The organism is Staphylococcus sp. AtHG25 (assembly GCF_003217445.1).
GTDB lineage: Bacteria > Bacillota > Bacilli > Staphylococcales > Staphylococcaceae > Staphylococcus > Staphylococcus haemolyticus.
The window spans coordinates 1-57,671 of the sequence record NZ_QJSN01000006.1 but is presented as its reverse complement, the minus strand read 5'-3'; the positions used below and the strand labels follow the sequence as shown (position 1 = coordinate 57,671).

Below are 57,671 nucleotides of genomic sequence, written 5' to 3'. Positions count from 1 at the left end.
GGTTCTTACGTTTTAAATTTTGATAAAGCTGATAACTCAATTGGTTTTTATTTTTTCCGAAATGATGTTGGTAGCTATATATTCTAGAGGGCACAACTTGAAACATATCTCCCTCAGTAATCCATTGTTTCATTTGAGTAACAATATCGATAAATTGTTTATCAGAAATATTTACTTTTATCTCTGATCTCTTAGGCACCATTTTATTATTCTCTTGGTAAACTTTAATTTGAGACAATGCTTGAATTCTATGCTTCACTCTTAATTTTAATTCTGCATTACTTGCTTTTGAAAATTGATTAGAAGCAATCACGTATAATTCATCCTTGTAATGATCAAATACAAATACATCCTCTATCATGTAGAAAGACACATCTGATATTGTTTTCATACTCTTAATAGCTACTCGTTTTAAAATTGGAAATTCATGTCGCACTAAATCAAAACCACATGTTCCCATAAAGCCAGAAATAAATGGCAGTTGCTTTAATTTTTCATCATTTATGACACAATCAAATTGATTGATGAATGTTTTTAAATAATTATATGGCTCAGTAGTTATAACTTTATCTTCTTTCAAAGTCTTAATAATTAATTCATCATCATTTAATTTGACGGTGCCATAATAATCGAATGCTACGATAGAGTATCTGCCTTTTAATTGTTGTTGACTTGTGCTTTCAAATATAATTTTATGTTCATTCAACTGTCCTAAAGCTTCAGGCGTTATGTGAGCTTTTAATACTTCATAATAAAATTCCATTTTCTCATCCCTTTCACTAAAAAAACGTCAGCCTCCTTATTTAAAGGACGCTGACGCGCGGTACCACCTTAATTAACGAAATATTCCGAATAATCGAAATATTAAGCGTTCACTCAGTCTTATTGATTTGTCTTTCAACATAAACCCAAATTCATGATAAGGGGTGTTGATTTGCATCTACCATCAACTTTCTGTCACTACCTTACTCACCACTACTTCATTTATGCCTATTTAATTGTACATAAAAACACCACAGCATACGCGCTTTACTCTATAAGGACGCGTTACCGTGGTGCCACCTTAGTTAACAATACTTTGTTCACTCATACTTTATTAAAATTTAAAATTCTAGACCCAATTCGATTAATATGTTGTGCCAATTTACATCACCCATTGGCTTTCTATTTGCTACAAATCATATTATCTACTTCATTCGTAGAGTTGTCTGATATTTCTTATAATTCAGTATAATACAAAACTCTATTTTATTTGTCAACAATCAATTATAAATTTATTGGCGATAAACAATATGCGTATAAAAGATTTTGAGTTGCATCAATAGACTCAATATGAGTTCTTTCAAGCGCGTGAGATGATTCTATACCAGCACCAAATAAACCATGACGAATGTCTGCACCTGCTTTTAGTGCTGCTGATGCATCAGAGCTATAATAAGGATAAATATCAACTTTATAAGGTATGTCATTAATTTTACATAAATTTATTAAATGTGATTTTAATTCTCTATGATAAGGACCTGATCCATCTTTAGCACAAATCGATACAGTATATTCATCTGAGGTTTGACCATCGCCTAGCGCTCCCATATCAAATGCAATAAACTCTACTATCTTATCGGATATTGATGCATTTGCACCATAACCTATTTCTTCGTTATTAGAAATATAAAACTGAGTCGTATGTGGTAATTGCGTTTCTTCTTGTTTAAGTTTCTCAAGCAGTTCTAGTATCATTGCTACACTTGCTTTATCATCTAAGTGTCTTGATTTAATAAATCCTGATGATGTAATTTCAGTTCTGGGATCAAAACTTACAAAATCTCCCACTTGAATCCCTAAATCTATTGTCTCTTGATCAGACGTTGTTTTTTCATCGATACGAATTTCCATATGTTCGCCATCTCTAGGTATTTCATGATTATTTCTGTAAACATGGACACTTGTTTCATGCAAACAAATCGTTCCTGTATATACTTGTCCTGAATCAGTTTGTATCTCACAATACTCTCCTTCAATCGCGTTATATGTAAATCCACCTATTAAACTAATAGATAATCGACCATTTTCTTTAATTTCTTTAACCATCGCGCCTAGTGTATCTACATGGGCAGTAATGCATCTTTGTCGTTCATCATTTTCACCTTGTACTTCGATAATTAAGGCACCTTTATTGGTTGTCTTAGTATCATAACCTAACGCTTCAACTTTGTTCTTAACATAATTAATTGCTTCCGTAGCATTACCAGATGGGCTATTAATTTCTGTAAGTTCTTTTATTGTTTTCAATACTTTTTGCGTCATCATTATCTCCCCTTTTTTAAAATGATTATTGATAACATTTTATCGTATTTATAGAACTATCACTATTAATTCATTCATTTTACTATTGTTTATCTGCACACTCTACCTTACAATGTACATATTCTGAAAATTTTGAAATAAGGTGATTCATCATGAAAAATATTTTATTTATAGGACTCGGTTTGATTGGTGGCAGTTTAGCAAGTAATTTAAAATATTATCAACCTAATCTAACAATATCAGCATTCGACGCTGATAAAGATCAACTTGAAAAAGCATTATCAATAGGAATAATTGATAAAAAAATTGAAGACTATAGTGAAGGCGTAAAAAATGCAGATATCATCATTTACGCTACCCCAGTACAACAAACTGAATTATACTTAAAAGAATTACCTAATTATCAAACACAACCTCATTTAATTGTAACTGATACTGGTAGCACTAAATCTAATATTCAAAGCTATGAAAAGTTTCTCTTAAATAACAGCATTCATCTTGTAGGTGGCCACCCTATGGCTGGAAGTCATAAATCTGGTGTTCTTAATTCAAAAAAGCATTTATTCGAAAATGCTTATTACATTCTCGTTTATGATGATGCACGTAATGCTGAACCGACTAAAAAGCTACAAACATTGTTATCAACTACATCTGCAAAATTTATAACAACATCGGCACAAGAGCATGATTATGTTACTGGAGTTGTGAGTCATATTCCACATATCATCGCTTCAAGCTTAGTTCATTTGAGTGAAACAAACTCAAAGAATCATACTCTAGTAACACAATTAGCAGCTGGTGGCTTTAGAGATGTCACACGTATAGCTAGTAGTAACGCAGATATGTGGAGAGATATTACGTTTAGTAATCAAGAAAATATATTACACCTATTAGAAATGTTGCAACAACAGTTAGATTCAATTTCATCCCATATTCGTTTAAATGATACTGACGAAGTACATAATTTCTTTTCAGGTGCTAAAAAGTTTAGGGATCAACTTCCCGTTAAACAACAAGGTGCACTAAGTATTGCGTATGATCTCTATGTAGATATTCCAGATAAATCAGGTATGATTAGCAAAGTAACTTCTATTTTGAGTTTACATAATATTTCTATAAGTAACTTAAAAATCCTTGAAATTCGTGAAGATATTTTAGGTGCTTTGCAAATCAGCTTTAAAACTCCTGAAGATCGTGAACGAGGTATTAAGGCGCTCAGTGATTTTGAAACATACATTCTATAATAATGTCCTCCTAATACAATGAAATGCGCTTGATTTCTTTTAAATGCTCATTTCATTGATAGGAGGATATATTTTACATTTTATGCCCTGCCATTAAGCCCAAGCGACCATGCTTTGTTCCAGCATCAGTGTAAGATATCGCTTTAGATACGATTCCCTTACCATATTTGTTTTGTAAGTAATCAATGGTTTTAGCTAGCTTTTCATCTCTTCTTCTTTCATATTCGTCTATAAATAAGTTAAGCTGGCGGTCTTCCTCATTAATAAGTTGAGTCAATGATACGCTCAATGTTCGATACAGTGCATTCTTATCACACAATTGATTCGCATAATAATTGACTACTTTATAGATGTCTCTTTCTAAGTTTGTCGCATCTGTTAGTGTATATTGCTTATGAACACCACCGCCTTCTGTATAACCAAATGAAAAGTGAATTGTTCTTGCCAGTTGTTTACGTGCTCTTATTCTACTAGCAACGTCTTCAATTAATTCTTGCATTACAATTTTCGACTCCTCAAACCGATAATCTCTCATCAGTATTTGGCTTTTACATATGGATGGATTAGTAACATTATATTTTTCTCTCAATTTACTTTGATCAATACCATTAGCATGTAAATGCATATCTATCCCTAATACACCAAAATCTCTTTTAAGAAATCTGTATGGATATTGAGCTAAATCTCCAACAGTTACAATCCCTTTCTTATTGAGCTTTGCTTCTGTTTTCTTGTTAATGCCCCAAAAATCACGTAATGGCCTAATTTTCCACATCTTTTGTGGGACATCATGATATCTCCATTCTGTAATACCATTGGATGTATGTTTTGCTTCAATATCCATTGCGACCTTACTTAATAACATGTTTGATCCTATACCAATAGTGCAATATATCCCTGTTTTATCTTCTATTTCCTGTTGTAATCTTTCTGCAAATGATTGTACAGTAGAGTTAAATCGATGATAGCTATCAGTCACATCTAAAAAGAATTCATCTATACTGTATTGATGTAAATCTTCTCCCGGTACATATTTAAGCGCAATTTTAGAAATTGCTATTGAAACTTCTAAATATTTTCTCATGCTAGGATTGATAATATAAATATCATTACGATGCGGAATCTCGAATAGTCTTGACCCTGTTTTGATACCAATTTCTTTTAATTTAGGTGTGGCTGCTAAAACAACCGATCCTTGTCTTTTAGTGTCTGCAACTACTGCTAACTTTGTTTCTAGAGGATCCAATCCCTTTTGGATACATGACACACTAGCAAAAAAACTCTTTTGATCGATACATAATATGTCTCTTTCTTCCAATAAATTATAATCATACATGCCAAGATACCTCCCTTAGTCATTTTCATTATATACGAACACTTGTTCTGTTTCAATAAAAACAAGAACTAACGTTCTCAAATTTCTTTTGGAGTACTGCCCTAAAACATGCTATACTATGGATGAAATTACTAATTCAAGGAGGAAATAAGATGCCAATCATCAATGTTAAATTGTTAGAAGGACGCTCAGATGAACAATTAAAAAATTTAGTAACAGAAGTAACAAATGCAGTTGAAAAAACTACTGGAGCTAATAGAGAGGCAATTCATGTGATTATTGAAGAAATGCAAAAAAATCACTATGGCGTTGCAGGAGTTAGAAAATCAGACGCAGAATAAAACTTTTATTAGTTTACATAATAATATTATGGTATTTATTAAAAGCGTAAAAAAAGAGTGCACCCAATCGAGTGCGCTCTTTTACGTTTTAGTTATTTAGAAATTCTTTGACAGCTTTTTTATTTTTCTCCTTATCAATCTCTAAGGCACTGCCATCGTTATTTGTATTAATATTCTGGTACGAATTATTAATTGGAACCGTAAGAGATTCTACGTTCTTATCTCCTCTTAAACCGTAACTAATACCTGTTTGGAAGATAGCTGAATTTGGCATACTTGTATTAATATAACCCCTTAATATACCAGCTACTTTAGGCAATTTTATTACTGAGCTAGGTGTAACTAACTCTTTTTTTAACGTCTGCATAACTTGTTGTTGACGTCTAACTCGCCCAAAATCTCCTTCCTCATCATGTCTAAATCTCGCATATCCAAGTAATTCTTTACCGTTTAAACGATGATGACCTTTTTTAAGAGATACGCCAATATTTTCAGACATATCTTTTTCTACGTCCATAGGAACGCCATTAGGTTCTAATTCATCAATCATCTTTTCAAAACCCGTAAAATCAATGACTGCATAATATTCAGGATTAATACCTAAATTCTTATTTAAAGTCTTTCTAAGAAGTTCGGGTCCGCCAAGTGAATAGGCTGCATTAATTTTATAATTCTGATATCCAGGTATTTCCGCATAAATATCACGCATCACTGACATCATTTTCATTTTCTTATGGATATAATCATATTGAACTACCATGATGGAATCTGAACGCGACTTACCACCGCTAGCTTTGTCAGCACCTAACACGAGTACAGAAATCTTACCGTCATTTTTTACTGGTCCATTAAACTTATGTACTTTGATATCTTTTGCATGTTTCTCAGCGTAATTAACACCACTACGATAACCATGGACAATATAGATAATAGCTGTGATTAGCAATATCAATATAATCAAAATGATAAAAGGTAATTTACGTAGTTTTTTCTTATTCCGTCGTTTAGAAGGTGTCTGTGCGTCTGCTTGTCGCCTGTATACTATCTTATCCTTCTCTTCTGTCATATTTACCTACCTTACGTCTAGTAAAAATCTTCAAAATTGTATATCTATGTACTATAATTATATATAATTAAATTATAGAAGTTGCTTTGAAAAATCAAGTAATTTTTAAATAAATGGTACTAAGGTCCAATGAAAGGATGGCATAAATGAATATTAATACAGCATATTTTGCTGGTGGGTGTTTCTGGTGTATGACCAAACCTTTCGATCAATTCGATGGTATAGAAACAGTAACATCTGGCTATATGGGTGGTTCAACTCACAACCCTACTTATGAAGATGTGAAAAGTGGGACCACAGGACATTATGAAACTGTAAAAATTGAATATGATGTTGCATTGTTTTCTTATAATAAATTATTAGAAGTATTTTTCTCGGTTATTGATCCCATTGATGATGGTGGCCAGTTTCAAGATAGAGGTTCACAATATAGAACAGCTATATTCTACACGAATAAGGATCAAAAAAGACTTGCTGAGCAATACGTTCACCAACTCGAGCAAACAATTCATTCAGAAAAAGCAATAGCGACTAAAATATTACCCGCTTCAACTTTTTACAAAGCAGAAGAATATCATCAAGATTTTTACAAAAAGAACCCTGAGCGTTATGCTCAAGAACAACAAGACCGAGCAAACTATAAATCCAATTAAAGTTTTAAATAATCAAAGGCACCCTTCAAGGTGATTATCACCCATTCACTTGTTGGATGCCTTTTTTAACAATTATTTATGACGAATAACTCTCATTACTTTTAACATGCTATACCATAGTGAACTATCTTTTCTATAAACCAAAAATCTTGGTTCCCAATTTGGACTATATTTTTCTTTATACTTACGTAGTCCTTGAAAGCGATATAGACCATTGAAGTGTTCAAATACACGCCCAGCTACACGCTCTCGAGGGTAAGAGTAATTTAATTGACCTACATTTGATAAAGTTGCCATACCCATGTTAAATGCTTTATAGCCTTTATCTTTACCCCAAAGTAACATATGTAGATATAGGCCATCCATTAAAGGTAAATCTAAATCAGGTAACCAACGAATTAAATCTACTGAAATAGCTTCATTATAATAAGTAGGCATTAAAGTGCAAAACGCAATGACTTTACCTTCTTCATTCTTCATTATTCCAATAGGTGCTTGTTGTAAATACTCTTCTGTAAATTGACCTACTGAAAAATGCATTTCATTACGTTCATCTAGCCAATGATCACTAACTTGTTTTAATTGAAAAATGAGATCTTTCGAAAAAGGTGGCTCTAAAATTTCAAATTGAATATTTAAATCATCAAATTTATTAAGTGTTGCTCGGAAACCACGACGTTTCTTTCCTGATGTCGTAAATTGAGTTAAATCTATAATTGCCTCTTCACCAAGTTTGAAAAACTGATTACCAAAATTATGATATAGCGGCATAAAGCGATCTGACACTTGATAGAATATAATATCATAGCCTAACTTTTCACCGTAGTTATAAAAATCAATAAGTAAAGACTGAAACGCTTTCGTATCACCGATTGGATCTCCTAACACAACAAGAGCGTTACCTTTGTAGCGATACATTAAAAAAGCTTGTTGCGCTTCATGCATAAAGACATCTTTATCTCCACTATAGATTAAATGACTTAAATAATTGCCACCATACGTTTCAATAATTGATTTACATCTCGATAAATCTTCTAATTGGTGTGGTCTAGTGTATCTAGACCCCAATAACCATGCGACGATACCTACAAGTATGACTACGACAAGAATCGTTAACCAGAAATAATATTTCAATAAAGAAGTATCCATTTCAATGTGGTAAATATCAAGTGCATATAAAGTTTCTGAAATTATAAAATGATTAACATACAATACCAGCATACTTAAAATAATTGTAAAAATTAAACGTTTTAATCTGAATGGTCGTTTCATCACTTTAGAACGACGATAAGCGAGAACAAGTAATACAAATATTAATAAAATCCATGATAAAAGAATTAAAGATGCATAAGTATATACTGTTGCACTAAATATTAAAGCAAGTGAAATCATTACAAACAAAATAGCACGTCGGCTTTGTTTAAATACACCTCTAACATTGATAAGTAATAATAAGCAAGCACTTGTATGCACAGATAACATAATATAATATGCGAAATGATGATCATCGTATAAACCATCATAAACAATTGTAATGTTATTAATAAAGAAAACAAAACTTGTTATTAGTACTAACGTAGCTAAGGCAAATGACGGAATCTTAGCAATAATATCTTTTTGATAAGAGAATAAAAAAGATGTTACATCTCTTGCAGGTACAAAATATTTAGATTCTTCGAAGTATTTTCGCGCAGATGATCCAAACTCAAATGTAGATAAAACAAGTGCAATAATAACTGGTACAAAGTAATAAGCGAAACGATATAATAATAACGCTAATAGTACTTTTTCTTCAGGAACGCCTAAAGACTTAAGACCTAATAATACAACTAAATCGAAAGCACCGAAGCCACCTGGTATGAAACTAACCAATCCAGAAAGAGCAGCAATGATGAATATACCGATAACAGTAGTGAATGCTATGTTAATATCTACAATAACTGTTGATAAATAGAGTACTGTGGCAGCTGCCAGCCACTCAAAACTTGATACTAGTGTGCAATAAACACCTAAATATTTATTGTTACGATCAATAGGATTAATCATGGTATAGGCAATAAATAAAGGTAAAAATAATGCAACAACATATAAAATCCATCGAACCCAACTTACTTTATTTATTATATGAGAAGCATCAAAGATATGTAACACGACAAGGATTGATAAAAGACTCAAACCCGTTAACATAGAAATCAGTATGATTGAAATGACATGAACTAATTTTTTTCTATCAGTTGTATAATTTTTATAAATAAATGCTCTAAATCCAGCCCCTATAAATCCACCAAAGCCAACAATGGCATTAAGTGCATTAATGATATAGCTGATTTTAAAAACCCTAATAAGTGGTATATCCAGTTTTAACCCTTTTACTAAGATAAGATCATACAAACTTAGTAAAATCATAGCTGAACCACTGCAAATGAATAAGCCAACTAGATACCAACGATTAATTTTGCTAAATGCTTCAAGTGTTTGTTTAAAATTAATGTGTGCTAATTCATGATATAGCGTTGCAACAACTGCTATAAATAAAACTGCAGCAAAAACAAATTTGAGTAATGATAATAATCTATTCTTAAGTTCTTCAGTCATGTCATACCTCTACCTTCACCTACGATTATTTAAAAATATATCATACCTTCATTTGAATGAACATATGAATATGTATAACTCATACTAACATTATTGTAATGTGTGTAAGATTAAATACTTTCTAAAAAAAGGCGGGAATGATACAGAATCCAAAATGAATTCATTATCTCATTCCCGCTTAGGTAACTAAAACTGAGAAAGCTAGATAAACTGGCTTTTACACTTAATACTCGTTTAGAGCTTATTCAGCTTTAGTATATTCTTTAGTTTCTTCTTTTTTAATTTCATATTCTCCTGAATCATCACCATAATACTTGTTATAACGACGTTTAAATAATAAGAATAGGTGTGAGACTAATACTTTAAGTATTGCATATCCAGGAATACCTAAAATAACACCAACAATACCTAATAAATTACCAGCACTCAATAAGATGAAAATAATCGTTAAAGGATGAATTTTCAATGTTTTTCCCATAACATTAGGTGAAATGAAATGTCCTTCAATAAATTGAACAAGCGTCCATACTACAATTAATTTCAATAACATGAATGGCGATGTAATAATCGCTATAATGATGGCTGGTGAAATAGCAATCGTTGGTCCTAGATAAGGTATAACACTTGTAACAGCAGCTATACAAGCAAGTACAAGACCGTAATCAAGACCAATAATTGAATAGCCTATAAAGAGTAAGATACCAATACAAAATGAAACAATAATTTGACCTTGGATATATGATCCAACTTGTACACTCATTTTTTCCATTAAATCATGGTAATCTTTTCTAAATTTAGGTGGCATAATCTTCGTTGAATACTCTTTAAATTTGTGACCATCTTTTAACATGAAGAATAATACAAAAGGTGTTGTGACAAGAACTACACCTACGTTAACAATAGCTTCTGCAAAACTTCTAATTTTAGTTCCAAATCCATCAAAATAACTTGAAACCATAGAAGGTATCTTATTGGAAACTGAGTCTAACCAATCTTGTATTTGAGTATAAAATGATGATAAGAAAGAAAAATGTGTGACTTGATCTATTGCGTTATTAAATTTATCTACATATTTAGGGAAGTTGTTAGCTAAACGTGTGATTTGATCTCCAATAAGCGGAATTAATAAATTAATAATTAATGTCGCTCCACCAACAATAGCTAAAAATACAATAATGATTCCTAGTAATCTTGGAATATTATATCTCTCCATCAAATTAATCACTGGATTAATAAGATAGAATAAAATAAGCGATAAAATAATTGGTGCTACAATTGTATTAAATATGATGATAAATGGTTCAAAAACATAAGAAACTTTATCAAATATAAATATTACAATACCTATGAGCACTAATGAAAGCAAAGCAAATAATAAATCTTTACCGCCTAAGAATTTCATAAAACGCGTTTCTGTAAAACTAAATTTTTTTGCGCTTTTTTCTTCAACTTGCTTATTTTCAATTGCCATGTTTTTCACCATACCTTAACTAACTATTAAAACTAAAGCTATTTTACATCATAACACAAAAAATAACTAAGTGTTCCTTAGTTATGCGATGAACTTATTTGAGTTTCAAAATGATAAATATGTAATGCAAGATACACAATTTCGGAATCATCGATAGGAATATTCAAGTGCTTTTGAATCATTTTTGAGATTTTAAAAGCAGTATTATATGCATTTGGGTAATGATTTTTAACCATATCTATAAAAAAATCTTGAGCATATATGTATTCTTTTTTATTAAGTCGTCGAATTAAAAATTGAATATGTCTTATAAAACGTTGATATTGAACCGTATGATTATCGATTTCATGATTTAAATCATTTTTAATAATAAGTATACTTTTACTAATCAATTTATTAATCAAAGACATCTCATGTATCGTTAAATCCTCTGTGTTTGAAGCAATGTGTAATGCAATAAATCCAATTTCATCAGCTGGGAACTTAACATCTAGTCGTTGATTCAATTTATCAATAACTTGACTTGCAATAGCATACGCACCACTATATAAATGTTTGGTTTCGATAGCAAATGGATTACTAATAATTTGATTTTGTTTTAATCTTTTATATGCAAATATAATATGATCAGTCAATGCAACAACAAGGTTTTTATCATCTGTAGTATGAGTTGTACTTGTAATAAAATTGACTGCTTCAATAATCGCTTGTAGAACATCTTCATCGGCAATTTCAACTAAAGATTTGTAATATTCTTGCTGTTGTTTTTGCTCTAATTTATAAACCTTTTCTATTGAAGCACTTTCATCTAAGGTCATTCCAGCCTTTTTATTAAAGCCAATACCTTTTCCAACGAGAATGACCTCTTGATTATTATAAGTGCATATGATGACGTTATTATTTAAAGCTTTAGAAATGGTATACTCACTCATCATAATCACCTTTCTCTGTAATATATGAATTATAAATCTATTTATTAAAAATGAAAAGATTTCTAACTTAATGTAAAAACTCCTTTCAACGTTTTGAATGAAAGTTTCAACACATTGAAAGGAGTATGAATAAATTCTATTTTAATCAATCACTTAAGTGATTATTTTTTAGGTAGTTGATTTTCTCTACCCCAAGTTTCAATACCAAATAAGTTAATTTCAAGATTCTCTGGTTTAAACACAGGTTTCATACCAGCTTTACGTTGTTTTTGGTAATCTTTCATTACAGCTATCGCTATATTTGAAAGACCAATTATAGAAATCAAGTTAACAATTGCCATTAATCCCATGAATAAATCGGCAGTACTCCATACAGTTTCAGTTTTTACTACTGATCCAACAAATACTAATAAGACAACTAAGCATCTAAAAATAAACATAACTACTTTGTTTTTAGATAAGAACTCTATGTTTGATTGACCATAATAATAGTTACCAACAACAGAAGAAAATGCAAATAGCGTAATTGCGATTGTTAAGAAGATACCTCCAGCTGAACCTAAATGTTCATTTAATGCTGATTGTGTAACTTGAACACCTTGAGGTGCATTTTCTCCAAATTTTAATCCTGAATATAAAAGAATCATAATCGCTGTGGCTGTACAAACTAACATTGTATCGAAAAATACACCAAGTGATTGAATTAAACCTTGTTTAACTGGGTGTGGTACTGCCGCTGTTGCTGCTGCGTTTGGCGCAGAACCCATACCAGCCTCGTTAGAGAATAGACCACGTTTAATACCTTGAAGTATCGCTGCACCTACTGCGCCTCCTGTAACTTGCTCGAAACCAAATGCACTCTTAATGATTGTGCCAATCATCGGAACAATTTGATCGATATTTAATAATAAGATAACTAAAACCATACCGATATAAATAATAGCCATGATTGGAACAATCAATGAAGATAATGTCGCGATACTGCGGACACCACCAAAGATAATTGCTGCAGTAATAACAGCTAAAATAATTCCTGTTACAACTGGACTTATGTTGTACTGAGTATTTAATGATTCTGCAATCGTATTAGATTGAACAGTATTAAATACAAACGCAAATGTTATTGTAATTAATATTGAGAATAAGATACCTAACCATTTTTGGTTCAAACCTTTAGTTATGTAATATGCGGGACCCCCTCGGAATCCACCTTCTTTGTCATGAACTTTATAAATTTGAGCTAAAGTTGCCTCCATAAATGCACTTGCAGCACCGATAAAAGCAATTACCCACATCCAAAATACTGCACCAGGACCACCTAGTACAATTGCCGTAGCTACACCTGCAATATTACCAGTACCTACACGTGAACCAGCACTAATTGCAAATGCTTGGAATGGCGATATACCTTTTTTACCACTATTTAATGTTTCAGGTTTTTCAGTTAAAGCTCTAAACATTTCGGGCAACATACGTAATTGCACGAATTTAGAACTAATAGTAAAGAAGAACCCTACAGTTAATAGCAATCCAATTAAATATTGCGACCAAATTAAATCATTACCTACCTGAACAATTGTTTTAAACCATCCAGGTATTAAATTATCAAAATCATTCATTAAATCCCTCTCATCTACAATAAATTAATATCCAAAGATATACTACAAGAGATTTATACTGTATTGAATAAACCCAATAAAATAATACTAGTACATATTACGTTTGAGTGTTATACAACATCAATATAAATCTCTTGAGAGATTAAAATTGGTTAAAATAACAAGTTCAATTTTATCATTTTCTTTTAAAATTGAAAATATAATTTTTATAATCCATTAGTCGATTGTCATATTTAAGACGTCTCCAAACTCTTTAACATCAACAACAAATGACCCATTTGTGTATTGTTCAGATAAATGAATATCAGTGATTTGTCCTTCTTCAGAGTGACTTTCAGAATATAAAGTATACATACTTTCATCTTTAACAACATAACCTGCAACAACACGATGTGGATTTTTCTTCAACTCTTTAAGTAATGTAATACCTCTTTGTGCTCTTTTAGCTTGTTGTAAAATCTTATAGCTAATTCGTTTTACAGCACCTCTTTGAGTAGCCATTATAATTGAGCTGTCATTATCTACAACATCCGTCATAACGACAAAATCTTCATCTTTTAAGTTGATAGATTTCACCCCAGCTGCTCGTAATCCCGTATCAGATAGTTCTTCACTTGAATACGTTAATGACATACCTTTATGTGTTAATACATTGATGAGTTGATCTTCATTTAATCGAATGACGTTTATTAATTCATCATTATCTTTAACTTTCATAGCAACTAATGGTTTATTGTAACGAGTCGTTTTAAATAAGCTAACGTTACTTTTTTTAATCATTCCATTTCGAGTCGCTAGTACATAAAATGCGTCATCTTTAAAACTTTGTTCATTGTAAACATCAACTACAGTTTCATAATCATCTAAGGGAACAATTTGAGATACATGCTGTCCAAGTTCTTTCCATCTGATATCTGCTAATTTATGAACCGGAATGAATATATACCTTCCTTTGTTTGTAAAAACAAGTACCGTATCTTGCGTGTTAACTGTTTGATATTTGAGTAAACTGTCTCCATCTTTAAGCCCTATTTCAGTGACACCACTGGCATTGAAACTACGTGTAGATGTCCGTTTAATATATCCTTGACGTGTAATACTTAAAACAACATCTTCACTTGGAACCATAACTTCTTTATCAATTTTAATTTCTGCGATTTCCGCTTCAATTGATGATAAACGCTCAGATTTAAATCGTTTTCTAATATCAGTCAATTCACTTTTAATTACTTGTAACAATGCATCATGATTATCAAGTATATGACGATATTCTTTAATCAATTTAGCTAACTCATTATGTTCATTTTCCAATGCAACGATATCTGTATTAGTTAAACGATAAAGTTGAAGCATGACAATAGCCTCTGCTTGAGCTTCCGTAAATTCAAATTCAGCAACTAAATTGTCTTTAGCATCTTTTTTATTTTTAGAGTTACGAATTAACGTGATAACCTCATCCAATATTGATAGTGCTTTCATTAAACCTTCCACAATATGCATGCGTTTTTCGGCGTGATCTAAATCATATTTCGTACGATTTGCCACAACTTCAATTTGATGATTTAAGTAACTATCAATAATTTGGCGAATACCCATTAGTTTTGGACGACCGTCACTAATTGCAACCATATTAAAGTTATAAGTAATTTGTAAATCAGAGTTTTTGAATAAATAGTTTTTTATAGCTTCTGCATTTACATCCTTTTTCAGTTCGATTGCTATTCGTAATCCAGTGCGATCAGTTTCATCACGGACTTCGATAATACCATCTACTTTTTTATCTGCTCTTAACTCATCGATTCTTTTGACTAGTGAACTTTTATTCACTTCGTAAGGAATCTCAGTAACGATAAGTTGTTGACGACCATTACGAAGGGTTTCTTCATCCACTTTAGAACGTACAACAATTTTACCTTTACCAGTCTCATAAGCTTTCTTAATGCCATCCACACCTTGAATAATACCGCCAGTAGGGAAATCTGGACCTTTTATATATTTCATTAGTTGAGTAACAGTAATATCAGGATTATCGATGTATTTCAATGTTGCTTGAATTACCTCTGCTAAATTATGAGGTGGGATGTCAGTCGCATAACCTGAAGAAATCCCTGTTGAACCATTAACTAATAAATTAGGAAACCTTGCTGGTAAAACCATTGGTTCTAAAGTTGTATCATCATAGTTTGGAACAAATGCAACAGTTTCCTTATTAATATCTCTGACAAGTTCTTCCGATAATTGGCTTAATTTCGCTTCAGTATAACGCATTGCTGCAGGAGGATCATTATCGATACTACCGTTATTACCATGCATTTCAATTAAAACATGACGTAATTTCCAATCTTGACTTAAGCGCACCATTGCATCATATACTGATGAGTCGCCATGAGGATGATACTGACCAATAACGTCTCCGACTGTCTTCGCACTCTTACGGAAATTCTTATCATACGTATTCCCACTACTATGCATTGCGAAAAGAATTCTTCGTTGTACTGGCTTCAAGCCATCACGAACATCCGGTAATGCACGTTCTTGAATAATATATTTACTATATCTTCCAAAACGATCACCTATCACATCTTCAAGTGATAAATCTTGAATTATCTCACTCAATTTGTTTCCTCCTCAGTATATTCTTCAGTTTCTAGTACTTGTACTTCAGTATTATCTAATATACTTTGATCTTCTTGCATGCCAAATTCAACGTGACTTTCAATCCATTCACGACGTGGCGCAACTTTATCACCCATTAAAGTTGTAACTCGTTTAGACGAACGCATTTCATCTTCAATTTGAACACGAATTAATGTTCTAGTTTCAGGATTCATAGTTGTTTCCCATAACTGTTCAGGGTTCATTTCACCTAGACCTTTATAACGTTGCAACATAAATCCTTTTCCTAATTTCTTCTGAAGTTTTTCAAGTTCATCATCAGTCCATGCGTATTCAACTTGCTTAGATTTACCTTTTCCTTTTTCCAGTTTATATAGTGGCGGCAATGCGATAAATACTCTTCCAGCTTGTACAAGTGGTTTCATGTACTTAAAGAAGAAGGTTAATAATAATACTTGAATATGTGCACCATCTGTGTCGGCATCAGTCATGATAATAATTCTATTATAATTACTGTCTTCTATTTTAAAGTCGTTTCCAACACCAGCACCAATTGTATGAATGATAGTATTAATTTCTTCATTTTTAAAAATATCTTCAAGTCTTGCTTTTTCAGTATTAATAACTTTACCTCTTAAAGGTAAAATCGCTTGGAATTTTCTATCTCTTCCAAGTTTAGCTGAACCACCTGCTGAGTCACCTTCGACTAAATATAATTCATTTTTCTCAGTATTTTTACTTTGAGCAGGTGTTAACTTTCCTGATAATAAAGTGTCTTTACGTTTATTCTTCTTACCTGAACGTGCATCTTCACGTGCTTTACGCGCAGCTTCCCTAGCTTGTTGTGCTTTAATTGCTTTCTTCACTAGAGATTTAGAAAGTTGACCTTTTTCTTCTAAATAATATGGCAATTTATCAGAAACTACTGAATCAACAGCACTACGAGCTTCTGAAGTACCCAATTTAGATTTAGTTTGCCCTTCAAATTGTAACAATTCTTCAGGTATGCGAACTGATATAACTGCAGTTAAACCTTCACGAATATCATTACCGTCTAAATTCTTGTCTTTTTCTTTTAATTCATTGATTCTTCTTGCGTAATCGTTGAACACACGTGTCATTGCAGTTTTAAATCCTACTTCATGTGTTCCGCCATCTTTGGTACGCACGTTATTTACGAAGCTTAATATACTCTCTGAATATTGATCATTATATTGAAAAGCGACATCTACTTCTATACCATTTGAAGCACCTGTAAACATAGTTACGTCGTGAAGAACCTCTTTGCCTTCATTTACATAACTGACAAACTCTTTAATCCCCTCTTCATAATGATAAACATCTTCACGTTCTTTGCCACTACGTAAATCTTTCAATGTTATTTTAAGATTCTTTAATAGGAAGGCAGATTCTTGTAACCTCTCACTTAAGGTTTCAAAATTAAATGTAGTTGTAGCTTTAAATATTTCAGGATCTGGTTTAAATGTAACTTTAGTTCCCGTTTTTTTTGTTTTACCTGATTTAACTAATCCAGATGCTGGCACTCCACCATTTTTAAAGCTTTGCTTGTAAATATTCCCGTCTCTATGTATTTCTACTTCTAACCATTCGCTTAATGCGTTAACTACAGATGCACCAACCCCATGCAATCCACCTGATGTTTTATATCCGCCTTGGCCGAATTTACCACCGGCGTGCAATACAGTGAAAATAACTTCAACAGTAGGTTTACCTGATGCATGCATTCCTGAAGGCATACCACGACCATTATCTTCAATAGAAATACTATTATCTTGATTTATTGTTACATTTATTTCGTTACCATATCCGTTTAAAACTTCATCTACGGAGTTATCTACTACTTCATACACTAAATGATGTAGTCCTCGTTTATCAGTAGATCCTATATACATACCTGGACGCTTTCTTACAGCTTCCAATCCCTCTAATACTTGAATAGAATCATCTGAGTAATGATTTGAATTTTTTGTTGCCAATGCGTTCGCCTCCTACAAACGTACGTTCGTTTTAAAAACTATACAATAGTTATTCTTATATAAATCGGTCTAAATTGCAAGCGTGAGTTAAAACTAATCTATTTAAAGTTCCTATTAAGAACAAATTTTTAAAATTGGTCGTTGTTATCTATTAGATTATGGTAAAATATAGCTACGTTATTAAAGGATGTGTAAAGTTATATGATGATAGTAGTCATGCTCATATTAAGCTATCTCATCGGTGCTATTCCTAATGGATATGTTATAGGAAAGCTGTTTTTCAAAAAAGATATTAGACAATATGGCAGTGGTAATACTGGCGCAACTAATAGTTTCCGAGTTCTAGGTAAACCAGCAGGATTTATTGTAACCTTTTTAGATATATTTAAAGGATTTATTACTGTGTTCTTTCCTATTTGGTTTCCAGTGCATGCAGATGGACCGCTTAGCACGTTCTTCACACATGGGTTAATTGTAGGTTTATTCGCAATACTTGGCCATGTATATCCAATATATCTTAGATTTAAGGGTGGAAAAGCTGTAGCTACAAGTGCTGGTGTTGTCTTAGGCGTAAATCCTATCTTGCTACTTATATTGGCAATTATATTCTTTGGAGTATTATATATATTTAAATATGTTTCACTCTCAAGTATTATTGCAGCAATTTGTTGCGTTATTGGCTCTCTCATCATACAAGATTACATATTATTTGGGATGAGCTTACTCGTTTCCATAATTTTAATAGTAAGACATCGCACCAATATTGTAAGAATTTTTAAAGGCGAAGAGCCAAAAATAAAATGGATGTAAATCTAATACCGATAATAATGCATTAAGCGTATCAATTCGCTTAATGCTTTTTTATATCTTCATTGAAACCTTATGGATTATCTCAAAATATAAATATGTTATAATTCTAAGAGTTCCATTTAAAAAATAAAATCCAAGTAATAGATAAATAAGGTAGGAGGATAATGTAATGAAAATTAAACTAACAGATCAAGCTGTAGAATGGTTTAAAGATGAACTAGACTTACCTGAAAATAACAAAGTTTTACAGTTTTACGTTCGCTATGGTGGTGAATTTCAACTTAAACAAGGTTTCAGTCCTGCCTTTCGCGTTGAACCAAGAGAAGATGTAGAAATTGGTTACGAAGAAAATTATAATGATTTGATATTAGTCGTTTCAGAAGAAGATCTATGGTATTTCGAGGACAATGAAGTCCTCGTTGAAAAAGTAGATCATGATGATGAAATTGCCTATTCTAAATTGAAGTAAGTCATAAAAACCGTTGAATTTAACTAAACATAAATATATTAAGATAAAAGAACTGAGAAGACGCTCCCATATAGCATTTCTCAGTTTTTTTAATACATATTAGTGATAAATCTAAACGCATGAAATTACAATAAAAATTTTAAAGGTAAGGTAAATGATAGTCGGCCCCCGCATAGAGAATTTCGTTCTGAAATTCTTCAAGCAAAGCAAGCTGGGGTTAAGTGAATACATTCCTCTCCCTAAGTCTTGTATATCATCTATATTTCAAGGTCGCTTGATTGTGTCACTTCAAAATCTTTTCCATCTTGATTTAATTTATCTACATGACTATAAACCTTATGCCATTCTGGGAAGTAACGGTCTAATCTAATTGGTCGAAAATTACTTGATTTCATACAAATTAATTGAGTTGAACCAGTTGTGGCAAGTTCTCCATTCTCATTATATACTTCATAACAATAAACTGATTTAAGTCTTGAATATTGCTCAACCCATGTTTTAATTGTCACTTTTTCAGGATAAAAAATTGATTTTCTATATTTTATTTGAAGGTCTACAACTGGAGAAATGATGCCCTCTTTTTCCATATCTGCATAACTAAAACCCAACTTTCGGATATAATCTGTTCGTGCAACCTCAAACCATGTTGCATAATTACCATGATAAATCACACCCATTTTATCTGTTTCTTGATATCTAGCTTCAATTTCAGTCATACTGTATATCATTCTTAAGTACCTCTTTTCCAAAATCATTCATATTTCATATTAACATAAAAAAGCCATGCCAACATAAAGTCAGCATGGCTTTAAAGTTCATATATTATTGCGCTAATTTATTTCTTAGAACCATTTGTAAAATACCACCATGACGATAGTAATCTAATTCAACTAGTGAATCAAATCGTACAATTGCTTCAAAATCAACGACTTCACCATTTTCTTTTTTAGCATGTACTTTCACAGTATCACGTGGACTTACTGTTTCGTCAATATCAACAGAGATAGATTCTTTTCCATCTAATCCTAATGATTCTGCTGATTCACCATCTTTAAATTGTAATGGTAAAACACCCATCATAACTAAGTTAGAACGGTGAATACGTTCATAGCTTTGAGCGATAACAGTTTTCACACCTAATAAGTTTGTACCTTTTGCAGCCCAGTCACGAGAAGAACCCATACCGTAGTCGTTTCCTGCTAAAACAGCTAAACCAGTACCGTCTTCTTTATATTTCATCGCTGCATCATATATAGGCATTACTTCATCTGTAGGCCAGTAAGTAGTGAATCCACCTTCAGTACCTGGCGCTAATTGGTTTTTAATACGAATATTAGCAAATGTACCTCTTACCATTACTTCATGGTTACCACGTCGAGAACCGTAAGAGTTAAAGTTTCTAATAGGTACATCATGATCTAATAAATATTTACCAGCTGGTGTGTCTTTACCGATTGCACCGGCTGGAGAAATATGGTCAGTCGTAACAGAATCGCCAAATTTACCCATAACTCTTAAATCTTTAAGTGGTTCAATTGTACCAGGCTCTTTTGATAAACCTTGGAAGAATGATGGATTTTGTATATATGTTGAATTAGGATCAAAGTCATATAATGGTGCATCTGTTACATCAATTTTATTCCACATTTCATTGTTATTATACACGTTTTTATACTCTTCTAAGAATAGTTCAGGTGTTACAACACTATCTACAGTATCTGCAACCTCTTGAATTGTTGGCCAGATATCGTTTAAGTAAACATCTTGACCGTCTTTACCTTTTCCAATTGGCTCATTTTGTAAATCAATATCAACTGTACCAGCTAATGCATAAGCTACTACTAATTGAGGAGAAGCTAAATAGTTTGCTTTAACTAATGGATGGATACGACCTTCAAAGTTACGGTTACCAGATAATACTGATGTAACTAGTAAATCTTCTTCAGCCACTGCTTTTTCGATTTCAGGTAATAATGGACCAGAGTTACCAATACATGTTGTACAGCCGTAACCAACTAAGTTAAATCCTAAGTCATCTAAATATTCTTGAAGACCTGAATCTCTTAAGTATCCAGTTACAACTTTTGAGCCTGGTGCTAATGAAGTTTTAACAAATTCAGGAACTTTAAGACCTTTTTCAACGGCTTTTTTAGCAACTAATCCTGCACCTAACATAACATATGGGTTAGATGTATTTGTACATGATGTGATTGCTGCGATAGCAATATCACCTGTTTTCATTGTTGCAGTTGAACCATCAGCAAAATTGATATTTGCTTTTTTATCAAATTCACTTTTATCTAGTCCATGTCCTTGGTTACCAGCAGGTGCTGTAACAGATTTTTCAAATTCTTTCTTCATATCACTTAAGAAAATTAAATCTTGTGGACGTTTTGGACCTGATAATGAAGCTTCAACAGTAGATAAATCTAAGTCGATGACATCCGTATATTCAGGGTCTTCTTTATCTACAGTGAAGAACATATTATTTTGTTCTAAATAAGCTTTAACTAATTCAACATGCTCTTCTTTACGTCCAGTTAATCTCATATATTTAAGAGATTCTTCATCAACTGGGAAGAAACCACAAGTTGCACCATATTCAGGCGCCATGTTAGCGATTGTTGCACGATCTGCTAGTGGTAAGTCAGTTACACCAGGACCGAAGAATTCAACAAATTTGCCAACTACACCTTTTTTACGTAGTTCTTGAGTTACACGTAATGCTAAATCAGTAGCTGTTGAACCTTGTGGTAATGAATTAGTTAATCGAACACCAATTACTTCAGGGATTGGGAAGTAAGAAGGTTGTCCTAGCATACCCGCTTCAGCTTCAATACCACCAACACCCCAACCTAGTACACCAATACCATTGATCATTGTAGTATGAGAGTCAGTTCCTACAAGTGTGTCAGGAAATGCCGTCTGTTCTCCATCAACATCGCGAACGTGTACAACATTTGCAAGATATTCTAAGTTTACTTGGTGAACAATACCAGTTGCAGGGGGAACAGCATTATAGTTATCAAATGCTTTAGTCGCCCAATTTAAAAATTGATAACGCTCATAATTACGTTCGAATTCTAATTTCATATTTCTTTCTAATGCATTTGGATTAGCATAGCTATCAACTTGAACAGAGTGGTCAATGACTAAGTCAACTGGCACTTCTGGGTTGATTTTATTAATATCCCCACCAACATCGTTCATTGCTTTACGTAATGATGCTAAATCAACAACTGCAGGAACACCTGTGAAGTCTTGCAGAATAACACGAGATGGTTTGAAAGGTACTTCACCTTCATTTCCTTCATTGCCAAAGTTACCCAACGCTTTAATATGTTCATCAGTAATGACAAATTCATCTTCTTGTCTTAATACTGATTCTAATAAAACACGAATTGAGTAAGGTAATTTACTTATTTTTGTTAAACCTTGTTCTTCTAAACTTTTTAAATCATAGTACGTATATGACTGGCCATTTGCTTCAAATGTCTTTTTAGCTTGTTGCTTAATGTTAGAAGTCATTTATATATCCCCCTTGAATATTAAAATTCATATTTATATGCCTTTAAATAAATTGTATAATTATATGTTTTTCAAAACAACTGTATATACCTACATTTCACGTGATTTAGCTTTCGCATTTATAATCAGTATATATAAGTTATTCTTATCATATGCACTTACCACTATAAGTAAATATTATTAATTGAGAATGATTTTCATTAATATATAATATGGTCTCTTTAAAATTCAAAAAAACCCTCAAGTACTTATAAAAGCACTTAAGGGCAATAATGTTATTATGATGACTTCATATTATTTTTCAGCGTTTCTTCTTGATTCACGCTTTTCTAAAATATCAGATTCATAATCTTGTTGTTGATATTTAACATAATCTTGAAGTCTATGTTTGTTTGGTTGAAGTGTTAATCCCAAGAATTTACGTTCTTGGTTTGCATCTTTATAGAAACTAATCATCATCATTATAACTACAAAGGAGAATGGGAACGCACTTATAATTGCCGCACTTTGAATAGCATTTAATGCGTCAGCACCGTTTCCGCCACCTGCTAGTAATAAGATGAATGCGATTAATGATTGAGAAACACCCCATGTTACTTTTACAGCACTAGAAGGTTCAAGAGAACCAAATGTTGTTTGCATACCCAACACAAATGTAGCTGAATCGGCAGATGTGATAAAGAATGAAGCAATTAGTACTAATGCTATAAATGATAATGCTATTCCTAATGGAACGTGGTGGAATACACCGAACAACTGAGTTTCAGGTGTCATTTTAAATAATTCAGGGTGTTTTTTACCTGTTTCGATACCTAACACACCAAATACACTGAACCATAAGAAACTTACGATTGCTGGTACTAGTAAAACACCTGAGATAAATTCACGAATTGAACGTCCTTTAGACACACGTGCAATAAATACACCTACGAATGGACTCCAACTTAACCACCAACCCCAATAATAAAGGGTCCATGAAGACATCCATTCACGTTTTTGACCATTTAAAGCTGCAGTGTCAAAACTGTTGAATAAGAATGTATTTAATAAGCTACCAGTTGAACTAGTAAACATATTTAAAATAAGTACAGTAGGTCCAACAATTAAAGCAATAATCATTAAAACAGTACCTAAACCAATATTTAAGTTACTTAAATATTGAATGCCTTTACTTAAACCAGACCATGCACTAGCAAGAAATAATATTGTAACTACGACAATTATAATAGATTGAACCAATACATTATTTGGAACACCAAATAAATAATGAAGTCCACCATTAATTTGTAACGCACCCATACCAAGTGAAACGGCTACACCTACAACAGTCGCAAATACTGAAAGAACGTCAATAATTGTTCCTATAGGTCCTTCCACTTTGTCACCTAAAATAGGGCGTAGTGTACGTGAAATTAAACCTGGTTCATTTTTTCTAAATTGTGCGTAAGCTAAAGCTAATGCAACTACACCATATACAGCCCAAGCATGGAATCCCCAGTGGAAAAATGTAGAACGTAATGCTTCTGTATATGCTTCAGTAGTTTTAGGATCAGCATTAGGTGGTGAGGCAAAATCTGCCATAGGTTCAGCTGCACCGTAGAACACTAAACCTATTCCCATACCGGCACTAAATAACATCGCAAACCATGAAACAGTATTAAATTCAGGTTTATCATTAGGTTTACCTAGTTTAAGTTTACCGATTGGACTAAAAATTAAAAAGATACAAAAGAACACTATTACAGTAGTCAAAATCAAGTAATACCAGCCAAGCTTTTCAGTAATCCAACTACTGATGTCGCCTGTAATTTTACCAAATTGCTCAGGTAAAAATGCACCGATTAATACAACAATGGCTACTACGATAGCACCGTAAATAAAAACCGATGAAAACTTCTTGTTTTGTTTTGTTTCTTCAGAAGAAGAATTCATAATTTACTTACTCCTTTCCCATATTAAATTTAAAAATTAGTTTGAAATAACTATTGAAGTAATTTAAGATGATATATTAAAGGATAACAAAGCCTTTATACAATATCAAATTTCTTTTAAATTAAACATTTACTAAAATTTTTATATGTTGTATAATATATTTTATTCTTATGTGAGAGGTATTGAATTATGTTTAAAGAATTTAAAGAGTTTGCTCTTAAAGGTAATGTGCTAGATTTAGCAATCGCTGTAGTTATGGGTGCAGCATTCAATAAAATTGTTACATCATTAGTTACATACATTATCATGCCATTAATTGGTAAAATTTTCGGTTCTGTCGATTTTGCTAAAGATTGGGAATTCTGGGGAATTAAATATGGCCTATTTATCCAATCAATTATTGATTTTATAATTGTAGCAATCGCACTATTTATATTTGTTAAAATCGCAAATACTTTAGTGAAGAAAGAAGAGCCTGAAGAAGAAATCGAAGAAAATACTGTTTTATTAACAGAAATTCGCGATTTGTTAAGAGCTAAATAATCATAATTTAAGACCGTATGGCAATATTGTATTAATTTTGCCATACGGTCTTTTTTAGTTCCACTTAAATCGAGTTTGACTTTGATATTGATTCGATGTTACCTCAAGTATTAATGGAATGCGTTGTTTAAGTTCACTAACGTGAGATATGATACCAACCATCCTGCCTGAAGTTTTTAATTTAACCAAAGTATCTAGAGCAGTTTCTAATGTTTCTTGATCTAACGTACCAAAGCCTTCATCTATAAACATCGACTCAAGGGTAATACCACCAGATTCTTGTTGAACCACTTCACTCAATCCTAGCGCTAAAGCTAGAGATGCTTGGAACGTTTCACCACCTGATAATGAACTAATATGTCTAGATTTATTTGAATGAAAATCAAACACTTCAATTTCTAAACCACTATAACCATGAGATATAGATTCTCTTCTTTTTAGCTGATATCTTTCCCCACTCATACGTTCTAAACGAATATTTGCTTGATGGATGATTCGTTCTAAGTAATAAACAAGCACATAGTTTTCAAGCGTCAATTTTTTACTATTTTTTCCTGATAGTACCTCTGATAATTCAAAAATTTCTTGTTGTTCTTTTAATTCTTTCTCTAAATAATTTATATAATCCATTATACTATTAAATTTGTCTTTATTTTTCTGTACTTGATATTGAATTGTAGCACTCGCTTCAACGTACTTATTATAGTTGGATTCAATTTCAGTTTTTGTAGCTTCCAATTTTTCAACCAATTCAGGTTTATTGTCTTTTGTAAGTTGAGATAGTCGTTCAATCTCTAAAGTAAGTTTTTGATGATCATGCTCATATTGCTGAATTTTCATTTCAATTTGCTCTTTGTTGTCTAACTTAGATAATAAAATTTCAACATCTTTGTATGAATTTAGTCCAATTCGCTTCATTTCTTGATTAATTTCATCGCTATGACCACTAATTTCTTGTTCAAGTTCTTTAATAACTAATTGATTATTGTTTAAATTATTTGTTTCGATTTCAATTTGTTGTTTTGTTTGATTTATTTCTTTCTCTAATACTTCGTTCTTAGATACATAATCAGTTACTATTTGTTCATATTGCTTAAAGCACTGTTCAAATTTATTAGTTTCATCATAATTAGTGTAGCTTTTAAATTCTTTTATTAGTGTTTCAAATTGATGCTTCAATGATAAAAGTTTTTCATGCTTAATTTGTAAGCTATGATTAATATCTTTATGCTTATCTAGTGCACTTTTAAACTTTTCACGTTGCTTAATTTGAATTTGTAGTTTTTCTTTTTCCTTATTTTTAGTTCTTAATTGTTGTTCTATTTCGTCTATATCACTAATTTCATCATCATTTATTTCTAACTCACTCATTTGATTACTAATATAATCAGAAGTGGTTTCAAGTTTAGTTAACTCATTTATTTTTTTATTTAACTGATTATTAACTTCTTTTATTAAATTTTGATTCTTAGCAATTTCATCAAAATTAATATGTTCATTGAGAGACTCAATTTCATTACCACATATAGGACATGTATCTCCAACATGAAGTGCATTTTGAATTTCTTGAACAAATGTTTGTTTATCATTTAAATCAATATTTGACTTGTCTATATTTTCTAATTGAAGTTTTAAATCTGAAATTTGTTCTTTAGTCTTTTTTATACTTTTCTCTGTTTTGTTGTATTTTTGACTTAAAGATTGGTATTTTTCCTTATTTTCTCTCAAAGCCACTTTCTTATCAAAAGTGTTTTTTAATTGGAATATCTCCTGGGTTATTTCGTCAACATTCTCGTTATTTACATCTATTTTAGCTATATCATTATTTAATTTATCAATTAAATTCTTATTTTCTTCTTGCTTTTGATTATTCTCTTTTAAGTATGTTTCATTTTGTTTAATTTCGTTAAAAGCTTCACGATACTTATTTATGTTTGTATAAAACTGTTTAGTTTTATCAATATATATAGACTTAATGTTAATATCTTCTGATTGTACATTTAAAATTTCTTTTTCTTTCTTAAATTTCTCTAATTTATCATTAAGTTCATGTAACTCTTCAATAATAGAATTTAGCTTAACCTTAGTATTTTCATATTTTTGTTCTTTTGCGTTTCTTTGATTATACAATTGACTCAAGGGTTTAATTTCCATAATTTTACGTAATTCAGCTTTTAATTTTTCAATACTAACTTTGTTTTTTTCTAGTTGCACTTTCTTATTTTTATTTCGATCAAGTTCTTTAAGTGATTCTATTAATTTATTGTTTTCTTCAATTTTTCTTTTAATAGCTTCAAGCGCATCATGGTGTTCAGATTTTAATTGTTCATATTTTTCATTTAAGTGTTGACCTACTTGTTCGAACTGAGGTATTGCATTAATAATGTCTTTGGTTTGCATACTATTCAAAGATTTAAATTGAATTAATTCATCATTCTCAAATGTTTCAATATCTTCCCAAAGTATTTGAATCTGACTATAACGTGATTCTATTTGCTTCTTCTCGTCTTTAACTTGATTTAACAATAAATTTTGCATCTCTTCAAAACGGATACTATTGAATAATGTTCTTAAAATACTTTGTTTATCGGAACTATTAGATACTAAAAATTTCTTAAATTCTCCTTGAGGTAATATGAATAATTGTCTGAATTGTTCAGCGTTGATACCTAACAAATCTTTGATAAAACCATTACCAGAGCTGATTTTACTCTCTCGTAGTTCGTAAAGCTGACTTTCTTCATCAAATTCAAAAACATCAAGTTTACCAGGTGTTAAAGAAGTATTCCCCTCTTTAATAAATCCAGCCTGTCTAGATATTTTAAATTTTTTATCGTTAATTTTAAATTCATATTCTACACTCATCGGAGATTTACCATCAGCAAAATGACTTCGTAATTCTCCCTCATTTCTACCTTCTGTAGAAGCCTTACCAAATAGAGCATAAACAATGCCATCAAATAACATAGTTTTTCCCGAACCAGTTTTTCCACTAATTAAAAATAACTGTTCATTATTTATTTGTTCAAAATCAATAACTTCATGTATGAAAGGTCCAAAATTATTAAGTATTAATTTAGTTGGTCTCAATTATTTAATCCTCCCTATTGATAACTTGATTTAATAATTGAAGTATTTTCTTCTCTTGATAGTTTGTTAAATCTTCATCTGTAATTGTTTTGTAGAAATTTTTAATTATTGTAGGATCATCTGTAGTTTTAAAATCTGCGTACGTTGATTTATTATGATTTTCAAAAGTGATATTACTAAGCGAAAGTGTATTTGGGTATATCTGTTTAAGGTGGATGATAGGGTCCGTGACATGAGACATATTTTTAAGTTTGAAGTGAAAATAATTGTCCTTATTTTTCACAGGAACGTCACCTTGTATAACAGACGAGTAGTCACCTTCAATTTGCTCTAACTCTCTTAAAGGTTTTAATTGTACAAACTTAGTATTTATGTCATTTTTTGAACTAATCATTAATTTTTTGTATCCTTTGGCCTGGTTCACTTCAGAAAATGAGTATTGTAATAACGAACCACTGTAATCAACAATATTATCTGTAATACTAAAAGGATGATGAAGATGTCCTAATAGTACTTTGTCAAAAATTTGGAAGTTAGCGCTTTCTACACTTTCAACGGATCCAATTGTAAGTGGCCTTTCAGATTCTGATGTTTTACCACCTTTTATGGTTAAATGGCCAATTAAAATATTAATTTGATTAGGGTCTATAATCTTCGAAATGTGGTTAATACACTTTTGGGTTGCTTGCTCATATGTCTTGATATCATCATCATTAAAGTAAGCCTTAATTTCACTAATAGTGGCAAAAGGAAGTGTGTAAAAGTTAATATTATTAATAGTTATAGGTGTAGACATTAATTCTAGTTGCGTTCTAATATATAATTGTGAAAACTCAAACCATGTTGACCCATAATTTAATCTTTCTCTACCATCATGATTTCCATTGGTTATAATTGTAGGAATTTTCATATTTACATTTATAGTTTTAATCGTTTCTTCAAAAAGTCTAATGGTCTCCTTACTAGGATAAGACGTATCGTATATATCACCCGAAATAACCAGAACATCTGGTTTCTCTTCCTTCAAATTATCAATAAATTTGTTCAATATGTAATGTTGATCTTCTAAAAATTGCTTACCATTTAAAATCTTACCTAAATGCCAATCAGCAGTGTGAATAACCTTCATAATGACCTCCCTTTAGAACGTTTGTTCGTATATATTATATCTTGAATCACACTATTGTTCAAACTAAAAAAGATGGAACAATGATTAATTTAAATTCATTGTCCCACCTATGTTATTGAGCAGCTATTAATAACCCCAACTTGCATTACTTGTAGAATTTCTTATTTTGAAATCCTCTTTGTTGGGGCCCCAACCCCAACTTGCATTACTTGTAGAATTTCTTATTTTGAAATCCTCTTTGTTGGGGCCCCAACCCCAACTTGCATTACTTGTAGAATTTCTTATTTTGAAATCCTCTTTGTTGGGGCCCCAACCCCAACTTGCATTACTTGTAGAATTTCTTATTTTGAAATCCTCTTTGTTGGGGCCCCAACCCCAACTTGCATTACTTGTAGAATTTCTTATTTTGAAATTCTCTTTGTTGGGGCCCCGCTCAGCCCGGCAAGGTTGAATCGAATTAAAAAAGCTTGTTACAAGTGTATTTTTAATTCATTCAACTACTTCCAATATGTAATTATAGCCTGAGATATTAATTTATGTCCCAGGCTCTACTAAAATTTTCAAAGTAATTTAAAATACATCATTTTTTAAATCATTATTCAATTATTTGACAGTTGACCTTTTCAACTTTTTATATTTATATAACATTGCTAATCTCCAAGGAACAATCATGCTAAACGCAAGTAAGAAGAACATGCCGCCAATTTCACCAGGATCAATTTTACTACTGATAAATATTTTAATTAAAGTGCGTATAATTAATAAGGAAATTAAAATGATTGGAAATGCTTTTGAGCGCTTCATATAAATTTCAGTACCGTGTACCTCAAAGTGACTTGTCCATATAAGAACAGTTGAGAATAAGACACCTAGAATAATCGACTCTAAAATTTCAGTACCAGTCAATCTAAAGTACGGAATCACATACATCAACGCGCCTGTAGCCATGAAAAATGGTGGTAATATAATTTTCTTTTCATTAACAGGAAAGTTTTGAGCTTTCATTCGAATAAAAATTACTACTATACCCATAAATAAAGCAAATACAACAGAAAAAATTAAATACGCCAACATTACACCTTCTTATATATTCATAAACTCTTACTCTTTATTACTCATTGTATGTTATTTACATTATTAAATATTTTTCTTTTTTAATAACACTAAAGTTGTTTTACTACAAAAATAAAGGATTGTAAACCTTAAAGGTACTACAATCCATTTAAAAATTATTTTTTTGAACTTTTCATGTTTTGATCCATGTTTTTATTCATCATTGTCATCATTTGATTGATTTTCTTTTGCGATGGTTTTTGACCCATTTGCATCATCATCATTCGTAACATTTCTTCATTAATAGGTGGGTTTTTTTTCAAATAATCCATCATATATTTACGTGCTAAAAAGAAACCACCAACTAGTCCACCGATAAGCGCTACAATGATTAATAAAATTGCTAACCATGTTGCCATTGTTTCACCCACTTTCTATATCCTACTGAATTTTACTAAATTACTATTCTATTTTCAAGAGCTAGTTAGTAATTCTGCATCCATCTGTTATCATAACAAATACTTAAACAAATGTAATACTTATTTTTAGTTAACTTAAAAATTATTTTGTATTGCTCATTCAAATTAAAGAAGACTTTCCAATGAAAGCCTTCTCAGTTCTCTAATTTCTTATCTAATATTAAAATGTGCGAATTTGATTTAATACATTTTCTTTAGTGAAACCATATTTTTCTACGACTAAGTCGCCAGGTGCACTTGCACCAAATTGGTCAATACCTATCACTTTACCTTCAGTGCCTACATATTTGTGCCAACCTAATGGAGATGCCATTTCAATTGCAACACGTTTAGTAATTTCTTTAGGAATTACAGACTCTTTATATTCTTCTGATTGTTGTTCAAAAGCAAACCAGTTAGGCATTGATACTACTCGTACACCTTTACCTTGTTTATCTAAATCTTTAGCTGCTTCAATTGCTAAGCTAACTTCTGAACCAGTAGCAAGTAATAGATACTCAGGTTTAGTTTCAGTTTCGAAAACCACATAAGCACCTTTACGAACACCTTGTTCAACTGTCTCTTCATCTACATCTAAATATGGTAAATTTTGACGAGTTAATACTAAAGAAGTTGGTGTTTGTTCTGATTCAAGAGCTACTTCCCATGCTACTCTTGTTTCATTTCCATCAGCTGGACGAATGACATTCATATTTGGTATTGATCTTAAGCCCGCTAATTGTTCAATTGGCTCATGAGTAGGTCCATCTTCACCTACAGCGATTGAATCATGTGTGAAGATAAATGTTGAATTTAATCCCATGATAGCTGATAAACGCAACGCTGGTTTTAAGTAGTCACTAAATACAAAGAATGTTGCACCATAAGGGTGTAGTCCACCGTGTGCTGCCATACCATTTACAGCTGCCCCCATTGCGAACTCACGTACACCAAACCATATATTTTTACCTTCAGGTGTATTTCTATCATAATCAGTCGCTTCTTTAACGTTAGATTTGTTAGAACCAGCTAAGTCAGCAGAACCACCAAAGAATGACGGAACTGATTTACTTAATGCTTGAATTACTTCACCTGAATCAGCACGTGTTGCTGCATTATGATCGCTATCAAAGCGTGGTAACTCATCTCTATAGTTTTTAGGTAGTTTACCACTAATAGCTAATTTAAATTCATCTGCTAATTCTGGATATTGTTTAGAATAATTTTCTAGTAATGCTTTCCATGCATCTTCATGCTCATTTGCACGTTTTAACATAGTTGTTTGGAAAATTTCATATACTTCTTCTGGCACATTGAAACGTTTTTCAGGGTCTAAACCATATGCTTCAAAAGTTAATTTTCTCTCATCTGAACCTAGTGGTGCACCATGAACACCATTAGTACCACTCACGTTTGGAGCACCATAACCGATAATTGTTTTAACTTCAATCATGGTTGGACCATTTTGAGATTTGGCTTTAGTTATTGCTTTATCGATAGCGTCTAAATCATTACCATCTTTTACTAATATGTGATTCCAACCGTAACTTTCAAATCGTTTCTTAACATCTTCAGAGAAGGCTTTATTTAATTCGCCATCTAATGAAATATCGTTTGAATCATATAAAACAATTAGCTTATCTAATTGGTTATGGCCAGCAAATGAAGCAGCTTCATGAGAAATACCTTCCATTAAATCACCATCAGAAGCTAGCACATAAGTATAATGGTCAACAATATTGAAATCATCTTTATTAAATTTACCTGCTAAATGGTCTTCAGCTAAAGTCATACCTACAGACATAGCAAAGCCTTGTCCAAGTGGGCCAGTAGTAACTTCAACACCATCAGTATGTCTGAATTCTGGGTGTCCAGGTGTTTTAGAACCCCATTGTCTAAATTGCTTCAATTCTTCTAATTCAAGACTGCCTGAAACATGTAACAAGCTGTATAATAGCGCAGAGCCATGTCCAGCCGACAATACAAAACGGTCTCTATTAAAATAGTCTTTAGATTGAGGATTAAAATTTAAGTGGCGTGTCCATAAGGTATAAGCCATTGGTGCAGCTCCCATAGGTAATCCAGGGTGACCTGAATTAGCTTCTTCGATTGCATCAATACTTAAAGCTCTAATCGTATCAATCGCTAGTTGATCTTTCTCGTTAAACATCTTTAATACTTCCCTTCGACTTTAATCATCTTTCGTATATTATAACTTAAAAATATTGAAATTGATAATTGTTTAAACTCAACGAACTATAATCTAATATTTATTAATTTTTATTTTGTTCTTGTATCTTTTTTAATTTTTCAGGTGTCACATCATTACCTTCAGGATCTATCACCTTTGTACTCTCAATTTGTTGCTTAAACCCTTTTCTAAATGCTTCGAGGTATTTTTTACGTAATTTCGATTGCTCTTTAGCTTCAGCTTCAGTTAAACCTTGTTCCTTTTTCTTTTTAGCAAGCTCATTAATTCTATCTATATTTAAATTATCATTAGACATAACTATCACTCTTTCTATATTCCCATTAATATTTTCTCTTTTACTTCATAGAATATAACAAAAAAGAGGTCTAGACAAAAGCTATTAACATTTAAATAGCTTTGACAGACCTCAAATTTATAATTATCTTACAAACGCGAACACTTTGTAGTCATTTTGTTCCCCATTTGTAGTATTTACGTTCTTATTGTCATCTTTAATAATTGCCTTTTTAGAAATAGTATGGTCAGTTATTTCGTACGTTTGTTCCATTTGAGCGTTATGATATAAATTCATGAAAAATACTATAAAAACAACACAAGATATTGATACAACAGCTATATTAGTTAATAATTTATTTTTATATTTATTAAACATTACTTTCACCTCTAGAACATTTGTTTGTATACATACTTTATCAGAACACCTGTTCTTAGTCAACATAAAAACGAACAAATGTTTGTTCAATATTTAAATCAGTGCTATAATATAGTTAAATAAAATTAGGGAGTGCCTATATATGAGAGAATTAACTAAACGTCAAAGTGAAATATACGATTATATTAAACATGTAGTACAAACTAAAGGATATCCACCAAGCGTACGAGAAATTGGTGAAGCAATAGGGTTAGCGTCAAGTTCAACTGTTCATGGTCATTTATCTAGACTAGAAGAAAAAGGATATATTAAACGAGACCCTACGAAACCGAGAGCCATTGAAATTGTTAGCGAACAAACAAACGATGCAGTTAATATGGAGGAAACAATTTATGTTCCTGTAATTGGTAAAGTTACTGCCGGAATTCCGATTACTGCAGTTGAAAATATTGAGGAATATTTCCCTTTACCAGAACACTTAACATCAACTCACAATAGTGATATCTTTATTTTAAATGTCGTGGGTGAAAGTATGATTGAGGCAGGTATTTTAGATGGAGATAAAGTTATAGTTAGAAGCCAAACCATTGCTGAAAATGGGGACATCATTGTTGCGATGACTGAAGATGATGAAGCAACAGTTAAACGCTTCTATAAAGAAAAAACACGTTATAGATTACAACCTGAAAATAGTACAATGAATCCTATTTATCTTGATAACGTTACTGTTATCGGTAAAGTTATTGGTTTATACAGAGAACTGTAGTTTTAATTTCTAAAATTTACGTTAACCTCTCTCTTATATATTTCTATATACAAAGAACTAGCAAAGTCTACAATGTAAACTTTGCTAGTTCTTTTGTTTTTCATTTTTATTTAAAATTTCTTTAACCTTATCTAGAATATCTAGTTTACTAACATCTTTAGTTGTCATAATATCAACTTCCTTATCAACTAAAAGATACCCTTAATAAGTCGCATTAAAACACTTAACCCGTATAATTTTCTGTCCAATATGGTTGTCGTTTGTCATTAAAATCAACGCCTACGCCTAGCGTACTGAAATTTGTATTCAATATATTTTTTCTATGACCAAGTGAATTCATTAAGCCCTCATGAGCAAATATACTATTTTGTTGCCCATACGCTAAATTTTCAGCTGCCGCATTGAAATCAATGTCATCATCTTTTAATCGATCAAAAGGAGATTCACCATCTAAATTGTTATGATCAAAGTAATTTTGTTTTACCATGTCTTCACTATGATTTCTTGCTGTATTGGACACATTTTTCGAGTAACTAAGTGTATTCAACCCATGCTGTTTACGCTCAGAATTAACTAAATCATAATTTTGATATTCAAAGCTTTGTTCTAATGTTGAAGATGGTGCACCGTAATGTTGAGTCAACCTTTTTTCCATGGCGTCACTAACTTGAAGTAATGCAGTAACTCCATTGTCATTATGTTTATCATAAAAAACAGTTGTATAAATATTATCTTCATGGAAAACATCATACTCATCGCTACTTATATCAACACGGTATCTACCTTTAACAATTTCCTTTAAAGGTTTACCAAGTCTATCCTCAACAACATTTTTAGGGGTGTTATATTTCACCTTAGATTTAGATGTAATAACATTTTGATTACTATATAAAGCATTGACTTTATTTCCTAAATAGCTAACCATTATGAAATTATCGTAATCATTATTGTAATAGGTATACCATTTAGTGCCATATTCATTAGATGTTACTCTTTTAGGTTTCCCCAATTGATTTTCAACTTTGTCTTTAGACATATTCATCTGAATATTATTAATAGCAAAGTCCTGTTTTGTAGGTGTTTTGAGCGAATTGCTTTTTAAACTCGAATCTTGATTCATAACTTGCTGAACTTTACTTCTTACGTCATTCTGAAATTTTACTAGTGCTTGATTTTCCTTTAATGGTATGAATAAAGCTACAACTAATAACACCAAAGAAAATAAAAGAAATTTTTTAATAACATACACCTACCACTCAAGTTTTAATCCTTATCCCCATTAAAAATTGAATTTCGCACTATAACATAATCGACAGTAGTTAATGATTTTAAATCTTTTCCACCTGCATATGAAATCGAGCTTTGTAAGTCTTGTTGCATTTCAACTAAAGTATCTTTTAATGATCCTTTATGTTCAACAAACATTTTTTTACCTTCAACATTCTTGTGTTCACCTTTTTGGAATTCAGATGCACTACCAAAATACTCTTTATAACGTTTGCCGTCTAATTCAACAGTTTCACCTGGTGATTCTTCATGAGCCGCAAATAGAGATCCTATCATTACCATGCTTGCACCAAATCGAATTGATTTAGCAATATCGCCATGTGTTCTTAAGCCACCATCAGCGATTATAGGTTTACGCGCTGCTTTACTACAAATATTTAATGCTGCTAATTGCCAACCACCAGTGCCAAAACCAGTTTTTATTTTTGTGATACAAACTCTACCTGGTCCAATACCAACTTTAGTTGCATCTGCACCTGCGTTTTCAAGTTCTCTAACACCTTCTGGCGTACCAACATTTCCAGCAATTACAAATGTTTTTGGAATATATTTTTTTATGTGTTTAATCATTTTAATAACTGAATCTGAATGACCATGAGCTATATCAATCGTAATATATTCAGGAACTAATTGTTTGTCAGCTAATTCTTCAATAAACTTAAATTCATTTGCTTTAACACCTACAGAAACAGAAGCAAACAATCCGTCTTTTTGCATGTTTTGAATAAATGGAATACGAGCTGCTTCGTCAAATCGATGCATAATATAAAAATAATCATTTTTAGCGAACCAATGCGCTAATTCTTCACTCATAACAGTTTGCATATTCGCTGGCACAACAGGTAACTTAAACGTTTTAGGTCCAAATTGAACAGTTGTATCACATTCCGAACGACTTTCAACTATACATTTATTTGGAATTAATTGAATATCTTCATAATCAAAAATTTTCATACTTTTTAGCCCCTATACAATCATATTTATTAAGTAAAAACGAACGTTTAGTATATTAAATATAAAAATCATTCATTTTCTCACCCTTATATACTTTACAATTTTTTAATTGTCTTGTAAATGGACTAAAGTACTAGATTTGTATTTTACCAACTTGATTTTTTAACGCCCGGGATTTGTCCTTTGTGTGCATGTTCTCTAAAAGCAATTCTAGACATTTCAAATTTTCTTAATACACCTCTTGGACGTCCTGTTACTTTACATCTGCGAGTTAAACGCGTTGGTGAAGAATCACGTGGCAACTTACGTAATGCCTCATAATCTCCTTTAGCTTTTAATTCTTTGCGTAATTCATAATATTGATTAACTAATTTTTCTCTTTTCATTTCTTTAGCAATTTTAGATTTTTTTGCCATATATATCACTCCTGTTATTTTTAAATCGTAATAATTACGTTTTATATAATAACACATGATTTTAAATTTACAAGGCTGATGACTTAATTTCATTTAAATAATTAAAAAACCGAAGTATAAGATTATTATACTTCGGCAAGTTCTTACTTTATCTTTAATGTCGTATTTAAAAGATAAGAGATTATTTAGTTTCACGGTGTAGCGTGTATTTATTTAATCTTGGGCAATATTTTTTCATTTCAATACGCTCAGGATTATTACGTTTATTTTTAGTAGTAATATAATTACGATCGCCACATTCTGTGCAAGCTAATGTTACATTAACGCGCATAATTAACATCCTTTCTCATTTAACTAGGAATACTTACGATTTAAAATTTTACCATATTAAAATGCTCAACGCAATCTAATTTTTTAGTACTATTTAAAATTCTCGTAAGTTTCGTCGTTAGTACCTTCTAAATCAACATCATTAATATCGATTTCTAATGCTTTGGCAACACCTTTACCATATTCTGGATCAGCTTTATAACAATGACGAATGTGTCTATGTTTAACGTCTTCACTCACACCATCCATCGCATTTGCTGTGTTAGTAAAGATTCTTTCTTTGGCATCATCAGATTGTAAACGGAATAATTTACCAGGTTGTTCAAAGTAATTATCATCATCTTGTCTTTGATTGTACTCATAACCGTCTCCATCTACTGGGAATGCTGGTTTTTTATATTCAGGTTGTGATTGGTAAACACCTTTATTATTTGGATAATAATGAGGTCCACCACCTTGATTTCCATCAAGGAATCTCATTTGACCATCACGACTGAATGGACACATATTTTCAATGCCAACACCTTTAGGTTGGTTAACAGGAATTTGCCAATGATTGACACCTAATCTATAACGTTGCGCATCACCATATGAGAATAGACGTCCTTGTAACATTTTATCTGGTGAGAAGTCTAGACCAGGAATAATGTTTGTTGGAGCGAAAGCAGCTTGTTCAACATCCATGAAATAATTCTCTGGGTTTCTATTTAGCTCAAATTCACCCACTTCAATTAATGGGAAATCACCTTTATACCAAACTTTAGTTAAATCAAACGGATTATCTGGATGATTTTTAGCTTGCTCCTCAGTCATAACTTGGATATACATTTTCCATTTTGGATAATTGCCATTTTCAATTGCATCGTATAGGTCACGTTGTGATGATTCTCTATCTTGACCTACAATTTCAGCCGCTTCATCATCTGTGTAGTTTTCGATGCCCTGTTGAGTTCTGAAATGATATTTAACCCAAACACGTTCACCCTCGTCATTGTACATAGAATACGTATGTGAACCGAAGCCATGCATATGACGGAAGTCTTTTGGCATACCTCTATCTGACATTAAAATTGTAACTTGGTGAAGTGCCTCTGGTACGCCAGTCCAGAAATCCCAGTTATTTTGAGGACTTCTCATATTAGTACGTGGGTCTCTTTTAACAGCACGGTTTAAACTAACAAACAACTTAGGATCTCTAAAGAAGAACACGGGTGTGTTGTTACCTACTAAGTCCCAGTTACCTTCTTCTGTATAGAATTTAAGTGCAAATCCACGGATATCTCTCTCTAAGTCAGCTGCCCCACGTTCACCGGCAACTGTTGAAAATCGTGCAAACATTTCTGTTTGTTTACCTACTTCTGAAAAAATTTTAGCATTTGTATATTTCGTAATATCATTTGTTACTGTAAATGTACCAAATGCACCTGAACCTTTAGCGTGCATACGACGTTCAGGAATTACTTCACGATCAAAATGAGACATTTGTTCTAAAAAGTATACATCTTGCATTAATAATGGACCTCTCGGACCAGCTGTCATACTATTTTCTCTATCTGAAACAGGGTGCCCAAACAAACCAGTTAATCTTTTATCATCTTTCGCCATAGTTAATTCTCCTTCCACTTATTTATAATTATTATAATTTAGAATCTACTATAATTAAAGCCATAACCCCTATAATTAAAGCATTTTTTTAAAAAAACCTGCAAAGTATCAGAAAATTTAAAATTTTCAAGCTAAATTGTTTAAAAGTTATTGAATACTGTCCCCAAAAAGATTAAAATGGTTTGTATATTTAAATTTTAGAATTAGGAGACATCATATGGAAGATAACAATATGAAAAGAGGTCTTAACTCAAGACACATATCTATGATTGCTATAGGTGGCGCAATTGGTACAGGGCTCTTTGTAGCAACAGGTAGTGTTGTTGCTCAAGCTGGTCCTGGGGGCGCTATATTAGCCTATTTATTAATTGGCATAATGCTTTACTTTTTAATGTCTTCAATTGGAGAGTTGGCAACATTTTATCCAGTTTCAGGATCATTCAGTTCATACGCAACGCGATTTGTAGACCCTTCTCTAGGTTTTACAATGGGATGGTTATATTACATTATGTGGACACTAGTTTCCAGTGTAGATGTTATGGTTGCTTCAAACGTATTGTATTATTGGGATGTATTTAAATTCTTTAGTCCACTTACTTGGAGTTTAATCTTTATCACTATTGTATTTTTATTAAACATCTTCACGGTTAAAGCTTTTGGAGAAACTGAATTTTGGTTATCACTAATTAAGGTTGTAACTATTATTATATTTATTATTGTTGGTTTCTTGATGATCTTCGGTATATTAGGTGGCCATTCTTATGGCTTTGAAAATTATACTAAAGGTGAGGCACCATTCGTGGGTGGTTTATCTGGTTTCTTAGGTGTTTTACTCGTTGCAGGATTCTCAGTTGGCGGTACTGAAGTTGTAGCAGTGACTGCTGGAGAATCTGATAATCCAGAAAAAACAATGCCTAAAGCTGTTAAACAAGTTTTTTGGAGAATTTTATTATTCTATGTATTATCAATTGGTGTTATTGCAGCTATCATTCCTTATACTGACCCATTATTGTTAAATGAGAATGAATCTGTTACACAAAGTCCTTTCACAATTGTATTTGATAGAATTGGTGTTGCTTTTGCCGCTTCTGTTATTAACGCTGTTATATTGACATCATTATTATCTGCGACAAACTCAGGTGTTTATACTACTAGTAGAATGTTGTTCTCTTTAAGTGATGAAAAACAGGCACCTAAATTCTTAAGTAAGCTAAACGATAAATCTAAATTACCTTTAAGAGCATTAGTTACAACATATATTCTGATTGTAGCGATTATTATAATTGCTAATTTTTATTCAAATGCTGTTTTTAGTTTGTTAAATATTATTGGTTCATTGGTAATCATTGTTTGGGCAGCTAGTTCATGGGCACAAGTAAGATTGCGTAAAGCCATTAAACGTCAAGGTCAAGATATCAATCAACTTTTACCTTATAAATCACCATTGTACCCTCTTGGACCAATTTTAGTATTTGCAACTTTAATTTTCTTATACTTTGGTAATTCAATTGGAGATTTATTCGATGGTAATATAGGTAAATTTTTCGTTAACATTTTACCTATCATTATTTTAGGGCTCATTTTCTTAGCTCATAAATTAATAAGAAAAACGAAGTTCGTTAAATTAAATGATATGGATATCACACCACATCATTATCATAAAAATAATTAAATAATTAAATGCGAGCACTGAAAGTATAGTAAATCCTTTTTAGTGACTCGCATTTTTGGTTTCAACATATTGATATTTTCGAAAAAACAGTTATCTAGTATAATAGTAGTAAAGATAATGACTTAGAGGTGAAAGCAAGATGGTTGGTCAAACAAACTTATTTGATGATGTCATTAAGAGTGAAGAACGTTTCGTTATAGTTGTACAATCTCTAGAAGAAAAAAATGGTCAATTACTAAAACGTACATTAAGAGAGTACCCTAGTCTTGAACATGACCAAATGGAAAATTTATTTACACATTTAAAAGATGTATTTAGTACTGAACCTTTCAGTGAAAACCAGTCTGCATTTACAATTACAGTGTATACAAATTTAGATTATGCTGCTGATCAAGTTTACGCTTATGTAAAACGTTCAAAAGGAAAGCACGAATGGACACATACTGCTAAATAATAAAAAGGCATGAGGTCGAATGAATCATTCATCATGGTAATTATGATGAAATAAACAACATTCGTATTCTCATGCCTTATTTTGTATTACAAAAGTGTTTTTAAAGCTGCGGGAATACCATTAGAATCGTTATCTAACGTTATTTTGTCTGCAATAGCCTTCAGTTCCTCATTTGCATTTCCCATCGCGATAGCACAACCCACTACTTCAAACATTGATTGATCATTTAAACTATCACCAAAACAAATCACTTCAGATAATGATACATTTAATTTTTCACATAATGCTTTAATCGCATTACCTTTTGAAACATCCTTTGCCATAAATTCTAAAAAGAATGGTTTACTTGTTGTTACATCGATTTCTGAATTAAAACTTCCATGCATATCATCACGTACTTTAGCAATATTTGTTGCATAATCAACTCCCATTGCTTTTGGAACGCTATCGTTAATATAAGCTTTAATATCATCTACACGTTTCATAGGTAGCCCAGTAAGTTTTGATTCAATATCTCGATATTCATGATCACCATCATGGATAATATATCCATCTTGATATGTCAAGATTAAAAAGTTATGTTCACGACAAAAATCCACAATAAGGTCAAAATTCTTCTTAGATACACTTTGACTCACTTCTACTTCTTCTGTTGCTACTTTGATCGTTTTACCGCCGTTGTAACTGATGATATAACTATCATGGATATCTAATTGTAATTCTTTTGCAATTGGTAGCATACCTTCAGTTGGTCTTCCTGAAGCTAACACTACTTTATAGCCTTGATTTTGAATATCTATCAAGTAATTTTTAGTTTCTTTACTTACTTTATTCTCACTATTAATTAAAGTATCGTCCATGTCCATAACGATCATTTTATAATTACTCATATCTGAAGTGTACTCCTTTCAAAATTTACTCGTTTATATTTTACAATAAATTTTATGAAGGATACACAATTTCTTCAACAACGCCAATTTCATTGATTGTTGCTAATTCTGAATGACATGTTGTAACGGCTTGTCTTAACGTTCTAACTAATTGACCACTCTTCTCCTTAGGACTCATTGTTAATATGGTAGGCCCTGCACCGCTAATTACTGTCGCATATGCACCATATTGTTGAGCTATAGTTTTAACCTCTTTAAATTCAGATATTAAATGTTGGCGATATGGCTCGTGGAAGCCATCCTGTGACATCATTTTCCCAGCAAGTTCATAATTATGTTGAATTAATGCACACAGCATCGTATTACTTATTGCACTACTTTGAACCGCGCACTTATGAGAAAATTGATCAGGTAAAACGTTACGAGAATCTTCAGTCTTTAATTCATATGGAGGTATAGTTAGAATTATATCAACATCAGGCACATCAATATGTGCTACATTCGTTTCTTTTGTATCTGGATTATAGAAGCCTGCTAATAAGCCACCATAAATTGTAGGTGCAACATTATCTGGATGACCTTCTATTTCTGTAGCTAATTGAAGTAATTCATATTTAGAAAGCTGAATATTGCCAAAATAATTTGCAATGTATAAAGCGCCTACCAATGCAGATGCCGATGAACCTAAACCTCTAGCTAATGGTATATCACTTCGCATTTCAACACTTAAACTAGGTAATTCTACATTATATTTAGATGCAACCTGCTGAGCCACTTTAAAAACATAATTGTCTTTGTTCTTAGGAAGTGAATCTAATTCGGAGTTTAAATATGTAAATTCCCATTTTTCCCCTTCAATTCGTTTCACATAAAGATGTAAATATTTATCTAAAGCCATACCTATCGAGTCGAAACCAACGCCTAAATTAGCAGTAGACGCTGGTATCTTTAAGTGCAACTGTTCAGTCATTTTTACAAAGCTCCTTTAATGTAATCAATAATACTTGATTTATCGTTAGGAAGCGGTTGAATAGGGTTATCTAATATTGAAATAGCAGTATCAGGATCTTTTAATCCATTACCAGTTAAAATAGCTACTATTTTTTTGCCTTTAGGTAATTGTCCTACTCGATGTAATTTAATCAGACCTGCAATTGAGGCGTTACTAGCTGGTTCGCTAAATACCCCTTCTTTAGAAGTCATTAATTGATAAGCTTCTAAAATTTCTTCATCAGTAACGCTATCAATCAATCCATTAGATTCGTCTAACGCATTCGTAGCTTTAGTCCAACTAGCTGGATTACCAATTCGAATAGCTGTAGCAATTGTCTCAGGATTTTTAATCACTTTATTTTGAACAATTGGTGACGCACCTTCTGCTTGGAAGCCAAATAATCGAGGTAATTGACTACCCTTTTTCTCATGGTATTCTTTAAAACCTTTCCAATAAGCAGTAATATTGCCTGCGTTTCCAACTGGAATTGCGAGTACGTCTGGAGCTTGTTCCAATTGTTCAACAATTTCAAATGCACCCGTTTTTTGTCCTTCAATACGATATGGATTCACTGAATTAACTAACTCAATTTCTTCATCATTTTTAGCAATTTCCTTAACAATCTCTAAAGCCTCATCAAAGTTTCCTTCAATAGAAACAATTTCAGCACCATACATAACAGCTTGCGATAATTTACCGAGTGCAATCTTACCCTCTGGAATAACTACTATTGATTTTAATCCAGCTCGTGCAGCATATGCAGCTGCTGAAGCTGATGTATTACCAGTAGATGCACAGATAACTACTTTTTTTCCTTGTTCTTTTGCTTTAGTAACAGCCATGACCATTCCTCTATCTTTAAAAGAACCTGTAGGATTTGCACCTTCATATTTTACATATAAATCAATATCCAACATCTTAGACAAGTTCTCACAATGAATTAATGGAGTATGTCCTTCATTTAATGTTAACTTTGGTGTGTCGCTGTTAACTGGTAAATATTCTTTAAACTCTTCAACTAAACCTTGCCATCTTTTCATAAACATTAAACCCCTTCAACTGGATAAATTTTCTCGATATTAAAATCAGCTTTACTTAAAACGTCCTCTGGTGACTGATCTAAACCTATAATAACTACACCATACGTTTGTTCATCACGTTGTTCAACCTGTAGTGATTTATGGAAAGGTAACGTTTCTTTCAATAATGATTCAAATTTTTCTTTTGATAAGTCACTATTAAGAACAACATAATAGTTTAACTTCTCTTGAATAGCTATGACATCTTCCGTATCCATAATTTCGCGAGTTGCATCGGTTTTCAATTCAAAATGAGGTGGTAATGTATGCGTATTTGATTCAAAGAATAATGCCACATTTAGTAAATCACTTACAACAGCACTTCCAGTAGCTAAGCTACCTGCACCTTTCCCATAGAACATTGTATCGCCCACTGCATCGCCTACGACATAGATTGCATTATATTCATCTTCAACTGTAGCTAGTTGATGGGATTTATGTATTAATGTTGGTTCGACTGATGCGTTTACTTTACTATTTTGATAAGTTCCCTTACCAATCAATTTAATTTTATAACCTAATTTGTCCGCGACATTGATATCAGATAAAGTTGTCTGACTTATACCACGAACTTTAACATCATTTAATTTAATGACTTGGTTAAATGATAAATAAGAAGTGATAACAACTTTACGTGCTGCATCAATACCTTCTACGTCATCAGTCGGATCTGCCTCAGCAAAACCTAGCCTTTGCGCTTCATCAAGAGCATCTTCAAACGTTGTTTGTTCACGTGTCATTTTAGATAAGATGAAGTTAGATGTACCATTTAGTATTCCCATAAATTTAGAAATGTTATTAGCATTTAATCCATTATTAATAGCATTTACTATAGGGATACCACCGGCAACACTCGCTTCGAATTTCAACGCAAGTCCCTTTTCCTCAGCTAAATCTTCTAGTAGCTTCAAATGTACGGCTAATAAATCTTTGTTTGCAGTAATTACATGTTTACCGCTTTTCAAAGCATCTCTTAACCAATCGACAGTAGGTTCAATGCCACCCATTACTTCAATGACGATATCGATAGAATCATCATTTAAAATTTCATTAACATCTTCAGTTAAATGATATCGACTAATATTTATAGGTCTTTTCTTAGATTTATCACGCACTAAAATATGCTTTATAACAATATCTTTGTTTAATGTATCTATAATTTGTTGTCGATTTTCTTCAATTATTTTAACTACACCTGATCCCACTGTTCCTAAACCAAGCAAAGCAATATTTAATTCTTTCATATTTTATCTTCCCCCATTTGTATAACTGAGAAATACAATTGTTTTATTGAAATATACTTTATTTTAGTATACTATTAAACCATATTAAATTGATAGGACTTTTTAGCATAAAATGTAAATACTTAGCTTTATATTATCATGTGGTATCAGAAAATTAAATAGAATTTTCTGATTTTTTAGAAAGGTTGATTAGGTATATGAAAGTGGCAAAATTCGGCGGTAGTTCAGTTTCAAATGTAACACAAATCAAAAAAGTCCTAGATATCGTTAATAGCGATTCAGATCGTAAAATTATTATTGTTTCTGCACCAGGCAAAAGACACAAAGATGATGTTAAAACGACCGATCTTCTAGTTCGATTATATGAAAAAGTAATGAATAATCTTAATTATCAAGATAAAAAGAAAGAAATTATTCAACGTTATGCAGATATTTTACATGAACTTGATATAGATGATTCATTATTAAAAGTAATTGATGACACTTTAGAAGAGATTATTTCAACTTTAAAAGATAAGCCTTTAAGATTATACGATGCAATTCTTTCTTGTGGTGAAAATTTTAATGCGCAATTAATTGCAACTTATAATGATTCACAAGGTTTTAAAACGACATACCTTTCTCCAAAAGATGCAGGTATTCTAGTTACAGATTTACCGCAACAAGCTCAAATCTTGGAAGAAGCTTATGAGAAGATTAGTAAATTAAAAGATATTGAAGGTAAAATTATTATCCCAGGATTCTTTGGCGTTTCTAAAAATGATTATGTCGTTACGTTCCCAAGAGGTGGTTCTGACATTACAGGTGCAATTATCGCTAGAGGAATTAGAGCGTCTTTATATGAAAACTTCACTGATGTATCAGGTATTTATAAGGCAAACCCTAATATAATTAACAATCCGGATCTTATTGAAGAAATTACATATCGTGAAATGCGAGAACTTTCATATGCTGGGTTTGGCGTCTTCCATGATGAAGCATTGCAGCCACTCTATAAACACAGAATTCCAGTGGTTATTAAAAATACAAATCTTCCTCAAGATAAAGGTACATTTATACGCCATGATAGAGATGTAAGTGATAAAAATGTCATTATAGGTATAAGCTGTGATAAAGGATTTAGTGTTATTAATATTAAAAAATATCTAATGAATAGACAGGTCGGCTTCACACGTAAAATTCTTGAAATATTAGAAGATTACAATATTTCTTTCGACCATATGCCTTCAGGTATTGATAGTATTAGTATCATCCTTCGAACACATCAATTAAAAGGTAAAGAAAAAGATGTACTTAACGCTATACGTAAACGTTGCGATGTTGATGAATTAAGTATTGAACACGACTTAGCGATTTTAATGATTGTTGGTGAAGGAATGTATAAAGCAATCGGTACTGCTAACACTATTACACATGCGTTAGCAGAGTCTAAAATCAATTTAAAAATGATCAACCAAGGCTCGTCTGAAATATCAATGATGTTCGGTATTTCAATTGAAGATGCAGACAAGGCTGTTTTATCTACATATGAATATTGTTATCATGGCATTTGTTTGAAAAATCTAAATAAGCAAGCATAATTAAAAAGCATCTGGTATTTAAGTAGTCATGTTTTGTACATTCCACTTAAATATTAGATGCTTCTTTATAATTTGTTATGAGCTAATGCCTCATTGATTCGTTGCTCCCCTACGACAACTTTTAATATAACAAATTGATAATAACTTAATGAGTCTAAAACCTTTTTATAATTAGGTAATTGATGGTAATTTTGATTATCCAATAAGTCGTACATTAGCACGATTTCTGGTTTAATATAATCTACTCCCCATGTCAGCGAATGAAAATAAATACTATTCTTAGGAATTCTAATATTACTATCTAATCTAAATATCCACTCTTCATTTACGACATCATAAATAAAGATATTTATTAATAATTTCTCGTTAAAAGTAATATCTATGTGTGCAATTTCGGATACACTTAATTGATCTCGATTCATTAAATTATTATTTTTATCATAATAATTTAAATGATACGTGGACGGAATTACTTTTAATACTTCAACTAGTTGTTTACGTTCTACGCATATGTCGACTCTAGAAGGTAGAATAAAATTATCACTTAAAAATAGCTGCATTGCGACTTCCCCATGAAATTTGAATGAAGTACGACATTCATTTTTTAATATTTTAACTAGCTCTTCTACATGTTGTTGATGTTCCATATTACTACCTCCAAAGGAAACGCTTTCATACATTAATTATACATATCCTTATTTCTGATTTCAATTTACTAATTGTGAAGTATTGCTAAATTTGATGTTAAACAAAATAATAAAATTGCTAATATTAGGTAATATTTATTATTTTAGTAATTTAACTTAATTTACATTTTGTTGAACTACGCAATTATAATAGATATAATTTATATGTTATTTCATATCGCTCACGTTATTACTTTCAAATATATTGAGTGATATAAAATTAAAATTCGAACATAGGTGATGAATTATGACATTAACAATTATCTTAATTGTTATCATCGTTATACTTATTTTGGCGTTCATCTTAAATCAACGTTACATGCAAGATAGAGTTGATACAGAAGTGTACGCAAGAAATCAGATGGTAACTAAGAATGCGACGCTTAGCAATGAAAATTTAGAACTTAAAAATCAAATGCTTAGTTCTAATAATGATGTAAGTTCACATGCAAAGCGCAACGCGAAACACGTTTTAACTAGCATTCTTGAAAAGTATAAAGACGAAGGCAAGTTAAAGTATTACGATATTATAACGACAAGTAATTTAGCTACAAAACATCCTTTTTTTGAATACGCTAGAACATTCGATTACATTGTCGTTTCAGATGTTGGCTTAATCAATATTGACGTCAAAAACTGGAAACAAAAAACGTTTTACCATTTTGATGCACCAGTAGACGACGATATGCAAATTGACACAAATGATGTAAATCAGATTGTCGGTCATTATGTAAGTAAACAATATCACAGTCAGTTTGATTCACCACGCAGTGAAATTTATACTTTCGTCGAAAAAATTCAAAATAATCGTGTGATTTATGAGTTTTATGATCATGATCCATATGAACAAGCAGCGATTAATTCAAAAGTTTTAAAAGACGGAATTGAAAATCATTTTAATCATAAAGTACAAAGCATCGGAGTCGTTTACTTTAGCGATGGTAGCGTAAATATCATTGAGGGTTCAGAGGAAAGAGCTCAATATGTAGACACCGTTTCAACTAAATCATCACTTGAAGCGGTAATCAAAAATGCGATTGATTTATCTAAACATCCACTTTATGAAGACCAAGTTACCAAAATCGTAAACAGCTTTAATAATTAATGCACATAATAAGCGATTGACAGTGAATCTAGATACAGATACACGTGTCAATCGCTTATTTTTTAACTCCATAAATTCACTTTATCTTTTTTAGCTTGTTGTTCATCTTTTTCAAAAAGATGACGATATTTGCCATTCGGTGAGAAGTACTTTTCACGTGCTAATCCATTTTTTACTAATTCTTCGTTGTACATAGTGTTCTCATCTAGCCACACATATGCAAGTGTCCGACCATATCTATCTTCTTTTTCTTTGTCATATTCTAAATATACATCTTTCCCATTTAAGTGTTGTTTACTATAATTAGATGCTTCTTTACCATATGGTTGAACTGGTGTGTTAGGTTTAACTGTTTCTGGTGTATCTATACCTATAAGTCTAACTTTAATTTCTTTTCCTTCACTATTTGTAGCAACAAAGGTATCACCATCTACTACTCGGTCTACATGTACTTTTTCTTTACCCTTAATGTTAGTACTGTTTGATGATTGAGAACCATTATTTTTAAAAGGTCCTGTATGATTCATAAATTGAAAGGCTAAAACGCCTACCACTAAAACAGCTAAAACGATGATACTTAATGATTTTTTCGAGTTCAAAGATGTCACCTACGCTTTTTATTTCAATAATAAATATCATATATAAATTAAAATTAATCGTCAATGACAACTTGTTTTAGTTAGACGATGTTAGTATCCACTGTACTCGAAAAAAGTGAAATTATTAATCTTATCATGCTATAATAAATGCGTTAGGAGTGACATCAATGTCTGAGAAAAATGAAAATTTAGTGACAGTTATAGCCGTAATTATAGCCATAATTGTCGGTGTAATACTACAAATTGTCTATAAGTTACCTATTATTGTCTCTGTCGTAGTAGCTTTATTATTAGGAGTCTTAGTAGGATTTATTGTTTATATCATTCAATCTATAATTCGCAAGAGAAAGAACAAGTAGCTCTATTAGAAAATCTTAATAGAAATTTTACAAGCAAAGTAAATTGGGAGCGAGAAAGAATTCAAATTGAATTCTTTCTCGCTTCCACATTTTTTATATTTAAGATTAATTTCTAGATATTGTGGTATGTATAAGAAATACCTTAAATGTATAAAATTAATTTAAAAAAATTGATTAATTTATCACAATTTTAATTATCAAAAAGCCTTACCATCAAACAATTAGCGAGGTGGTTTTATGGAAATTCTAGACGTAATTATAGATAATCACGGTCTAATTTATAAAGTACAAACACAAAATGGCCATGTATTCGAACATACTTTGGCGAAAGATACACCTCCAGATAAAGTTGCTCAAGTGTTACGGTTATTAGCCACTCATGTTGACAATCTAGAAACTCAAAAAAGAGATAATTAATATGTTTGTAAAGATACTTCTTAATCTTTAAATAATTAGGTTAAAAGTAAGCAAAAGGTCAGAACTTAAAGTATTAACGTTCTTGGAATCCATGCTCCCAAGAGCAAACTGATGTTCTGACCTTTATACATGACTATATGCATAATTAAATTCTATATCCATCCTTTATCATTCGCTTTTCTCCAAGCATCAAAGCGGTTCTCCGCTTCAAGTTTATCAATTATATTAGACGTGTAATTTCTTACCGTACCGTTTGAAAGATAGAGTTTATCAGCGATTTCTTTATTACTTAATCCTTCTCCTATTTCACGTAACACGACTTGTTCTTTATGCGTTAATGGATTAGCCTCTTTAAACAAAGATGTCATTAAAGTCGTACTATATTCTTTTTCGCCATTTAAAACTTTATGGATGGTTGCAACTAAATCATCAACCGATCGTTCTTTTAACACATAGGCATCAACATCGTTTGCAACAGCTCTTTCAAAATAACCAGGCCTTTTAAAAGTCGTGACAATAATCACTTTTGTATTAATTTTATTTTCTCTTAATTGCGATAGTACTTCTAAGCCCGTAATTCCTGGTATCTCAATATCTAAAATAGCAATGTCAGGCTGTTGACTATTAATAGATTGTAATGCGTCAATACCATTATCAAAATCATCTATCACTTTTAAATCGTCGTGAAATTCAATTAATTGTATCATTGCTTTACGCAACATATTTTGATCTTCTGCAATTACTATTGAAATCATTGTATACCTTCTCTCGGAATCATAATATCGATAGTCGTACCCTGTTTAGAAGTGATATTAACTGTGCCACTCAATAACGCTACCCTATCGTTAATACTCTTTAATTTTACTTCGCTAGGTTGTTTCAGACCTATACCGTTGTCACTAATGATTAATTTAATACCATTATCGTAACTTTCTATTTTCCCATTAATTTCAGAGGCTTCCGCGTGCTTAATTACATTGTTAACCGCTTCTCTAAGTATCATTGATAATATCGTCTGTTTAGTTGGGTTGAGGGAACTCGCACCTCTTATATTTTCAAAGTTAAAGTGAATATTTGCATCCTTTAAGATTTGTTCTATAGATTGAATTTCTTCTTCAAAAGTTTGAACTTTCAAATTTTCAATAATATGTCTTACTTTATCTAATGTATCTTTCGAAATTTCGTTTATATTTAATATTTCTTTCTTAGCTGCTTGCGGATCTTTATCGATTAGTTTTGCAGCTAATTCTGATTTGACACTCAAACTTGCAAATACATGTCCTAACGTGTCATGTAAGTCTTGACCTATTCGATTACGTTCTTGTTCCGCAATCAAAATATTAATATATTTATTTTTTTCTTCAATTTGTTGACGATATTGTCTCTCTTTCATTAGTTTAAAATTACCAAATAATATTGCCAAAATAACAATATAATAAATAATAATACTCACGACATAAAAGTGATTCGTTTGTATAATCGTTATGATGATACATGTAATCATTGAACTTATTAATAACATAAACTCTTTTGATTTTACTCCCTTTTTAAATAAAAATGGTATAGCAAATGCACTAAAGAAGAAAAATAAACTCAATGCTGGATTGTATGCATATACAAAATAAATAATCGCTAAAAAATGAATACCAAATAAGATTAAATTAATACGATGACTTAATGTTTCATGAAAAAGAATTAAACTAGCATAAGCAAATGTAAAAATGATTACAATAAGTAAATTAAATAAAAAGCTATCATCTTGCCATGTTAAATACAAACCATAGTAAGGAAATATTAAGTAAATTAAAGATGAAATCTCTCCCATTTTAGCGCCTAAACTACGCTTCATTTATTCCACCTCTTTTCTCTTATTAATTAATAATGCAATAATTAAGAAAATAATGCTATAAATACCTAATATAACGAACGATTGGATATTAAAACCATTACCTTTACCTAGTTCAAGCGCTAAATGACGTAAATGATACGTTGGTGTTAGTTTAGCAATTGTTTGCATCCAATCAGGAAATGTACTAACAGGGAACCACAATCCACCAATAATGGCTAATACAATATTAAACAGATTAGCTACGCTACTTGCTTTCTGTGTCTCATTAAATTGTGTAATGATTAAACCTAATGTCAAAAACATGCTAGCACCTAACCATAAAGAAACACCAGATAAAATCCATTCACTTGCACTTAGATCTACCCCTTTATAGAAGTGTGCTACGCTGAATAAAAGCAATATTGAAGATAAAAATAAAGTCATTGTTTTAATAATTTTAGCTAAATAATAATTTAATACTGTGATTGGTGTAGAAATTAATCTTTTATACCAACCACTGTTTCTTTCCTCGATTATTTCTAATGGATATTGCATCAGACAAAATCCCATTAAACTGAATACCGTCATACTATACATATACTCTTTGTAAAATACTTTTTTCGCATCTGCTGGCATATCAATTAATGATGTAAACAATAAATAGAATGCCAAAGGAAAAATAAAAGCCATAAATGATGATAATTTGCGTCGAAATAATAATTTGTATTCAATATCAAGTAACGTTATGATATTCGTCATAGTCTATTGCACCACTCTTTCTTCTTTTGAAAACATGAGTTCCAATAAAGATTTTTTATAAATTGTGACTTGATTTAAATCTACATTTATTTTAATTAGATTTGTAATAATTTCTTCAACATTTTCTGTTTGAATTTTTAGATTACCATTCGTAATTTCTATATCATATGTTTCTGAAAGTATTTGATATTGTTCTTCCGTAAAGGTCATTATTTCAATAATTGAATTATTTTGGCTAAACAAGATATTATGTGGTGTATCATTAATTTTGATACTTCCTTGTTCTAAATAGACAACTTTATCAGCCATTCTTTCGACTTCTTCAATATAATGAGAGGTGTAAAGTATAGTTATACCATCTTCTTTAAGTTGCTCAATTAGATTCCAAAAGTGTTCTCTTGTTTCAATATCCATTGACGTTGTTGGTTCATCTAATATTAAAAATTGAGGTTTGCCTATTAAAGTTAGAACAAAGTCTAATAATCTCTTTTGACCTCCTGATAATTTATTAGCATATTGTTCCAATTGAAGATTAGAAAATTGAGTTAATTTTTGAAACTCATTAGATGTCATAGGATTGGTATATAATTGTTGATATAAATGATATAGTTCTTTTACTTTAATGAGCTTAGGTAAATTCGTAGTTTGAAATAATATGCCCATATTATTTGAGGATATTAAATTAAGTTTATCTTCGACTGTTCCACTATTCGCATGCTTATGACCAATAAGTATATCTATTAAAGTGGACTTTCCTGCACCATTTTTTCCGATTAATGCAGTACACTTTCCTTCCTCGATATCTAATGAGATATTATTCAAAACTGTCTTTTTACCAAACGATTTCTTTAATTGATTTATATATATCATAACGACCTCACGTCCTTTTAATTTATATATCTACTTTATCTTTTTATCGAAATTAAAATTAGTTCAAATTGTCACGATTTTAATATGACATTTGTCATATTAACTACGACGAGGTAGCAAAAAAGAGATTAAGCAACTTTAAATTGCTTAATCTCATAATTTTTAACTATTATAAATAGATTCTTAATGCTATAAAATTGGTGATACTAATTTTGCAATATCTTCTTTAACTTTAATTGAAAGCGAACGTTTCTTGTATTCCTCTAAAGTTAATAGTTTTGATTTTTTAATATCTTCTTCGTATGCTGCTCTGATCTTTTTAGCGATTTCTTTATCATAAATAAAAGCATTTACCTCAAAGTTTAAAGCGAAACTACGATAATCCATATTAGCTGAACCGACACTACAAATTTCGTCATCAATCATCATGACTTTTGAATGAATAAAGCCATTTTGATACGTATAAATTTTCGCACCACTACTTAATAATTCAGCAGCATTTGAAAATGTCGCCCAATATACAAACGGATGATCTGGTTTACATGGAATCATCAAGTGTAAATCAACGCCAGCATTCGCTGCCATTTTAAGTGCATTGATATACGATTGATCTGGAATAAAGTAAGGGCTTTGCATATATATTGATTTTTTTGCACTCATAATCATTTTAGTATATCCATATTCAATCTGATGTAAATCAAATGCTGGACCACTTGAAGCAATTTGAATCGCTGATTTCCCTTTATTCTGTCTTTTTTTAGGGAAGTATTTATCATCATATTCAAATTGTGGGCGGTGCGCTTGTGAATTCCAATCTAATATAAAACGTATTTGTAATGCGTCTATAACGTCACCTTCAACACGTATATGCGTATCTCTCCAATATCCTAGTTTACCAAGTCCTAAATAATCATCGCCAATATTAAACCCTCCAATGTAACCTACTTGACCATCAATCACTATAATTTTTCTATGATTACGGTTATTCATTCTAAAATTGATAAGTGGAAACTTAGATGCAAAAAACGCTTCAACTTCACCACCTAATGATTCAAAGTGATGAAATTTAGACATTCTTACTTTTTTAGAGCCTACATCATCATATAATATTTTAACTTCTAGCCCTTCTTTGAGTTTCGTTTCTAATGCATCTAGAATACGATGACCTAAGCCATCAAGTTCAAATGTATAATACTCTAAATGTATGTAGTTCTTAGCGTTATAAATGTCTTCAATGACTTTCTCATATAGCTTATGACCATCTGTAAATAAGTCAATGTGATTATTTTCGGTTAAAAATGCATCTTGTTTGTTTAATAACATTCTAATTAAATCTCTGTGTTTTGTTACTTGTTGATTATCAGTTTGATAATTATGTGCATCAAATTGTTTAACTTGATCCTTTAAAACACTTTTAAATGTATCTAATTCCTTACCATTATTTTTCTCCATTTTTCTTTTTGAAACAGTTCTGCCAAAAAATAAATAAAGAATAAACCCGATTAATGGTAAAACAAACAATACAAAGAGCCACGCCCATGTAGAAGACGCACTTCTTCTATTTCTTTCTAAAAAGATGATAATAAAAGCTAGTACTAGATTTATCACAAAGCCTAGTGCTAATAAAATCGTAAAAACAGTTCCCAAATCTGGGCCGAACATGAATTTCATAAAATAATACTCCTATTTAATTTTATAATTTAAATTATTTACTTAGCATTTAAGATTAAAATGGCATTTAGCACTTCTTCATTATTTGGAAATTTACGTTCTTCTATTTTGTCTATTGAAATATTTAGAACTTCAAATTGACTTCCTTCATCACTTTCAAGATACATATTAATTTCTTTTTCTAACTCATCCAGTGTTTTTTCTTGAATCTTTTTAAATTTGATTTTACTCATTCTACAACACTCCAATTCAACTTATTTGTTTAAATCATAGTCTTTTTACATTTAAATCGCAAATTAATTCATACTAGAACTTACATTTCATTAAAACGCTTACAATTATATATTCAAAATATTAAATTCACATAAGAGATAAATTATTGTATAATAAAATCATTCTATTAAATTTTCAGAATAATTAAATTATTTAGATTGTGGGGTATTATATGATTTCTTTTGAAAATGACTACCTTGAAGGTGCACATGAAAACGTATTACAACGATTATTTGATACCAATTTAATCCAGGCCTCTGGCTATGGTGATGATCAATTTTCAAAGCAAGCAGCTGAAGAAATTAAATCAGCCATCAAGTGTCCAGAAGCGACTGTACGATTCTTAGTTGGTGGTACGCAAACAAATCAAGTTGTTATTAATTCGATACTAGAGCCATATGAAGGTGTGATTTCAGCTGACACTGGTCACGTAGCTGTACATGAGGGCGGTGCTATTGAATTTAGTGGTCATAAAGTTTTAACTGTCCCATCTCACGAAGGTAAAATTAGACCAAAAGAAGTTAATGCATATCTAGATACGTTTTACAATGATTTTAAGCGTGAACATATGGTCTTTCCAGGAATGGTTTATATTTCACACCCTACAGAATACGGTACTTTATATAGTAAAAAAGAATTGAAGAATCTTGCTGACGTGTGTAAAGAACATAATGTACCCTTATTTATGGATGGTGCGCGTTTGGGCTATGGTTTAATGAGCGATCAAAGTGATTTAACATTTGAAGATATTGCTAAATATTGCGACATCTTTTATATAGGTGGTACTAAAATAGGTGCGCTATGTGGTGAAGCCATCGTTTTCACTAAAAATAATGAGCCAAAACACTTTACCACTCGAATCAAACAACATGGTGCCTTACTTGCTAAAGGTCGTTTAGTAGGTGTACAATTTCTGGAATTATTCACTAATAATTTATATTTAGATATTAGCCGTCATGCCATTAATATGGCTAATAAAATGAAAAAAGGATTTCTTGAAAAAGGCTATCAACTTTACTTTGATTCACCTACTAATCAACAATTTTTTGTACTTAGTGAAGAAAAGATTAAAGAATTGAAACAAAAAGTAAAGTTCGCGATTTGGGAGAAATATGATGATAATCATCGTGTAGTTAGATTTGCGACAAGTTGGGCTACGACCGAAGAAAATGTGGATAAGTTATTAGGGTTAATTTAACATCTGAAAAACAGGACTTCCTAAAAGGAAATCCTGTTTTTAATGAAATTTATAATAAATACCAGCAATAATTACAATTAATTCAAAGAAGGCTATGATTATTTCTTTTTTAGATGGTTCTCGTTTTTCTATAGTGACTTTAATATTAAATTCCACTTTTTATTCTCCTCTTAAAAGTTTAAGCAATCATGTTAATCACATTCGCTACCTCGTTAATATTGAATTTTAAGTTGCATAATTTAATATTACATTTTTTTATATTGGTCACCTAAAGTTCTGAGTGCTGACCTTTATCATACACCTATTCTATTAATAACTTTTTAATAAGCATCAAGCACTTGTGGATAAAAATAAATTACTCTAGATCCAATCCGGCGAGTTATTTCGACAATTTCAGGTTCACAGACTATTTTATTTTGGCTCTACGTCAAATCGGACTGATGAGTCCAAATATCGAGATTAGGCAACCTTAGGTTGTTTAATCTCTTTTTTTGTTGTTGAGGCAAATAGTCGCGAAGTTATAATAATTCGATTACGCAAATTATCATAATTTCTATAACCAAAAGATACCCTTTTAATGAGTTT

At 31.4% G+C, this 57,671-nt stretch carries 51 protein-coding genes (1 of these 51 running past the window's edge); 14 read left to right on the top strand and 37 right to left on the bottom strand.

The annotated features are described in order from the left end of the window. Positions 1 to 763: the 5' portion of an anthranilate synthase component I gene (locus BDW31_RS06400; protein ID WP_110709356.1), read on the bottom strand. 647 nt of this gene lie to the left of the window's left edge; 763 of the gene's 1,410 nt are visible here — the first part of the coding sequence; it begins with the start codon at positions 761 to 763; its stop codon lies beyond the left edge, outside the window. Positions 764 to 1,266: 503 nt separating this feature from the next. Next, a complete protein-coding gene (locus tag BDW31_RS06395) occupies positions 1,267 to 2,304 on the bottom strand; it encodes a M42 family metallopeptidase (RefSeq protein ID WP_037551370.1) in 1,038 nt (345 codons plus the stop codon). 152 nt (positions 2,305 to 2,456) lie between these two features. Between BDW31_RS06395 and BDW31_RS06390 the strand changes: the two genes are divergently transcribed. Continuing rightward, complete coding sequence (locus BDW31_RS06390; RefSeq protein ID WP_053024696.1) at positions 2,457 to 3,548, top strand: prephenate dehydrogenase; 1,092 nt, start codon at positions 2,457 to 2,459, stop codon at positions 3,546 to 3,548. 73 nt (positions 3,549 to 3,621) lie between these two features. Here the strand turns inward: BDW31_RS06390 and BDW31_RS06385 are convergent, their stop codons facing one another. Beyond that, the gene (locus BDW31_RS06385) at positions 3,622 to 4,884 is read right to left on the bottom strand and encodes a Y-family DNA polymerase (RefSeq protein ID WP_053024695.1); all 1,263 of its coding nucleotides are present in this window, start codon (positions 4,882 to 4,884) and stop codon (positions 3,622 to 3,624) included. Positions 4,885 to 5,036: 152 nt separating this feature from the next. On the opposite strand from BDW31_RS06385, the gene BDW31_RS06380 reads away from it, so the two are divergent. Next, positions 5,037 to 5,225, top strand: coding sequence for a 2-hydroxymuconate tautomerase (locus BDW31_RS06380; protein ID WP_011275837.1), 189 nt, complete (start codon positions 5,037 to 5,039; stop codon positions 5,223 to 5,225). Between the two features lie 88 nt (positions 5,226 to 5,313). On the opposite strand, the gene BDW31_RS06375 is transcribed toward BDW31_RS06380, so the two are convergent. Further along, positions 5,314 to 6,291 carry an LCP family protein gene (locus BDW31_RS06375; RefSeq protein WP_037551365.1) on the bottom strand — a complete coding sequence of 326 codons (978 nt, stop codon included), beginning with the start codon at positions 6,289 to 6,291 and terminating at the stop codon, positions 5,314 to 5,316. Positions 6,292 to 6,437: 146 nt separating this feature from the next. Here BDW31_RS06375 and msrA point away from each other — a divergent pair, with 146 nt between their 5' ends. Then, positions 6,438 to 6,944 (top strand): peptide-methionine (S)-S-oxide reductase MsrA, encoded by a 507-nt coding sequence (gene msrA, locus BDW31_RS06370; RefSeq protein ID WP_037551362.1) that lies wholly within the window; start codon positions 6,438 to 6,440, stop codon positions 6,942 to 6,944. A gap of 72 nt (positions 6,945 to 7,016) precedes the next feature. Here msrA and mprF read toward each other — a convergent pair whose 3' ends face one another. The 6 genes from mprF to parE form a co-directional block, all read right to left on the bottom strand. Next, positions 7,017 to 9,539, bottom strand: coding sequence for a bifunctional lysylphosphatidylglycerol flippase/synthetase MprF (gene mprF / locus BDW31_RS06365; protein WP_053024694.1), 2,523 nt, complete (start codon positions 9,537 to 9,539; stop codon positions 7,017 to 7,019). A 241-nt stretch (positions 9,540 to 9,780) separates the two neighbouring features. Continuing rightward, complete coding sequence (locus tag BDW31_RS06360) at positions 9,781 to 11,010, bottom strand: AI-2E family transporter (RefSeq protein ID WP_110709354.1); 1,230 nt, start codon at positions 11,008 to 11,010, stop codon at positions 9,781 to 9,783. 77 nt (positions 11,011 to 11,087) lie between these two features. Beyond that, positions 11,088 to 11,942, bottom strand: a complete 855-nt coding sequence (gene glcT, locus BDW31_RS06355) for a glucose PTS transporter transcription antiterminator GlcT (RefSeq protein WP_053024692.1) — start codon at positions 11,940 to 11,942, stop codon at positions 11,088 to 11,090. Between the two features lie 161 nt (positions 11,943 to 12,103). Further along, complete coding sequence (alsT, locus tag BDW31_RS06350; RefSeq protein ID WP_053024691.1) at positions 12,104 to 13,561, bottom strand: glutamine transporter AlsT; 1,458 nt, start codon at positions 13,559 to 13,561, stop codon at positions 12,104 to 12,106. 216 nt (positions 13,562 to 13,777) lie between these two features. Next, positions 13,778 to 16,177, bottom strand: a complete 2,400-nt coding sequence (parC, locus tag BDW31_RS06345; RefSeq protein WP_037551350.1) for a DNA topoisomerase IV subunit A — start codon at positions 16,175 to 16,177, stop codon at positions 13,778 to 13,780. Continuing rightward, positions 16,174 to 18,174, bottom strand: coding sequence for a DNA topoisomerase IV subunit B (parE, locus tag BDW31_RS06340; protein WP_037558066.1), 2,001 nt, complete (start codon positions 18,172 to 18,174; stop codon positions 16,174 to 16,176). Before parE ends, parC begins: the two co-directional genes overlap by 4 nt. A 201-nt stretch (positions 18,175 to 18,375) precedes the next feature. Here parE and plsY point away from each other — a divergent pair, with 201 nt between their 5' ends. Together plsY and BDW31_RS06330 are read left to right on the top strand one after the other, a co-directional pair. Next, positions 18,376 to 18,984 carry a glycerol-3-phosphate 1-O-acyltransferase PlsY gene (gene plsY, locus BDW31_RS06335; protein ID WP_011275846.1) on the top strand — a complete coding sequence of 203 codons (609 nt, stop codon included), beginning with the start codon at positions 18,376 to 18,378 and terminating at the stop codon, positions 18,982 to 18,984. Positions 18,985 to 19,153: 169 nt separating this feature from the next. Next, positions 19,154 to 19,453, top strand: coding sequence for a HesB/YadR/YfhF family protein (locus BDW31_RS06330; protein ID WP_011275847.1), 300 nt, complete (start codon positions 19,154 to 19,156; stop codon positions 19,451 to 19,453). Between the two features lie 257 nt (positions 19,454 to 19,710). On the opposite strand, the gene menI is transcribed toward BDW31_RS06330, so the two are convergent. From menI to BDW31_RS06315, 3 genes are all read right to left on the bottom strand, one after another. Continuing rightward, the gene (gene menI / locus BDW31_RS06325) at positions 19,711 to 20,181 is read right to left on the bottom strand and encodes a 1,4-dihydroxy-2-naphthoyl-CoA hydrolase MenI (RefSeq protein WP_011275848.1); all 471 of its coding nucleotides are present in this window, start codon (positions 20,179 to 20,181) and stop codon (positions 19,711 to 19,713) included. A gap of 94 nt (positions 20,182 to 20,275) precedes the next feature. After that, positions 20,276 to 22,981, bottom strand: coding sequence for an aconitate hydratase AcnA (gene acnA, locus BDW31_RS06320; protein WP_053024690.1), 2,706 nt, complete (start codon positions 22,979 to 22,981; stop codon positions 20,276 to 20,278). A gap of 294 nt (positions 22,982 to 23,275) precedes the next feature. After that, positions 23,276 to 24,913 (bottom strand): BCCT family transporter, encoded by a 1,638-nt coding sequence (locus BDW31_RS06315; RefSeq protein ID WP_037570793.1) that lies wholly within the window; start codon positions 24,911 to 24,913, stop codon positions 23,276 to 23,278. A gap of 189 nt (positions 24,914 to 25,102) precedes the next feature. Between BDW31_RS06315 and mscL the strand changes: the two genes are divergently transcribed. Continuing rightward, positions 25,103 to 25,456: a large conductance mechanosensitive channel protein MscL gene (mscL, locus tag BDW31_RS06310; protein ID WP_033080045.1), complete on the top strand. Its 354-nt coding sequence runs from the start codon at positions 25,103 to 25,105 to the stop codon at positions 25,454 to 25,456. Between the two features lie 54 nt (positions 25,457 to 25,510). On the opposite strand, the gene sbcC is transcribed toward mscL, so the two are convergent. From sbcC to sosA, 7 genes are all read right to left on the bottom strand, one after another. After that, entirely contained in the window at positions 25,511 to 28,546 is a 3,036-nt protein-coding gene (gene sbcC, locus BDW31_RS06305; RefSeq protein ID WP_053024689.1) for an exonuclease subunit SbcC, read from the bottom strand. A gap of 4 nt (positions 28,547 to 28,550) precedes the next feature. Continuing rightward, positions 28,551 to 29,675 carry an exonuclease subunit SbcD gene (gene sbcD, locus BDW31_RS06300; RefSeq protein WP_037551344.1) on the bottom strand — a complete coding sequence of 375 codons (1,125 nt, stop codon included), beginning with the start codon at positions 29,673 to 29,675 and terminating at the stop codon, positions 28,551 to 28,553. A 603-nt stretch (positions 29,676 to 30,278) separates the two neighbouring features. After that, complete coding sequence (locus tag BDW31_RS06295) at positions 30,279 to 30,746, bottom strand: CcdC family protein (protein ID WP_033080043.1); 468 nt, start codon at positions 30,744 to 30,746, stop codon at positions 30,279 to 30,281. A 158-nt stretch (positions 30,747 to 30,904) separates the two neighbouring features. Beyond that, complete coding sequence (locus BDW31_RS06290; protein WP_011275855.1) at positions 30,905 to 31,147, bottom strand: YneF family protein; 243 nt, start codon at positions 31,145 to 31,147, stop codon at positions 30,905 to 30,907. Between the two features lie 220 nt (positions 31,148 to 31,367). Next, positions 31,368 to 33,356 carry a transketolase gene (gene tkt / locus BDW31_RS06285; RefSeq protein ID WP_110709352.1) on the bottom strand — a complete coding sequence of 663 codons (1,989 nt, stop codon included), beginning with the start codon at positions 33,354 to 33,356 and terminating at the stop codon, positions 31,368 to 31,370. 103 nt (positions 33,357 to 33,459) lie between these two features. Next, a complete protein-coding gene (locus tag BDW31_RS06280; protein ID WP_016931078.1) occupies positions 33,460 to 33,693 on the bottom strand; it encodes a DUF896 domain-containing protein in 234 nt (77 codons plus the stop codon). A gap of 123 nt (positions 33,694 to 33,816) precedes the next feature. Then, complete coding sequence (gene sosA, locus BDW31_RS06275; RefSeq protein ID WP_033080041.1) at positions 33,817 to 34,050, bottom strand: DNA damage-induced cell division inhibitor SosA; 234 nt, start codon at positions 34,048 to 34,050, stop codon at positions 33,817 to 33,819. Positions 34,051 to 34,192: 142 nt separating this feature from the next. Here sosA and lexA point away from each other — a divergent pair, with 142 nt between their 5' ends. Further along, positions 34,193 to 34,816 carry a transcriptional repressor LexA gene (gene lexA / locus BDW31_RS06270; RefSeq protein ID WP_053024687.1) on the top strand — a complete coding sequence of 208 codons (624 nt, stop codon included), beginning with the start codon at positions 34,193 to 34,195 and terminating at the stop codon, positions 34,814 to 34,816. 223 nt (positions 34,817 to 35,039) lie between these two features. Here lexA and BDW31_RS06265 read toward each other — a convergent pair whose 3' ends face one another. The 5 genes from BDW31_RS06265 to BDW31_RS06245 form a co-directional block, all read right to left on the bottom strand. Further along, positions 35,040 to 36,065 (bottom strand): CAP domain-containing protein, encoded by a 1,026-nt coding sequence (locus BDW31_RS06265; protein ID WP_033080039.1) that lies wholly within the window; start codon positions 36,063 to 36,065, stop codon positions 35,040 to 35,042. Positions 36,066 to 36,079: 14 nt separating this feature from the next. Next, the gene (gene guaC, locus BDW31_RS06260) at positions 36,080 to 37,057 is read right to left on the bottom strand and encodes a GMP reductase (protein ID WP_037551339.1); all 978 of its coding nucleotides are present in this window, start codon (positions 37,055 to 37,057) and stop codon (positions 36,080 to 36,082) included. 146 nt (positions 37,058 to 37,203) lie between these two features. Further along, positions 37,204 to 37,473, bottom strand: coding sequence for a 30S ribosomal protein S14 (gene rpsN / locus BDW31_RS06255; RefSeq protein ID WP_011275862.1), 270 nt, complete (start codon positions 37,471 to 37,473; stop codon positions 37,204 to 37,206). 181 nt (positions 37,474 to 37,654) lie between these two features. Continuing rightward, positions 37,655 to 37,804 carry a 50S ribosomal protein L33 gene (rpmG, locus tag BDW31_RS06250; protein ID WP_001265708.1) on the bottom strand — a complete coding sequence of 50 codons (150 nt, stop codon included), beginning with the start codon at positions 37,802 to 37,804 and terminating at the stop codon, positions 37,655 to 37,657. A gap of 89 nt (positions 37,805 to 37,893) precedes the next feature. Then, the gene (locus tag BDW31_RS06245; protein ID WP_053024686.1) at positions 37,894 to 39,408 is read right to left on the bottom strand and encodes a catalase; all 1,515 of its coding nucleotides are present in this window, start codon (positions 39,406 to 39,408) and stop codon (positions 37,894 to 37,896) included. A 217-nt stretch (positions 39,409 to 39,625) separates the two neighbouring features. Here BDW31_RS06245 and BDW31_RS06240 point away from each other — a divergent pair, with 217 nt between their 5' ends. Continuing rightward, positions 39,626 to 41,080: an amino acid permease gene (locus BDW31_RS06240; RefSeq protein WP_037551336.1), complete on the top strand. Its 1,455-nt coding sequence runs from the start codon at positions 39,626 to 39,628 to the stop codon at positions 41,078 to 41,080. A gap of 139 nt (positions 41,081 to 41,219) precedes the next feature. Continuing rightward, on the top strand, positions 41,220 to 41,534 hold the full coding sequence (locus BDW31_RS06235; RefSeq protein ID WP_011275865.1) for a hypothetical protein: 315 nt from the start codon (positions 41,220 to 41,222) through the stop codon (positions 41,532 to 41,534). Between the two features lie 86 nt (positions 41,535 to 41,620). Here BDW31_RS06235 and BDW31_RS06230 read toward each other — a convergent pair whose 3' ends face one another. The 4 genes from BDW31_RS06230 to BDW31_RS06215 are packed head-to-tail and all read right to left on the bottom strand — an operon-like array spanning position 41,621 to position 45,741. After that, complete coding sequence (locus BDW31_RS06230; protein WP_053024685.1) at positions 41,621 to 42,424, bottom strand: Cof-type HAD-IIB family hydrolase; 804 nt, start codon at positions 42,422 to 42,424, stop codon at positions 41,621 to 41,623. 52 nt (positions 42,425 to 42,476) lie between these two features. Beyond that, positions 42,477 to 43,394, bottom strand: a complete 918-nt coding sequence (gene thrB, locus BDW31_RS06225) for a homoserine kinase (RefSeq protein WP_053024684.1) — start codon at positions 43,392 to 43,394, stop codon at positions 42,477 to 42,479. 2 nt (positions 43,395 to 43,396) lie between these two features. Beyond that, positions 43,397 to 44,458 (bottom strand): threonine synthase, encoded by a 1,062-nt coding sequence (gene thrC, locus BDW31_RS06220; protein ID WP_053024683.1) that lies wholly within the window; start codon positions 44,456 to 44,458, stop codon positions 43,397 to 43,399. A 5-nt stretch (positions 44,459 to 44,463) separates the two neighbouring features. After that, positions 44,464 to 45,741 carry a homoserine dehydrogenase gene (locus tag BDW31_RS06215; RefSeq protein ID WP_037551328.1) on the bottom strand — a complete coding sequence of 426 codons (1,278 nt, stop codon included), beginning with the start codon at positions 45,739 to 45,741 and terminating at the stop codon, positions 44,464 to 44,466. 197 nt (positions 45,742 to 45,938) lie between these two features. Here BDW31_RS06215 and BDW31_RS06210 point away from each other — a divergent pair, with 197 nt between their 5' ends. Further along, positions 45,939 to 47,321, top strand: a complete 1,383-nt coding sequence (locus BDW31_RS06210; protein WP_110709350.1) for an aspartate kinase — start codon at positions 45,939 to 45,941, stop codon at positions 47,319 to 47,321. A gap of 65 nt (positions 47,322 to 47,386) precedes the next feature. On the opposite strand, the gene BDW31_RS06205 is transcribed toward BDW31_RS06210, so the two are convergent. Continuing rightward, complete coding sequence (locus BDW31_RS06205) at positions 47,387 to 47,968, bottom strand: hypothetical protein (RefSeq protein ID WP_053024681.1); 582 nt, start codon at positions 47,966 to 47,968, stop codon at positions 47,387 to 47,389. Positions 47,969 to 48,254: 286 nt separating this feature from the next. On the opposite strand from BDW31_RS06205, the gene BDW31_RS06200 reads away from it, so the two are divergent. Then, positions 48,255 to 49,112 (top strand): hypothetical protein, encoded by an 858-nt coding sequence (locus BDW31_RS06200; protein ID WP_037551322.1) that lies wholly within the window; start codon positions 48,255 to 48,257, stop codon positions 49,110 to 49,112. A 62-nt stretch (positions 49,113 to 49,174) separates the two neighbouring features. Here BDW31_RS06200 and nucI read toward each other — a convergent pair whose 3' ends face one another. Next, positions 49,175 to 49,711, bottom strand: coding sequence for a thermonuclease NucI (gene nucI, locus BDW31_RS06195; protein WP_037551319.1), 537 nt, complete (start codon positions 49,709 to 49,711; stop codon positions 49,175 to 49,177). 167 nt (positions 49,712 to 49,878) lie between these two features. On the opposite strand from nucI, the gene BDW31_RS06190 reads away from it, so the two are divergent. Then, positions 49,879 to 50,070 carry a hypothetical protein gene (locus tag BDW31_RS06190; protein ID WP_037551316.1) on the top strand — a complete coding sequence of 64 codons (192 nt, stop codon included), beginning with the start codon at positions 49,879 to 49,881 and terminating at the stop codon, positions 50,068 to 50,070. Positions 50,071 to 50,307: 237 nt separating this feature from the next. After that, positions 50,308 to 50,487 carry a hypothetical protein gene (locus BDW31_RS06185; RefSeq protein WP_011275875.1) on the top strand — a complete coding sequence of 60 codons (180 nt, stop codon included), beginning with the start codon at positions 50,308 to 50,310 and terminating at the stop codon, positions 50,485 to 50,487. A gap of 152 nt (positions 50,488 to 50,639) precedes the next feature. Here the strand turns inward: BDW31_RS06185 and BDW31_RS06180 are convergent, their stop codons facing one another. The 6 genes from BDW31_RS06180 to BDW31_RS06155 all read right to left on the bottom strand — a co-directional run bounded on the left by BDW31_RS06180 (position 50,640) and on the right by BDW31_RS06155 (position 55,848). After that, positions 50,640 to 51,242, bottom strand: a complete 603-nt coding sequence (locus BDW31_RS06180; RefSeq protein ID WP_037551313.1) for a response regulator transcription factor — start codon at positions 51,240 to 51,242, stop codon at positions 50,640 to 50,642. Then, a complete protein-coding gene (locus BDW31_RS06175; RefSeq protein ID WP_037551311.1) occupies positions 51,239 to 52,336 on the bottom strand; it encodes a sensor histidine kinase in 1,098 nt (365 codons plus the stop codon). The genes BDW31_RS06180 and BDW31_RS06175 overlap by 4 nt, the downstream gene beginning before the upstream one ends. Beyond that, positions 52,337 to 53,074 carry an ABC transporter permease gene (locus BDW31_RS06170; protein ID WP_110709348.1) on the bottom strand — a complete coding sequence of 246 codons (738 nt, stop codon included), beginning with the start codon at positions 53,072 to 53,074 and terminating at the stop codon, positions 52,337 to 52,339. A 3-nt stretch (positions 53,075 to 53,077) separates the two neighbouring features. Then, positions 53,078 to 53,944, bottom strand: a complete 867-nt coding sequence (locus BDW31_RS06165) for an ABC transporter ATP-binding protein (RefSeq protein ID WP_085060405.1) — start codon at positions 53,942 to 53,944, stop codon at positions 53,078 to 53,080. Between the two features lie 189 nt (positions 53,945 to 54,133). Beyond that, positions 54,134 to 55,615, bottom strand: a complete 1,482-nt coding sequence (gene cls / locus BDW31_RS06160; RefSeq protein WP_053024678.1) for a cardiolipin synthase — start codon at positions 55,613 to 55,615, stop codon at positions 54,134 to 54,136. 38 nt (positions 55,616 to 55,653) lie between these two features. Continuing rightward, a complete protein-coding gene (locus BDW31_RS06155) occupies positions 55,654 to 55,848 on the bottom strand; it encodes a hypothetical protein (RefSeq protein WP_011275881.1) in 195 nt (64 codons plus the stop codon). Between the two features lie 212 nt (positions 55,849 to 56,060). On the opposite strand from BDW31_RS06155, the gene BDW31_RS06150 reads away from it, so the two are divergent. Then, positions 56,061 to 57,086, top strand: a complete 1,026-nt coding sequence (locus BDW31_RS06150) for a threonine aldolase family protein (protein ID WP_037551302.1) — start codon at positions 56,061 to 56,063, stop codon at positions 57,084 to 57,086. The last annotated feature ends 585 nt before the right edge of the window (positions 57,087 to 57,671 follow it).

Excerpts from the sequence above, each read along its gene's own strand:
- msrA (WP_037551362.1), top strand. The coding sequence starts at position 6,438 with ATGAATATTAATACAGCATATTTTGCTGGTGGGTGTTTCTGGTGTATG.
- guaC (WP_037551339.1), bottom strand. The coding sequence starts at position 37,057 with ATGAAAATTTTTGATTATGAAGATATTCAATTAATTCCAAATAAATGT.
- BDW31_RS06240 (WP_037551336.1), top strand. The coding sequence starts at position 39,626 with ATGGAAGATAACAATATGAAAAGAGGTCTTAACTCAAGACACATATCT.
- cls (WP_053024678.1), bottom strand. The coding sequence starts at position 55,615 with ATGAAATTCATGTTCGGCCCAGATTTGGGAACTGTTTTTACGATTTTA.
- BDW31_RS06180 (WP_037551313.1), bottom strand. The coding sequence starts at position 51,242 with ATGATTTCAATAGTAATTGCAGAAGATCAAAATATGTTGCGTAAAGCA.
- BDW31_RS06210 (WP_110709350.1), top strand. The coding sequence starts at position 45,939 with ATGAAAGTGGCAAAATTCGGCGGTAGTTCAGTTTCAAATGTAACACAA.
- BDW31_RS06245 (WP_053024686.1), bottom strand. The coding sequence starts at position 39,408 with ATGGCGAAAGATGATAAAAGATTAACTGGTTTGTTTGGGCACCCTGTT.
- BDW31_RS06150 (WP_037551302.1), top strand. The coding sequence starts at position 56,061 with ATGATTTCTTTTGAAAATGACTACCTTGAAGGTGCACATGAAAACGTA.
- thrC (WP_053024683.1), bottom strand. The coding sequence starts at position 44,458 with ATGAAAAGATGGCAAGGTTTAGTTGAAGAGTTTAAAGAATATTTACCA.
- BDW31_RS06280 (WP_016931078.1), bottom strand. The coding sequence starts at position 33,693 with ATGTCTAATGATAATTTAAATATAGATAGAATTAATGAGCTTGCTAAA.
- BDW31_RS06230 (WP_053024685.1), bottom strand. The coding sequence starts at position 42,424 with ATGAGTAATTATAAAATGATCGTTATGGACATGGACGATACTTTAATT.
- BDW31_RS06190 (WP_037551316.1), top strand. The coding sequence starts at position 49,879 with ATGTCTGAGAAAAATGAAAATTTAGTGACAGTTATAGCCGTAATTATA.
- thrB (WP_053024684.1), bottom strand. The coding sequence starts at position 43,394 with ATGACTGAACAGTTGCACTTAAAGATACCAGCGTCTACTGCTAATTTA.
- BDW31_RS06215 (WP_037551328.1), bottom strand. The coding sequence starts at position 45,741 with ATGAAAGAATTAAATATTGCTTTGCTTGGTTTAGGAACAGTGGGATCA.
- BDW31_RS06155 (WP_011275881.1), bottom strand. The coding sequence starts at position 55,848 with ATGAGTAAAATCAAATTTAAAAAGATTCAAGAAAAAACACTGGATGAG.
- BDW31_RS06380 (WP_011275837.1), top strand. The coding sequence starts at position 5,037 with ATGCCAATCATCAATGTTAAATTGTTAGAAGGACGCTCAGATGAACAA.
- BDW31_RS06390 (WP_053024696.1), top strand. The coding sequence starts at position 2,457 with ATGAAAAATATTTTATTTATAGGACTCGGTTTGATTGGTGGCAGTTTA.
- BDW31_RS06395 (WP_037551370.1), bottom strand. The coding sequence starts at position 2,304 with ATGACGCAAAAAGTATTGAAAACAATAAAAGAACTTACAGAAATTAAT.
- sbcD (WP_037551344.1), bottom strand. The coding sequence starts at position 29,675 with ATGAAGGTTATTCACACTGCTGATTGGCATTTAGGTAAGATTTTAAAT.
- lexA (WP_053024687.1), top strand. The coding sequence starts at position 34,193 with ATGAGAGAATTAACTAAACGTCAAAGTGAAATATACGATTATATTAAA.
- BDW31_RS06290 (WP_011275855.1), bottom strand. The coding sequence starts at position 31,147 with ATGGCAACATGGTTAGCAATTTTATTAATCATTGTAGCGCTTATCGGT.
- BDW31_RS06165 (WP_085060405.1), bottom strand. The coding sequence starts at position 53,944 with ATGATATATATAAATCAATTAAAGAAATCGTTTGGTAAAAAGACAGTT.
- glcT (WP_053024692.1), bottom strand. The coding sequence starts at position 11,942 with ATGAGTGAGTATACCATTTCTAAAGCTTTAAATAATAACGTCATCATA.
- BDW31_RS06235 (WP_011275865.1), top strand. The coding sequence starts at position 41,220 with ATGGTTGGTCAAACAAACTTATTTGATGATGTCATTAAGAGTGAAGAA.
- menI (WP_011275848.1), bottom strand. The coding sequence starts at position 20,181 with ATGATATACAGTATGACTGAAATTGAAGCTAGATATCAAGAAACAGAT.
- rpmG (WP_001265708.1), bottom strand. The coding sequence starts at position 37,804 with ATGCGCGTTAATGTAACATTAGCTTGCACAGAATGTGGCGATCGTAAT.
- BDW31_RS06360 (WP_110709354.1), bottom strand. The coding sequence starts at position 11,010 with ATGGCAATTGAAAATAAGCAAGTTGAAGAAAAAAGCGCAAAAAAATTT.
- alsT (WP_053024691.1), bottom strand. The coding sequence starts at position 13,561 with ATGAATGATTTTGATAATTTAATACCTGGATGGTTTAAAACAATTGTT.
- BDW31_RS06205 (WP_053024681.1), bottom strand. The coding sequence starts at position 47,968 with ATGGAACATCAACAACATGTAGAAGAGCTAGTTAAAATATTAAAAAAT.
- BDW31_RS06185 (WP_011275875.1), top strand. The coding sequence starts at position 50,308 with ATGGAAATTCTAGACGTAATTATAGATAATCACGGTCTAATTTATAAA.
- BDW31_RS06175 (WP_037551311.1), bottom strand. The coding sequence starts at position 52,336 with ATGAAGCGTAGTTTAGGCGCTAAAATGGGAGAGATTTCATCTTTAATT.
- rpsN (WP_011275862.1), bottom strand. The coding sequence starts at position 37,473 with ATGGCAAAAAAATCTAAAATTGCTAAAGAAATGAAAAGAGAAAAATTA.
- mscL (WP_033080045.1), top strand. The coding sequence starts at position 25,103 with ATGTTTAAAGAATTTAAAGAGTTTGCTCTTAAAGGTAATGTGCTAGAT.
- BDW31_RS06330 (WP_011275847.1), top strand. The coding sequence starts at position 19,154 with ATGAAAATTAAACTAACAGATCAAGCTGTAGAATGGTTTAAAGATGAA.
- plsY (WP_011275846.1), top strand. The coding sequence starts at position 18,376 with ATGATGATAGTAGTCATGCTCATATTAAGCTATCTCATCGGTGCTATT.
- acnA (WP_053024690.1), bottom strand. The coding sequence starts at position 22,981 with ATGACTTCTAACATTAAGCAACAAGCTAAAAAGACATTTGAAGCAAAT.
- BDW31_RS06200 (WP_037551322.1), top strand. The coding sequence starts at position 48,255 with ATGACATTAACAATTATCTTAATTGTTATCATCGTTATACTTATTTTG.
- tkt (WP_110709352.1), bottom strand. The coding sequence starts at position 33,356 with ATGTTTAACGAGAAAGATCAACTAGCGATTGATACGATTAGAGCTTTA.
- mprF (WP_053024694.1), bottom strand. The coding sequence starts at position 9,539 with ATGACTGAAGAACTTAAGAATAGATTATTATCATTACTCAAATTTGTT.
- sosA (WP_033080041.1), bottom strand. The coding sequence starts at position 34,050 with ATGTTTAATAAATATAAAAATAAATTATTAACTAATATAGCTGTTGTA.
- BDW31_RS06170 (WP_110709348.1), bottom strand. The coding sequence starts at position 53,074 with ATGACGAATATCATAACGTTACTTGATATTGAATACAAATTATTATTT.
- BDW31_RS06315 (WP_037570793.1), bottom strand. The coding sequence starts at position 24,913 with ATGAATTCTTCTTCTGAAGAAACAAAACAAAACAAGAAGTTTTCATCG.
- BDW31_RS06375 (WP_037551365.1), bottom strand. The coding sequence starts at position 6,291 with ATGACAGAAGAGAAGGATAAGATAGTATACAGGCGACAAGCAGACGCA.
- BDW31_RS06385 (WP_053024695.1), bottom strand. The coding sequence starts at position 4,884 with ATGTATGATTATAATTTATTGGAAGAAAGAGACATATTATGTATCGAT.